At 58.8% G+C, this 56839-nt stretch carries 56 protein-coding genes and 1 tRNA gene (2 of these 57 cut by a window edge); 36 read left to right on the top strand and 21 right to left on the bottom strand.

From position 1 onward, the window contains the following. The 11 genes from gap to WCX18_RS10130 all read left to right on the top strand — a co-directional run. On the top strand, nt 1-176 hold the 3' end of the coding sequence (gene gap, locus WCX18_RS10180; RefSeq protein ID WP_345987477.1) for a type I glyceraldehyde-3-phosphate dehydrogenase. Its footprint begins 820 nt before the window's first position; only the last 176 of its 996 coding nucleotides appear in the window; the start codon falls outside the window, past its left edge; the stop codon is at nt 174-176. 9 nt (nt 177-185) lie between these two features. After that, entirely contained in the window at nt 186-905 is a 720-nt protein-coding gene (locus WCX18_RS10175) for an ATP-binding protein (protein WP_345987476.1), read from the top strand. Nucleotides 906-917: 12 nt separating this feature from the next. Further along, on the top strand, nt 918-1877 hold the full coding sequence (locus tag WCX18_RS10170) for a 6-phosphofructokinase (protein WP_345987475.1): 960 nt from the start codon (nt 918-920) through the stop codon (nt 1875-1877). 230 nt (nt 1878-2107) lie between these two features. Further along, a complete protein-coding gene (gene nifJ, locus WCX18_RS10165; RefSeq protein WP_345987474.1) occupies nt 2108-5677 on the top strand; it encodes a pyruvate:ferredoxin (flavodoxin) oxidoreductase in 3570 nt (1189 codons plus the stop codon). Further along, nucleotides 5668-6669 carry a dihydroorotate dehydrogenase-like protein gene (locus WCX18_RS10160; RefSeq protein ID WP_345987473.1) on the top strand — a complete coding sequence of 334 codons (1002 nt, stop codon included), beginning with the start codon at nt 5668-5670 and terminating at the stop codon, nt 6667-6669. Before nifJ ends, WCX18_RS10160 begins: the two co-directional genes overlap by 10 nt. Nucleotides 6670-6834: 165 nt before the next feature. Beyond that, a complete protein-coding gene (gene pyrH / locus WCX18_RS10155) occupies nt 6835-7548 on the top strand; it encodes a UMP kinase (protein WP_345987472.1) in 714 nt (237 codons plus the stop codon). A 23-nt stretch (nt 7549-7571) separates the two neighbouring features. After that, entirely contained in the window at nt 7572-7796 is a 225-nt protein-coding gene (locus WCX18_RS10150; RefSeq protein ID WP_345987471.1) for a DNA-directed RNA polymerase subunit omega, read from the top strand. Nucleotides 7797-7849: 53 nt separating this feature from the next. Further along, entirely contained in the window at nt 7850-10006 is a 2157-nt protein-coding gene (locus WCX18_RS10145) for a RelA/SpoT family protein (RefSeq protein WP_345987470.1), read from the top strand. 16 nt (nt 10007-10022) lie between these two features. After that, nucleotides 10023-11225, top strand: a complete 1203-nt coding sequence (gene tyrS, locus WCX18_RS10140) for a tyrosine--tRNA ligase (protein WP_345987469.1) — start codon at nt 10023-10025, stop codon at nt 11223-11225. Beyond that, nucleotides 11226-12317 (top strand): nitronate monooxygenase, encoded by a 1092-nt coding sequence (locus tag WCX18_RS10135; protein WP_345987468.1) that lies wholly within the window; start codon nt 11226-11228, stop codon nt 12315-12317. Nucleotides 12318-12323: 6 nt separating this feature from the next. Then, a complete protein-coding gene (locus WCX18_RS10130) occupies nt 12324-13730 on the top strand; it encodes an N-acetylmuramoyl-L-alanine amidase (RefSeq protein ID WP_345987467.1) in 1407 nt (468 codons plus the stop codon). A 4-nt stretch (nt 13731-13734) separates the two neighbouring features. On the opposite strand, the gene WCX18_RS10125 is transcribed toward WCX18_RS10130, so the two are convergent. Further along, nucleotides 13735-14802, bottom strand: coding sequence for a phosphoesterase (locus tag WCX18_RS10125; protein WP_345987466.1), 1068 nt, complete (start codon nt 14800-14802; stop codon nt 13735-13737). 17 nt (nt 14803-14819) lie between these two features. After that, on the bottom strand, nt 14820-15224 hold the full coding sequence (locus tag WCX18_RS10120) for an Rrf2 family transcriptional regulator (RefSeq protein ID WP_345985041.1): 405 nt from the start codon (nt 15222-15224) through the stop codon (nt 14820-14822). A 225-nt stretch (nt 15225-15449) separates the two neighbouring features. Here WCX18_RS10120 and rpsO point away from each other — a divergent pair, with 225 nt between their 5' ends. After that, nucleotides 15450-15725, top strand: coding sequence for a 30S ribosomal protein S15 (gene rpsO, locus WCX18_RS10115; RefSeq protein ID WP_345985040.1), 276 nt, complete (start codon nt 15450-15452; stop codon nt 15723-15725). Nucleotides 15726-15892: 167 nt separating this feature from the next. On the opposite strand, the gene kdsB is transcribed toward rpsO, so the two are convergent. Then, nucleotides 15893-16615 (bottom strand): 3-deoxy-manno-octulosonate cytidylyltransferase, encoded by a 723-nt coding sequence (kdsB, locus tag WCX18_RS10110; RefSeq protein WP_345987465.1) that lies wholly within the window; start codon nt 16613-16615, stop codon nt 15893-15895. 72 nt (nt 16616-16687) lie between these two features. On the opposite strand from kdsB, the gene WCX18_RS10105 reads away from it, so the two are divergent. From WCX18_RS10105 to trpC, 4 genes are read left to right on the top strand one after another with little or no spacing between them, the layout of a single operon-like run. Further along, the gene (locus WCX18_RS10105) at nt 16688-17383 is read left to right on the top strand and encodes a methyltransferase (RefSeq protein WP_345987464.1); all 696 of its coding nucleotides are present in this window, start codon (nt 16688-16690) and stop codon (nt 17381-17383) included. Then, complete coding sequence (locus WCX18_RS10100) at nt 17380-17751, top strand: YkgJ family cysteine cluster protein (protein WP_345987463.1); 372 nt, start codon at nt 17380-17382, stop codon at nt 17749-17751. Before WCX18_RS10105 ends, WCX18_RS10100 begins: the two co-directional genes overlap by 4 nt. Beyond that, nucleotides 17744-19036, top strand: coding sequence for a hypothetical protein (locus tag WCX18_RS10095; RefSeq protein ID WP_345987462.1), 1293 nt, complete (start codon nt 17744-17746; stop codon nt 19034-19036). The genes WCX18_RS10100 and WCX18_RS10095 overlap by 8 nt, the downstream gene beginning before the upstream one ends. Next, nucleotides 19036-19836, top strand: coding sequence for an indole-3-glycerol phosphate synthase TrpC (trpC, locus tag WCX18_RS10090; protein WP_345987461.1), 801 nt, complete (start codon nt 19036-19038; stop codon nt 19834-19836). Before WCX18_RS10095 ends, trpC begins: the two co-directional genes overlap by 1 nt. A 52-nt stretch (nt 19837-19888) precedes the next feature. Here the strand turns inward: trpC and WCX18_RS10085 are convergent, their stop codons facing one another. Together WCX18_RS10085 and WCX18_RS10080 are read right to left on the bottom strand one after the other, a co-directional pair. After that, the gene (locus WCX18_RS10085; RefSeq protein WP_345987460.1) at nt 19889-20560 is read right to left on the bottom strand and encodes a hypothetical protein; all 672 of its coding nucleotides are present in this window, start codon (nt 20558-20560) and stop codon (nt 19889-19891) included. Nucleotides 20561-20669: 109 nt separating this feature from the next. Further along, a complete protein-coding gene (locus WCX18_RS10080) occupies nt 20670-21113 on the bottom strand; it encodes a GatB/YqeY domain-containing protein (RefSeq protein ID WP_345987459.1) in 444 nt (147 codons plus the stop codon). Nucleotides 21114-21249: 136 nt separating this feature from the next. Between WCX18_RS10080 and WCX18_RS10075 the strand changes: the two genes are divergently transcribed. Then, nucleotides 21250-21435, top strand: coding sequence for a hypothetical protein (locus WCX18_RS10075; RefSeq protein WP_345987458.1), 186 nt, complete (start codon nt 21250-21252; stop codon nt 21433-21435). Nucleotide 21436: 1 nt separating this feature from the next. Here WCX18_RS10075 and WCX18_RS10070 read toward each other — a convergent pair whose 3' ends face one another. The 4 genes from WCX18_RS10070 to WCX18_RS10055 form a co-directional block, all read right to left on the bottom strand. Next, entirely contained in the window at nt 21437-22180 is a 744-nt protein-coding gene (locus WCX18_RS10070) for a metal ABC transporter permease (protein ID WP_345987457.1), read from the bottom strand. Then, nucleotides 22173-23054: a zinc ABC transporter substrate-binding protein gene (locus WCX18_RS10065; protein ID WP_345987456.1), complete on the bottom strand. Its 882-nt coding sequence runs from the start codon at nt 23052-23054 to the stop codon at nt 22173-22175. The genes WCX18_RS10070 and WCX18_RS10065 overlap by 8 nt, the downstream gene beginning before the upstream one ends. A 110-nt stretch (nt 23055-23164) precedes the next feature. Continuing rightward, on the bottom strand, nt 23165-24454 hold the full coding sequence (locus WCX18_RS10060) for a hypothetical protein (RefSeq protein WP_345987455.1): 1290 nt from the start codon (nt 24452-24454) through the stop codon (nt 23165-23167). A gap of 78 nt (nt 24455-24532) precedes the next feature. Next, nucleotides 24533-24796 carry a hypothetical protein gene (locus WCX18_RS10055; RefSeq protein ID WP_345987454.1) on the bottom strand — a complete coding sequence of 88 codons (264 nt, stop codon included), beginning with the start codon at nt 24794-24796 and terminating at the stop codon, nt 24533-24535. Between the two features lie 133 nt (nt 24797-24929). Here WCX18_RS10055 and WCX18_RS10050 point away from each other — a divergent pair, with 133 nt between their 5' ends. After that, complete coding sequence (locus WCX18_RS10050) at nt 24930-25919, top strand: HD domain-containing phosphohydrolase (RefSeq protein ID WP_345987453.1); 990 nt, start codon at nt 24930-24932, stop codon at nt 25917-25919. A gap of 89 nt (nt 25920-26008) precedes the next feature. Beyond that, a complete protein-coding gene (purH, locus tag WCX18_RS10045) occupies nt 26009-27544 on the top strand; it encodes a bifunctional phosphoribosylaminoimidazolecarboxamide formyltransferase/IMP cyclohydrolase (protein ID WP_345987452.1) in 1536 nt (511 codons plus the stop codon). A 315-nt stretch (nt 27545-27859) separates the two neighbouring features. On the opposite strand, the gene WCX18_RS10040 is transcribed toward purH, so the two are convergent. Next, nucleotides 27860-27936: transfer RNA gene (locus WCX18_RS10040), tRNA-Pro, on the bottom strand. A 130-nt stretch (nt 27937-28066) separates the two neighbouring features. Here WCX18_RS10040 and WCX18_RS10035 point away from each other — a divergent pair. Continuing rightward, the gene (locus WCX18_RS10035; protein WP_345985025.1) at nt 28067-28972 is read left to right on the top strand and encodes a DnaJ C-terminal domain-containing protein; all 906 of its coding nucleotides are present in this window, start codon (nt 28067-28069) and stop codon (nt 28970-28972) included. A 3-nt stretch (nt 28973-28975) separates the two neighbouring features. After that, entirely contained in the window at nt 28976-29353 is a 378-nt protein-coding gene (locus WCX18_RS10030; protein ID WP_345987451.1) for a helix-turn-helix transcriptional regulator, read from the top strand. 22 nt (nt 29354-29375) lie between these two features. Here WCX18_RS10030 and murA read toward each other — a convergent pair whose 3' ends face one another. Further along, the gene (gene murA / locus WCX18_RS10025; protein WP_345987450.1) at nt 29376-30638 is read right to left on the bottom strand and encodes a UDP-N-acetylglucosamine 1-carboxyvinyltransferase; all 1263 of its coding nucleotides are present in this window, start codon (nt 30636-30638) and stop codon (nt 29376-29378) included. A 127-nt stretch (nt 30639-30765) separates the two neighbouring features. Between murA and WCX18_RS10020 the strand changes: the two genes are divergently transcribed. The 4 genes from WCX18_RS10020 to lgt are packed head-to-tail and all read left to right on the top strand — an operon-like array spanning nt 30766 to nt 33351. Continuing rightward, nucleotides 30766-31182, top strand: a complete 417-nt coding sequence (locus WCX18_RS10020; RefSeq protein WP_345987449.1) for a hypothetical protein — start codon at nt 30766-30768, stop codon at nt 31180-31182. Then, complete coding sequence (locus tag WCX18_RS10015) at nt 31182-31904, top strand: exonuclease domain-containing protein (RefSeq protein WP_345987448.1); 723 nt, start codon at nt 31182-31184, stop codon at nt 31902-31904. Before WCX18_RS10020 ends, WCX18_RS10015 begins: the two co-directional genes overlap by 1 nt. Then, nucleotides 31901-32479: a 16S rRNA (guanine(966)-N(2))-methyltransferase RsmD gene (gene rsmD, locus WCX18_RS10010; protein WP_345987447.1), complete on the top strand. Its 579-nt coding sequence runs from the start codon at nt 31901-31903 to the stop codon at nt 32477-32479. The genes WCX18_RS10015 and rsmD overlap by 4 nt, the downstream gene beginning before the upstream one ends. Before the next feature lie 44 nt (nt 32480-32523). Further along, nucleotides 32524-33351, top strand: coding sequence for a prolipoprotein diacylglyceryl transferase (lgt, locus tag WCX18_RS10005; RefSeq protein WP_345987446.1), 828 nt, complete (start codon nt 32524-32526; stop codon nt 33349-33351). Between the two features lie 3 nt (nt 33352-33354). Here lgt and WCX18_RS10000 read toward each other — a convergent pair whose 3' ends face one another. Beyond that, nucleotides 33355-34242, bottom strand: coding sequence for a lipid A biosynthesis lauroyl acyltransferase (locus WCX18_RS10000; protein WP_345987445.1), 888 nt, complete (start codon nt 34240-34242; stop codon nt 33355-33357). Further along, nucleotides 34239-35225, bottom strand: coding sequence for a lipopolysaccharide heptosyltransferase I (gene waaC, locus WCX18_RS09995; RefSeq protein WP_345987444.1), 987 nt, complete (start codon nt 35223-35225; stop codon nt 34239-34241). Before waaC ends, WCX18_RS10000 begins: the two co-directional genes overlap by 4 nt. A gap of 105 nt (nt 35226-35330) precedes the next feature. On the opposite strand from waaC, the gene WCX18_RS09990 reads away from it, so the two are divergent. The 7 genes from WCX18_RS09990 to pssA are packed head-to-tail and all read left to right on the top strand — an operon-like array spanning nt 35331 to nt 41773. Further along, entirely contained in the window at nt 35331-36242 is a 912-nt protein-coding gene (locus tag WCX18_RS09990) for a PDC sensor domain-containing protein (protein ID WP_345987443.1), read from the top strand. Further along, nucleotides 36239-36850: an imidazole glycerol phosphate synthase subunit HisH gene (hisH, locus tag WCX18_RS09985; protein ID WP_345987442.1), complete on the top strand. Its 612-nt coding sequence runs from the start codon at nt 36239-36241 to the stop codon at nt 36848-36850. Before WCX18_RS09990 ends, hisH begins: the two co-directional genes overlap by 4 nt. Before the next feature lie 11 nt (nt 36851-36861). Continuing rightward, nucleotides 36862-37578: a 1-(5-phosphoribosyl)-5-[(5-phosphoribosylamino)methylideneamino]imidazole-4-carboxamide isomerase gene (gene hisA, locus WCX18_RS09980; protein WP_345987441.1), complete on the top strand. Its 717-nt coding sequence runs from the start codon at nt 36862-36864 to the stop codon at nt 37576-37578. Further along, nucleotides 37571-38404, top strand: coding sequence for a 50S ribosomal protein L11 methyltransferase (locus WCX18_RS09975; RefSeq protein WP_345987440.1), 834 nt, complete (start codon nt 37571-37573; stop codon nt 38402-38404). The genes hisA and WCX18_RS09975 overlap by 8 nt, the downstream gene beginning before the upstream one ends. A gap of 4 nt (nt 38405-38408) precedes the next feature. Beyond that, nucleotides 38409-40394, top strand: a complete 1986-nt coding sequence (gene ftsH, locus WCX18_RS09970; RefSeq protein ID WP_345987439.1) for an ATP-dependent zinc metalloprotease FtsH — start codon at nt 38409-38411, stop codon at nt 40392-40394. Next, nucleotides 40391-41023, top strand: a complete 633-nt coding sequence (locus tag WCX18_RS09965; protein ID WP_345987438.1) for a phosphatidylserine decarboxylase — start codon at nt 40391-40393, stop codon at nt 41021-41023. Before ftsH ends, WCX18_RS09965 begins: the two co-directional genes overlap by 4 nt. Nucleotides 41024-41026: 3 nt before the next feature. Continuing rightward, entirely contained in the window at nt 41027-41773 is a 747-nt protein-coding gene (gene pssA / locus WCX18_RS09960) for a CDP-diacylglycerol--serine O-phosphatidyltransferase (RefSeq protein ID WP_345987437.1), read from the top strand. A 20-nt stretch (nt 41774-41793) separates the two neighbouring features. Here the strand turns inward: pssA and mgtE are convergent, their stop codons facing one another. Further along, a complete protein-coding gene (mgtE, locus tag WCX18_RS09955) occupies nt 41794-43155 on the bottom strand; it encodes a magnesium transporter (protein WP_345987436.1) in 1362 nt (453 codons plus the stop codon). A 51-nt stretch (nt 43156-43206) separates the two neighbouring features. Then, a complete protein-coding gene (locus WCX18_RS09950) occupies nt 43207-43884 on the bottom strand; it encodes a hypothetical protein (RefSeq protein ID WP_345987435.1) in 678 nt (225 codons plus the stop codon). 231 nt (nt 43885-44115) lie between these two features. Here WCX18_RS09950 and WCX18_RS09945 point away from each other — a divergent pair, with 231 nt between their 5' ends. Together WCX18_RS09945 and WCX18_RS09940 are read left to right on the top strand one after the other, a co-directional pair. Next, entirely contained in the window at nt 44116-45405 is a 1290-nt protein-coding gene (locus WCX18_RS09945; protein ID WP_345987434.1) for an MATE family efflux transporter, read from the top strand. Nucleotides 45406-45510: 105 nt separating this feature from the next. Further along, nucleotides 45511-47775, top strand: a complete 2265-nt coding sequence (locus WCX18_RS09940) for a hypothetical protein (protein ID WP_345987433.1) — start codon at nt 45511-45513, stop codon at nt 47773-47775. Between the two features lie 25 nt (nt 47776-47800). On the opposite strand, the gene serS is transcribed toward WCX18_RS09940, so the two are convergent. Further along, entirely contained in the window at nt 47801-49045 is a 1245-nt protein-coding gene (serS, locus tag WCX18_RS09935; RefSeq protein WP_345987432.1) for a serine--tRNA ligase, read from the bottom strand. Nucleotides 49046-49149: 104 nt separating this feature from the next. Between serS and WCX18_RS09930 the strand changes: the two genes are divergently transcribed. Further along, complete coding sequence (locus WCX18_RS09930) at nt 49150-50457, top strand: aminopeptidase P N-terminal domain-containing protein (RefSeq protein ID WP_345987431.1); 1308 nt, start codon at nt 49150-49152, stop codon at nt 50455-50457. Here WCX18_RS09930 and WCX18_RS09925 read toward each other — a convergent pair. Then, entirely contained in the window at nt 50448-50939 is a 492-nt protein-coding gene (locus WCX18_RS09925; protein ID WP_345987430.1) for a hypothetical protein, read from the bottom strand. The genes WCX18_RS09930 and WCX18_RS09925 overlap by 10 nt on opposite strands. Further along, nucleotides 50940-52148, bottom strand: a complete 1209-nt coding sequence (locus WCX18_RS09920; RefSeq protein WP_345987429.1) for an EAL domain-containing protein — start codon at nt 52146-52148, stop codon at nt 50940-50942. It lies immediately after the preceding gene. A 137-nt stretch (nt 52149-52285) separates the two neighbouring features. Between WCX18_RS09920 and pepN the strand changes: the two genes are divergently transcribed. Next, on the top strand, nt 52286-54898 hold the full coding sequence (gene pepN, locus WCX18_RS09915) for an aminopeptidase N (RefSeq protein WP_345987428.1): 2613 nt from the start codon (nt 52286-52288) through the stop codon (nt 54896-54898). Between the two features lie 11 nt (nt 54899-54909). On the opposite strand, the gene WCX18_RS09910 is transcribed toward pepN, so the two are convergent. The 3 genes from WCX18_RS09910 to WCX18_RS09900 form a co-directional block, all read right to left on the bottom strand. Continuing rightward, nucleotides 54910-55143, bottom strand: a complete 234-nt coding sequence (locus WCX18_RS09910) for a hypothetical protein (protein ID WP_345987427.1) — start codon at nt 55141-55143, stop codon at nt 54910-54912. A gap of 3 nt (nt 55144-55146) precedes the next feature. After that, nucleotides 55147-56583, bottom strand: a complete 1437-nt coding sequence (locus WCX18_RS09905; protein ID WP_345987426.1) for an FAD/NAD(P)-binding oxidoreductase — start codon at nt 56581-56583, stop codon at nt 55147-55149. 69 nt (nt 56584-56652) lie between these two features. Next, nucleotides 56653-56839: the 3' portion of a DUF3373 family protein gene (locus tag WCX18_RS09900; protein ID WP_345987425.1), read on the bottom strand. 1211 nt of this gene lie beyond the right edge of the window; only the last 187 of its 1398 coding nucleotides appear in the window; its start codon lies beyond the right edge, outside the window — the gene reads right to left on this strand; the stop codon is at nt 56653-56655.

The following is a 56839-nucleotide window of genomic DNA, read 5'->3' as shown; positions in this document are numbered from 1 at the left end:
ATCACGACAAACGCGTCTCCAGCGACTTCGTCGGCTCCTCCTACAGCTGTACCTTCGTCCCGGACATGCTCAGCGTCATCGACGGTACGGTCGTCAAGGTACTGGCATGGTACGACAACGAGTGGGGTTATACCGAGCGTCTGATGGACATGGCGAAGTTCGTCGGGGAACACTGAGGCACGCGGATGAAAAGCATTATCGGTCACTGCAACAGCAGCATTGCCGCCCTCAAGCTCTCCGAGGATCTCCTCGATAAAAATACGCTGATCCTCGGCGAAGAGGGGGCGGGCAAGACGAACCTCGCGTCCAAGATCCGCGAGTTTGTCATTGCCAGCGGCATCCCGACGCTCTACATGGACTTTTCGGACCCCACATCCGATGAGGTCGAGGCGCGTTACAAAGACGAGCACTTTTACTACATGCAGTTTGAAGAGAGCGATGCCTTCGACGCGGCCTTCGACGAGGCGATCAAGGCGCGCAAACACATCTACCTTGCGGTAAACCCGAGCTACTTCTCCAACAAGCGTGACGTCAAAAGCCGGCTCTCGCAGACGATCTCCAAGCAGGAACTGCTGGAAAACTACTATTATTTTTTCCATGAGATCGCGCAGCTGGGCGGTTTTTATACGAAGTTCGAAGACTTCCTCCTCTATATTTTCAACATGATCAACATGAAAAAATACGGGCTGACCTTCCTGACGCAGCCGCATGAGATCTTCGAGAATGCCCAGCTCAAACTGCTCTTTACGTTTCTCTTTCTCGGCCGCTGTTCCAATGCGAACTACTACAACACGTCCGAACTGAAGAATATGAAGCGGAACCAGTTTTTCTATCAGCGCCGCATGAACCACAAGACCTTGCTGTTCAACGATATCCGGAGCGACGTCGTCACCATCGACGAATAAAAAGGAGCGCACATGGCACTGGCCATCATGTGTTCGGGCGGTGATGCGCCCGGGATGAACCCCGCGATCAAGAAGTTTGTCGATTACGCTTTCAAGCGGGGGGAGAAGCACTACTTCATCCACCACGGCCTGGAGGGGATGATCGACGGCGAGATTACCGAAGCCTCCCATAAAGACGTTGCAGGGATCCTGCACCGGGGCGGCTCCATTATCCGCTCGTCCCGTTCCAAGCGTTTTTTCGAGTATGAATACCGCAAGCAGGCCTTCGAGAACCTCAAAAAGTATGACATCACGGGGCTCGTCGTGCTCGGCGGGGACGGCTCTTTCCGTGCCATGCAGCGTTTCAGCGAGGAGTTCCCGCTGAACTTTGTCGGCATTCCGACAACGATTGACAACGATATCTACGGCACGGACTACTGCCTGGGCGTCGATACGGCGCTCAACGTCATCCGCGACGCCCTGGACAAGATCCGCGATACCGCGTCGACGTTCGACCGCGCCTTCGTCGTCGAGGTCATGGGTAGGGAGTGCGGCTACCTTGCTGTCGTTTCCGCCCTGGCCAGCGGGGCCGAGATCTGTATCATCCCCGAGGCCGATTTCAATATCAAAGTGGCGGAGAAACAGCTGCTTGAAGAGGTGGCCGGGGGACGCGGCTATGTTCTGGCCGTCGTGGCCGAGGGAACGGGCAAGACCGCCGAGATCGCCGAGTGGCTGGAGTCGACGATAGGCCTGGAGACCAGGGTGAGCATTCTGGGGCATATCCAGCGCGGGGGGAACCCGACGGTCACCGACAGGCTGATGGCCTTTGAGTTCGTTATCCATGCCATCGACCACCTGCTGCACTCCCGAGACGCCAACAAAGTCGTCTATTACCGCGACGGTTCTTACGGACTCATGGAGATCGACGAAGTCGTCTCCCACACCTACACGATCGACAGCGAACTGCTGTCGTCCATCAACCTGATCGACTGACGCGCAGCGGCGTGTTTTGCGGGGGTTTATCCCCCCGAATATCTCTCTTCGGTTTCATTCCGTTTTAATTAATTTGACTTTTTAGCGCATCGCAGTACAATGGGCGATGACCGACGGGTAGAAAGTTTCTTGCAGTACCGTCGCAAGGCTGGCGTGGACGCGTACAGCGGGAACAGACGGCTTTTCTCCGCAGCGGGATCATGCCGATGCAAGACCAAAGGAGCCAAGAGATGCCACGAATTGTCATGGATGCCAACGAAGCCGTTGCGCGTGTCGCTTTCAAAACCAACGAAGTGATCGCCATCTACCCGATTACCCCCTCGTCGCCCATGGGGGAACATTCAGACGAGTACGCTGCCAGAGGGGAGGCGAATATTTTCGGTACGGTCCCGGACGTTATGGAGATGCAGAGCGAGGGCGGGGCGAGCGGTGCCGTCCACGGCGCCCTGCAGGCCGGATCGCTGACGACGACTTTTACCGCGTCGCAGGGACTGCTGCTGATGATCCCGAACATGCACAAGATCGCCGGGGAGCTCACTCCGACCGTATTCCATGTCGCGGCCCGCTCCCTGGCGGCCCAGGCCCTCTCCATCTTCGGCGACCACAGCGACGTCATGCAGTGCCGTCCGACGGGCTTTGCGATGCTGGCCTCCTGCGACGCCCAGGAAGCGCACGATTTCGCCCTGATCGCCCAGGCGGCGTCCCTGCTTAGCCGCATCCCCGTGCTGCACTTCTTCGACGGTTTCCGCACTTCCCATGAACTGGTCGGTGTCGAGACCCTCGATGACGCCGTGATGAAGGCGATGATTACGCCGGAGATGGCGGCGGCGCACAAGGCGAGGGCGCTCGACCCGGAGAAGCCGGTCCTGCGCGGTACGAGCCAGAATCCCGACGTCTACTTCCAGGGGCGCGAGAGCGTCAATGCCTATTATGACGCTTTTGCGGGAATCCTGCAGGAGCAGATGGACCGGTTCGCCGCGTTGACGGGACGGCAGTACGGGCTGTATGAATACTACGGCTGTGCCAATCCCAAAAAGCTCATCGTTATCATGGCCTCCGCCGCGAAAACGGTGCGGGAGGCGGTGGGCGCACTCAACGGGCTCGGGTATGAGACCGGGGTGCTCGTCGTCCGCCTCTACCGGCCTTTTGATGCCGCGCGGCTGCTGAATGCCATCCCCCGAAGCGTGGAGTCCATCGCCGTGATGGACCGCACGAAGGAACCGGGCTCCAACGGCGAACCGCTCTTTCAGGATGTCATGCACGCCTACGCCGAAGCCTTCTCGATGGGGGAGTGCAAACAGATGCCCCGCATTATCGGGGGTCGCTACGGCCTCTCCTCCAAGGAGTTCACGCCGGCGATGGTCAAAGCGGTCTTTGACGAACTGAAAAAACCTGAGCCGAAGCGGCGTTTTACGGTCGGCATCACCGACGACGTCACCCACCTCTCCCTGGATATCCCTGCATTCGAGACTGACGGCACCGGAGTGGAACAGGCGCTCTTTTACGGTCTGGGCAGCGACGGGACCGTCGGGGCGAACAAGAACTCCATCAAGATCATCGGGGAGGAGGGGCGGCACGTCCAGGGCTATTTTGTCTACGACTCGAAAAAATCGGGTTCGATGACGACGTCGCACCTGCGCTTTTCGGCCGAGCCGATCCTTTCGACCTATCTCATCGATACCGCCGATTTCGTCGGCGTGCACCAGTTCGTCTTCATTCTCAAGTACGATATCCTCAAACAGGCGAAACCGGGGGCAAAGGTGCTCATCAATGCCCCCTACGATGCCGATGAGGTGTGGATGCGGCTGCCGCGGATCGCACAGCAGCGTATCATCGAGAAGGGGCTGAAGCTTTACACCGTCAACGCCTACGAAGTGGCGAAGGAGTGCGGCCTGGGGCGGCGGATCAATACGATCATGCAGACCTGCTTCTTCCATATCGCCGGCGTCATCCCGCCGGAACAGGCGATCGCGAAGATCAAGCAGAGCATCGAAAAGACCTACGGCAAGAAGGGCGAGATGATCGTGCGGATGAACTTTTGCGGAGTCGACAAGGCGATCGAGAACCTGCACGAGATCAACGTGCCCGACGCGGTCGGTTCCGGGGCGGACCTGCTGCCCGTCTACAAGCTCGACGTTGCCGACCCGTTCCTCGAGAACGTCACGGCGAAGCTGGAGGCTTTCGAAGGCGACAGCGTGCCCGTCAGCGCCATCCCGGCCGACGGGACCTGGCCGCTGGGAACGACGAAGTACGAGAAGCGCGAGATTGCGCAGGATGCCCCGGTCTGGGACCCGGACGTCTGTATCCAGTGCGGCAAATGTATGGAGGTGTGCCCGCACGCCGTCATCCGCGCCAAGGTGTTTGACGAAGCGCTGCTCGCCGATGCCCCCGAAGGTTTCAGCGCCGTGAACGTGAAGTCGAAGACATTTGAGGACAGTGAACGCTTTACGATCAAGGTCTCCGTCGAAGACTGTACGGGGTGTTCGCTCTGTGTCGAGATGTGCCCGGCCAAGAACAAATCCGACCTCTCCAAAAAAGCGATCAACATGGCGCCGATCGAACCGATCCACGATGCGGCCGTGGCGCAGTGGGAGTACTTCCTCTCCCTCCCCGAAGTCGACCGCAGCCGCCTCGACCGTACGAAGGTCAAAGAGGCGCAGCTGCTGCAGCCGCTCTTCGAGTTCTCGGGTGCGTGCCCGGGCTGCGGCGAGACCCCTTACGTCAAACTTGCCTCCCAGCTCTTCGGCGACCGGATGATCATCGCCAACGCGACGGGCTGCTCCTCCATCTATGGGGGGAACCTGCCGACGACCCCGTGGGCGAAGAACAGCGAGGGACGCGGAACGGCCTGGTCGAACTCCCTCTTCGAGGACAACGCCGAGTTCGGCCTGGGCATGCGTGCGAGCATCGACAAGCAGTCGGTGTTTGCCCGGGAACTGCTCGAAGCCTTGCGCGGTGAGGTCGGCAGCGACCTGACCGACGCGCTGCTGGGCAACCCGCAGAAAACGGATGCGGAGATCGCCCGCCAGCGTACGGATGTCGCCGTGTTGGAAGCGAAACTGCCCGGGATCGACCGTGAGGAGGCCCGGCTGCTCGCGGGCGTCACCTCCTACCTGGTGCGCAAATCCGTCTGGGCGATGGGGGGCGACGGCTGGGCCTACGACATCGGTTACGGCGGGCTCGACCATGTGCTCGCCTCGGGGCGCAACATCAACATCCTTGTGATGGATACCCAGGTCTACTCCAACACCGGCGGCCAGACCTCCAAGGCGACGCCGGTCGGGGCGGTGGCGAAGTTCTCCGCGGGGGGCAAACCCGCCGATGCGAAAGACCTGGCGATGCATGCGCTAAGCTACGGCAACGTCTACGTCGCCCGGATCGCGATGGGCGCAAACGACGCGCAGACGCTCAAGGCCTTCGTGGAAGCCGAAGCGTACGAAGGGGTCTCCATCATCATCGCCTACAGCCACTGTATTGCGCACGGCTACGACCTGCGCTACGGCATGGCCCAGCAGAAGCGGGCGGTCGAATGCGGCCTCTGGCCGCTGATGCGCTACAACCCCGAGAAGGTCGGCACGGAAGAGAACCCCTTCAGCCTCGACTACAAAGCACCGAAGCTCCCGGTCAAGGAGTACATGTACAACGAGGCGCGCTTCAAGATGGTTCTCAAGATGAACGCCGAACGCGCGGATACTTTCTTAGAAGCGGCATCGGCGAAGGCGCAGCGCGACTGGGTCCGCTACAGCGACCTTGCCGCCAGCGGCAATCTCAATCTCAGCAAGGAGGAGACATGCAAATGAGTGTCAACTATCTCGGCCTGGAACTGAAAAACCCCCTCATCGTCTCGGCTTCGCCGATGAGCCTGCATACCGACCGCTGCCGCGCCCTGGAAGAGCACGGCGTCTCCGCGGTCGTCATGCATTCGCTTTTCGAGGAGCAGATCAATGCGGAGCTGCACGAGATCGACCATATGCTCTTTCACGGCAAAAACGCCTTCTCCGAAGCGCTTGACTTCTTCCCCGAGGGACAGTTCGAGAATTACGAGACCGAGAACTACGTCAACCGTCTGCGCGCCCTGAAATCCGCATTGGAGATCCCCGTGATCGCCAGCCTCAACGGGGTAAGCAGCGGTGGGTGGACCCGGTACGCCAAAATGCTCGAGGAGGCGGGCGCGGCGGCGCTGGAGCTGAACCTCTACTACCCCGCCGACAGGGCATGGATCGCCCCCGACCAGATCGAGGCGCACTACCTGGGGGCGATCGCCGCGGTCCGGAAGGAGACGACCCTGCCGTTCGCCGTCAAACTGGCCCCCGCGTTTACCGCGCTGCCCCATTTCCTCAAGGCGGCGGAGGAGGCCGGTGCGGCGGCGGCCGTACTCTTCAACCGTTTCTACCACAGCGACATCGACCTCGAAGCGCTGGAGTGGAGCCGAAAACTCTACAAAAGTTCCCCGGCCGATTTCGCGGCGGCCCTGCGCGCCGTGGCGGTCTGCTACGGCCAGAGCGGGCTGCAGTTCTGCACCGGGGGCGGGGTGACGGAGGGAACCGATATCGTCAAGGCCGTGATGGCCGGGGCGAGCACGGTGGCCGCCGCGACGGTCTTCTACGAACGGGGGGAAGCCCATGCCGCTGTGATGCTCGAGGCCGCGGAGCGCTGGATGACCGAGCACGAGTACGAATCGTTCGACCAGATGCGCGGGGCGATCAGCTATGCCAAGGCTCCCAACCCTTCGGCCCTGGAGCGGGCCAACTACGTCGATCTGCTCCGCCAGGGCGACGAGCTCTGGTTTTAGCGCGAATACGCTGCTTCCGATTGAAACTTTCTTTCCCCCACACGCCGGGGATTTTCTTTTCTTAAAGCTTCTTTAAAGCGACTTTAAAATATAATTGCGGGATTTTATAAAGACACTTTTTACGCGCTTCTGGCGTCGTTGGTGTAAGAGAGAGGAGCGTGTTTGATGGGTCAAAAACGGGTGTTGGTTAAGTTTTCAGGTGAAGCGCTGGCCGGTGAAGCCGGTCACGGGATCGACACCCAGATCCTCAATTACATCTCCCAGGAGATCAAGAGCCTCGTCGATGCGGGGATCCAGGTCGGTCTCGTCATCGGCGGCGGAAACATCATCCGCGGCGTGACGGCGGCAAAAGACGGGATCATCCGCCGGACTTCCGGGGACTATATGGGGATGCTCGCAACGGTCATCAACGCCGTGGCGATGCAGGAGGCGTGCGAACACGCCGGACTGAAAGTGCGGGTGCAGACGGCGATCAAAATGGAACAGATCGCCGAGCCCTACATCCAGCGCCGCGCCGTCCGCCACCTGGAAAAGGGACGCGTCGTGATTTTCGCGGCGGGGACGGGGAACCCCTTCTTTACGACCGACACCGCCGCGACGCTGCGGGCGGTCGAAATCGGTGCCGACGTGATCATCAAAGCGACAAAGGTCGACGGCGTTTACGATCGCGATCCGAACAAATTTGCCGATGCCGTGAAACTGGACACCTTGACGTATGACGAGGCGCTGCATGACCACATCAAGGTCATGGACGACACCTCCATCGCGCTGGCCAAGGACAACAAACTGCCGATTATCGTCTGCGACATGTTCAAGCCGGGGAACCTGCTTGAGATTATCGGCGGCGATTACACCAACTGCTCCATCGTACAGCAGTAAGAAATTTACCAAAGGAAAACACCATGACAAACCTCCGTCTTGAAGAGATTACCGCCAAGGCCCTCAGCACGGCCGGCATCGACCGCTACCAGCTTGCCATTGCCGTTGCACAGCGCGCGAAAGAGCTCGAAAACGGTGCCCAGAGCAAGCTCAACCTTGACCTCAAAACTACCAAATCGACTGACCTCGCACTGATGGAGATCGCAGAAGGCCTCGTCCTTATCAAGGGCTTCAAGCCCAAAGCCTGACCCTCCCTCCCGCGCCCGCCGGGCGCTCCTACATCTGACCGCAAAGAGCAGCCATGGCAAACAATTTTGATATCAACCAGATCCGTTCCATACGGGATATTGAAAGTGCGACGGCGCTGCTGCACGAAAACATCGCCTTTGACGAACTGATCGAAGATGCGCTGCTTTTTTCCAAAGACGCCCATGCGCACCAGACGCGCAAGAGCGGCGAACCCTACGTCGTCCACCCCATCCTCGTTTCTGCGCTGGTAGCTTCCATCACCGGGGACCGCGCCATGGTCATCGCCGCGCTCCTGCACGACGTCGTCGAGGATACGCCCAATACCATTGAGATCGTGGAGATGCGCTACGGCTCCGACGTGGCCCATCTGGTGCACGGGCTGACCAAGATCGACCTGATCCGTGACAAGGAGCTCATCCCCTCGCACTCGGACGAAAAGCTTGTCGTCTCGGCGCTGACGTTTAGAAAGATGCTGCTCGCCTCCATCAAGGATATCCGCGTCCTGGTCGTCAAGCTCTGCGACCGGCTGCACAATATGCTGACCCTCGACTCGCTGCCGCCGGCCAAACAGCGCCGTATCGCCGAGGAGACCCTGGTCGTCTACGCACCGATCGCCCACCGCCTCGGTATCTCCTATATCAAGAACTTCCTCGAGGACCTGAGTTTCTCCTACGTCTTTTCGGATGAGAAGCAGCGTATCGACGACTACCTGAAGACGAACTACCACGACATCGAACTGCGCCTCAACGGCTTCCGCCAGAAGATCGCCAAGCTGATGGAACGCCACGGGATCATGCCCGGCAGCTACGAGATCCTCAGCCGGATCAAGCACGACTACTCCATCTACCTCAAAATGCAGCGCAAGGGGATCAGCATCGACGAGGTCCTGGACCTGCTGGCCATCAGGGTGCTCGTGAACGACCCGACCCAGTGCTACAGCGTGCTCGGGCTCGTGCACCTGCATTTCCAGCCGCTCACCTCGCGTTTCAAGGACTACATCGCGATCCCGAAGGAGAACGGCTACCAGACCCTGCATACGACGGTGTTCGACGACACCTCCATCATCGAGGTGCAGATCCGTACCTTCGAGATGCACAAGACGGCGGAGCTGGGGGTCGCGGCCCACTGGAAGTACAAGAGCGGCGGCAACAACATCAACCTCGACTGGCTGCAGAACCTCCAGTACCAGGAGGAGTCGATCGAGGACTTCTACGAGCTGGCGAAAACCGACCTCTACAGCGAGGATATCAGCGTCTTCTCCCCCAAAGGGAAACCCTATACGCTCCCGCGCGGGGCAACGGCGCTCGACTTCGCCTATGCCGTCCATACCGAGATCGGCGACCGTGCCGAATCGTGCCTCGTGAACAAAGAGAGCAAGAGCCTGCTGGCCGAGTTGCATAACGGCGACATCGTTCGGATCATGACCAGTGAGGAGAAGCAGCTGCGCTGCAGCTGGATGGATGCCGTCAAGACCTCCCGGGCGAAACAGCATATCCGCATCAACTGCCGCCACCGCATCCGCGACATCGACAGCCGGAGCGGCCTGCTGATCATGCGCGGTGTCATGCAGCTCAACGTGACCCGTATCCGGGAGTGGCTGCGCGAACACAACCGTCTGCAGAATGCCTGGATGATCGCCCGGGACGTCGACTATCTCAGAGAGGTGCTGCACCACTACCTCAAGGCCCTGCGTTCGCACAAGAAGTTCGGTGCCTTCCTGGCGACGCATCGCTTCAAGCTCAAGCTCTACCGGTTCGGTTCGATCGAGCTCTTCTCGAACCACACGATCTCCGACGTCGTTTTCGATTTCTGCTGCCACCCCAAGGCCGGGGATGAGATCGTCGGTTTCGTCAGCAACGGCAAGGCACATATCCACCACAAGATGTGCCAGCACGCCGCAACGCTGATCGAGGATGAGGAGCCGATGCTTTTCGTGCGCTGGAAGCAGGAGAGCATCTTCCACTACCACATGATCGTCAGCATGCACAACGCCAAGGGGGCGCTGGCGGATTTCCTCACCTTCCTGGCGAAGCTGGGGGCGGAGATCGTCAGCATCGAACTGGGCAAAGAGCGGCAGGAACACCAGCAGCTGTGCGAGCTGGAGTTCCAGAGTTCGGAAGCGGATATTAACCGCCTCCGCGCTAAAATTGAACAAAAAATTCATATCATACAGTTTATTCGAACGGACGATGCGTATCGCTCCGTGTGAGAGGTGAAGGGAAAGAATGACAGTAACAGAAGCATTGGCTGAAATCCGCCGCGGTACGGCCGAAATCATCGACGAAGCGCGTATCGAGGCGCTGGTAAAAGGGGCCCTCGACGAGGGGAAAACCTTCAGCGTCAAAGCCGGGTTCGACCCGACGGCGCCGGACCTGCACCTGGGCCATACGGTCCTGCTCAACAAGCTGGCCGCTTTCCAGCGCATCGGCGGACGCGTGCAGTTCATCATCGGTGACTTCACGGCACAGATCGGTGACCCGACCGGCAAAAGCGAGACGCGCAAGAAGCTGCTGCCCGAGCAGATCGCGGAAAATGCCAAAAGTTACAAAGAGCAGGTCTTCAAGATCCTCGATCCGGAAAAAACGGACGTTCTCTTCAACGCCGACTGGATCAACCCTATCGGTGCGGCGGGGATGCTCGAGCTCACGACCCTGATGAACGTCGCACGAATGCTGGAGCGCGACGATTTCGAGAAGCGCTACAAGGGCGGTACGCCCATCTCCATCAGCGAGTTCATCTACCCGCTGCTCCAGGGCTTTGACAGCGTCCACCTCGACAGCGACATCGAGATCGGGGGAACGGACCAGAAGTTCAACCTCCTCATGGGGCGCCACCTGCAGCGCGCCTACGAGAAGGGCAAGGAGCAGGCGGTCCTGATGATGCCTATTCTCGAAGGCCTCGACGGCGTTCAGAAGATGAGCAAGAGCCTCAACAACTACATCGGTGTGGCCGAAGCGCCGGGAGAGATGTTCGGGAAGGTACTCAGTATCTCGGACGAGCTGATGTGGCGCTACTACGAGCTGCTCAGCCACAAGAGCCTTGCCGAGATCGCCCGGCTCAAAGCGGACGTCGAGCAGGGCGCAGCCCACCCGAAAAAGGTCAAAGAGGCGCTGGCTATGGAGATCGTAGAGCGCTTCCACAGCGCTGCTGACGCCGAAGCGGCGAAGGCGGAGTTCGACCGGGTCCATGCCAAGAGCGAACTGCCGAGCGACATGCCCGAATTCGAGCTTGACGGCCCGGTATGGATCGCCAAAGCCTTGCAGGATTGCGGCCTTGAAGCATCTACATCGCAGGCCCGTCGCGACCTTAAGCAAGGAGCCGTTAAAATGGATCAAGAAAAAGTGGATGACGAACAGCTTCAGCTGGAAGCGGGCGAGTACATCCTTCAGGTGGGCAAACGCAAGTTTGCCCGCGTAAAGGTGAAATAGATGAGTTTCAAACCGCTGAAAATCGGTAAATACACGCTTGAAAAACCGATCGTTCAGGGCGGGATGGGCGTCGGCATCAGCTGGGACCGCCTGGCCGGGACCGTCTCCAAAGAGGGCGGACTCGGTGTCATCAGCGCCGTCGGGACCGGCTACTACGAGCAGAAAGAGCATGCGCACAAACTGGTCTCCGGCCGCCCGCTGGACGTGGAGAATTTCTACTCCAAAGAGGGGCTGACCGCCATCGTCAACAACGCACGCAAGATCTGCGGCGACGCCCCGCTGGCGGCAAACGTCCTCTACGCCATCAACGACTACGGCCGTGTCGTGCGCGATGCCTGCGAAGCGGGAATCGACATCATCATCACCGGGGCGGGACTGCCGACGAACATGCCGGAGTTCACAGAGGGGTATCCCGACGTTGCCCTGGTGCCGATCGTTTCCTCGCCCAAAGCGCTCAAGATCATCTGCAAACGCTGGGAAAAGCGTTACAACCGCCTGCCGGATGCCGTGATCCTCGAAGGGCCCAAAAGCGGCGGGCACCAGGGCTTTACCTATGAACAGTGTTCCATGGAGGAGCACCAGCTCGAGAACCTTGTCAAGCCTGTCGTCGAGGAGGCGGCGGCCTGGGGCGATATCCCGGTTATTGCCGCCGGCGGCATCTGGGACAAGAAGGACATTGAGGAGATGATGGAACTGGGTGCTGCCGGGGTACAGATGGGTACCCGTTTTATCGGTACCTACGAATGCGACGCTCATCCGAACTTCAAAAAGGTTCTGCTCGAAGCAAAAGAGGAGGATATCCACCTCATGAAGTCCCCGGTCGGCTACCCCGCCCGCGGAGTGCGTACGAACCTGAGCAGCCTGATCGAGACCCGCACGGGGCCGGCGATCAAGTGTATCTCGAACTGCGTCGCGCCCTGCGAACGCGGGGTCGAGGCGAAAGCGGTGGGCTTCTGTATCGCCGACCGCCTCAGCGATGCCTACGAGGGGAATATCGAGCTTGGCCTCTTCTTCTCCGGCACGAACGGCTACCGGATCAACGAGCTCATCAGCGTGGCCGACCTGATGAAGAAGCTGACCGAAGGCGAATAGGCCCTGATGACGCTGAAGCGGCTCTGCCTGATCGCCACCGCTGCCGTACTGCTTGGTACGTCCCTCAACGCGATGACCGTCTCCGAGGCGGAAGCCGCGCTCCACTCCAAAAAACAGTCCGAAATCTTCCAGGCGTACGATACCTTTAAAGCTGCCTATATGGACGCAACGATCGAAGGCGACACGGCCAAGAAACGCCGTGCGCTCGAAGGGATCGTCGCGAGCGGCAGCGCGCTGCATATCGACGTCAGCGACTACAGCAGAAAGCTCAAGACCCTGCCCGCGCCGGAACCCAAAGCCGCGCCTGCCCCGGCGGCAGCGCCGGAACCTGCGGCTGAAATGCCAAAGGTGAAAACGCCGAGCGTGAAGGGGCAGAACCGGCTGGAAGAGGTCGAATGGGACCACGGCAACCTGGTGTTCCGTTTCGAAAAGACGCTTTCGAACAAAGATGTCAACTTCTTCAAGCTGAAAAAGAGCGGGAAGCACGGCTACCGCTACGTCCTTGATATCCATGCGGTGCTGGACGAGTCCCATACGCTGACGCACCGCGACCTCAAGCGCATCAGCCTGACACAGTACAAACCGCAGACCATCCGCCTGGTCCTGGAAAGTTCCAAGGCGCTGCCGGTGCGCTTTGCAAAAGCGGAGAAGACGCTGACGGTACGTGCCGGGCTCTCCGGAGTGACGTCGCCAAAGCGCGTGCCCGTGGCAAGCCCGGGCCAGGCCCGCAACAAAGAGCGGGTGATCGTGATCGACCCGGGCCACGGGGGCAAAGACGGCGGGGCCGTCGGGCACAACCGTTACAAGGAAAAAGAGATCGTCCTCTCCCTGGCGGCGAAGACGGCCTCACGCCTGCGCGAACGCGGCTACACCGTCTACATGACCCGCAGCAACGACAAGTTCATCAAACTGCGCAACCGTACGGGCTACGCCAACAAGAAGAAAGCGGATCTTTTCATCTCCCTGCACGCCAATGCCGTGCCCAAAAGCAAGGCGCACAAAGCGTACGGCATCGAGACCTACTTTCTCTCCCCGTCGCGTTCCAAGCGGGCGACGAACGCCGCGGCCCTGGAGAACAAGGCGGAAGTCGAGGATATGGACTTTTACGGCAAGAGCACCTTCCTGAACGTCCTCAACTCCGAAAAGATCGTCGCGTCGCACAAACTGGCGATCGACCTGCAGTCAAGCGTGCTTTCGTCGCTGCGGGCCCGCTACAAAGAGGTGAAGGACGCGGGGGTCAGAGAAGGCCCGTTCTGGGTCCTGGTCGGCGCACAGATGCCGGCGGTCCTCGTCGAAATCGGCTTTATTACCCACCCCAAAGAGGCGGTGCGGATTCACAGCAATACGTATCAGGATTATTTTGCCAGGGGCCTGGCGGAGGGTGTGGAACGCTATTTCGCGAAAAACCGCTAGGGGCCTATTCGCTTTTTTGCGGCAGTTTTCCGGAGACGGATTCGCGCTTGGCGATCAGTGATTCGATCTGCGCTTTGACCTTGTCGTAGCGGAACTGCTCTTTGAAGCCCTGGATACGGCCCCCGGAGGCGTTGGGGTGTCCGCCGCCGCCCGCCCACTCCTTGGCGATGAGGGAGACGTCGACCTGGTTGTTGGCGCGCAGGCTCATCGTCCCGCGGGGACTGATGTCGACAATGAAGTCATATTCGGGGTAGGTGACGAGGAAGCCGTTGCCGATGATGGAGGTGTTGCCGACGGCATAGCTTAAAAAGCCGCGGTACCCTTTGTAGTAGATCGTCATCTCTTTGCGCTTCGCCCCCATCAGGGAGACGATGTACTTCGTCACCAGGTTGTCAAGGGTGTTGTTCTCCTCTTCGCGGAAAAACCCTTTTTTCATCAGGTGAATTTTCTCGTCCAGCACGATCGGCGCGTCAGGCAGATCGATCATCGCGGCGGCTTCCGTGAGCAGGCTCAGCTTGTAGGCGCGGTCCTGTTCGGCGAAGAGGGTCCGGCCCAGTTCGCGGGTCTCGCTGACGAGTCGCATGAGCACCTTGCCGTATTCGAAGTTCTCCGCTTCATGCTGCAGCCAGAGGTCGACGGCGTTGACGACGGCGACATAAGCCTCCATCCACGCAGGCTCCTCCTGCAGCCACCCCTGTTCTTTGGCGAATTCATAGGTGATCTTCGTGGCACTGCGGTCGGTATCGAGGAGGTACCAGCCGTAGCGCGCCGCGCTCTCCTTGCCGCTGCCGTGGTGGTCGAGCAGCTGCAGGGTGATCTTTTTGCCTGTTTCGTTGAACCGTTTGACTTCGCCGTCGAGCCAGCGGGACTCGTCGGGGGTCAGGTTCAGGTCGGTGACGAGGATCATCGCTTCGCGTTCGTGTTCAAGCGCCTCGACGATCTGCCGCAGGCGTTCGGGGACCTCTTCGCCGTAGTTGGCGTTGTAAAAATGCATGGTATGGGGCGTATGCTGCATGACAAGCTGGCAGCTGTAGCCGTCGAGGTCGATATGGGAGAGGTGGTAAATGGTCACAATGGCCTTTCTATTGGTTACTGTTCGATCAGGTCGGCGAGGGTCAATCCCTCCAAGAAGGTGTCGATCTTGCCCTGAAGCCGGTTGACGACAGGCCAGATCTGGCAGGTGGACGCCTTGTCGGAGGGGCAGTCTTTCTGGGACTTGGAGCAGTCGAAGACGGAGGGATTTTTCCCCTCGGCGGCGCAGGTGATGTCCCTGATGGTGATGTCGTGCATATCCTTCGCAAGAGCAAATCCGCCGTTGGCACCCTTGAAGGAGTTGAGGATGCCGTTGCGTGCCATCGACTGCAGGATCTTCGCGAGAAAGCTCTTGGAAATGTCGAGATCCCGGGAGAGGGTGTCGGCGTCGAGGGGCTTCTCGGCTTTGGCCAGGACGATGAGCGAGAGCAGGGCGTATTCGCTGGCACGGGTAATGAGCATGGTGTCACTTTCCGATCCCAAAGGTACACGAGATCTGATTTAATTAAGAGAAATTATATCCGATTACTCTAAAGCGTAGCTCAAAAAAATCGACTATAGAGGAGGGGTTTAGCAAAAAACGTCTTCGAGTCGCCCGTGAGGATTGCCAAAACAGGAAACATTCGCTATAATTTCGCCCTTGTTCGATTGTGAACGAAAAATTTATTATACCCTCAGGAGGCTATCATGGCTTTGGATGCGGCGAAAAAACAAGAGATTGTTAAAAAATTCGGACGTAACGAAAACGACACCGGTTCTTCAGAAGTGCAGATCGCACTGCTCAGCACACGTATTGCTGAACTGACTGAACACCTCAAAACTTTCAAGAAAGACCACGCGTCACGCCTGGGTCTGCTCAAACTCGTCGGTCAGCGCCGCCGTCTGATGCGTTACTTCAAACGCACAAACCGCCCTGCATACGACAAACTTGTTGCCGATCTCGGTATCCGCGACAACATCTAAGTTTCTTCTATGTTTCCGGCCTCTGCCGGAAGCGCTTTTTCTTCCCTTTAAATACCCATATCACTTTTAAATCTGTTTGATCGATCCATCAATCGTATCAGCCTGTCGCGTAAGCCGGCATTCATACGAAGATGCCGCTGTGCATTTGATCCGTAACGGATCCCGCTTTACTGGACTCCGAAGATCTCTTTGGCCCGTGCCAGGTCCTCCGGCGTGTCGATGCCGAAACCGGTGCTGGCGACCTTGACCATGCTGATGGGCAGCCCGTGATGAATCGCGCGGAGCTGTTCGAGCTTTTCGATATCTTCGACGGGGGCGTCGTCGAGGGCGCAGAAGTCGTGCAGGCTCTTCTTGGTAAAGCCGTAGATGCCGATATGGCCGAAGTAGGTCGCCCCGCCGCCGCGGTTGTAGGGGATCTTGGAGCGGGAGAAGTAGATGGCGTCGTGCTTCGCGTTCACGACGACCTTGACGAGGTTCGGGTCGTCGGCGGCTTCCGCGTTGACGGCGTTGTAGCAGCTCCCCATGACAAAAGTGCGCCCCTCCGCCTTGAGGGCATTAAGGCGGTCGATCAGCAGGGTGAGGACCTCCGGCTCGATAAAGGGCTCGTCGGCCTGGATGTTGATGACGAGTTCGTCGTCGGGGATGTCGAGCAGCTGCGCACATTCGTTGATGCGGTCGGTCCCGCTTTTATGTGTCGTCGAGGTGAGCATCGCCTTCACATCGTGGGCTCTGCAGACCTCGATGATGCTTTCGTCGTCCGCGGCGACGACGACGTTGTCGAGGTGGGCCACCTGCCGTGCCGTACGGACGACCATCGGAAGGCCGCCGATATCCGCCAGGACTTTTTGCGGGAAGCGGGTCGAAGCCAGACGGGCGGGGATGATGATCATGCGAATCCTTTCTTTTGGGCGAGAACGCCGCGGCACTGTATAATGACGGAATTATAAATCAAAAGGCGTTCGATGCTGCTTTACCAGCCGCAGGAGGGGTACTGCTACAACAGTGACTCGATCTTCCTGTACGACTTCATCTCCTCTTTCACGCCGCGGGGCCGCATGCTCGACGTGGGGGCCGGCTGCGGTGTCGTCGGGCTGCTGGTGGCACGCGACCATCCGAAAGTGCGGCTTGAGGCGGTGGAGAAGCAGGACGCTTTCGTGCAGTACGCCTCGAAGAACGCGGAAGTGAACGGGATCGACTACCGGGTCCATCACACGGATTTTCTCGCGTTCAAGGACCCCGAGGGGTTCGACTACATCGTCTCCAATCCCCCCTTCTATCACGAGGGGGCGTCGCGCTCGGAGAACGAAATGGTGCACACGGCGCGCTACAACCTGCACCTTCCCATCGACGCATTTATCTCCCATGCCGCGAAGCTCCTGCAGGCGCAGGGGCACCTGATGCTCTGCTACGATCCCCAGCAGTTCGCCCACCTCTGTGCCGCCTGCGAACGCGCCAAATTAAGAGTGGTTGATGTACAATTCGTTCATTCGAAACCGGATCGCAACGCGACCCTGGTGATGCTGCACGCCCGGAAAAACTCCCGTTCGCTCATGCGCGTCCGGCCACCGATTTTCGCCTTTGACGAAGATGAGTTTTCCGCCAAGAGCCTGCAGGTCTACCGCGATGCAAGGACGCACAGTATAAAATGCACCCTATGATAAAAGAAGACGGCTACCCCTACGCGTTCGACCCTTCCGCCTGCGCCGGGTGCGGCGGGCGCTGCTGCACCGGCGAAAGCGGCAATATCTTCGTCTCCCCCGACGAGATCCGGGCACTGGCGGGTGCGCTGGCGATGGAGGAGGCGGACTTCCGCCGTACCTACCTCGAAAAACGGGGCTACAAGTTCTCGCTCAAAGAGAAGATCGTCGGCATGTCGCACGACTGCATCTTTTTCGACCGAGAAACGAACGGCTGCGGCGTCTACACGGCCCGCCCCCTCCAGTGCCGTACCTTCCCCTTCTGGGAGTATTACAAGACCCGCGTCGATGAACTCAAGCGGGAGTGCCCGGGGATCGTCGATGTTTAAGTCTGCCCTTCTGACCGGAACCCTGCTGCTGATCCTCACCGGCTGCAGCCTGAAAGAGCCGACGCTCTCGCCGCAGACGAAGGCGTTCGACGAAGAGGACGCCTACACCCTCTTTGCCCTTGACGCGGAGGCGCACGGGCAGTACGCGACGGCGGCGCAGCTTTACGCGGTCCTGTACGAGAAAGCGCCGCGCATTCCCTACCGTGACCACTTCTTTGAAAACCTGCTGCATGCCAAACAGTACGACGACGTGCTGGAAAATACCGCATCGTTTCGGGAACGGGAGGGATTTGATGCCCAGGTGGAGCGCTACCGTATCCGCGCCCTGATCGGCAAAGGGGAGATGAAGGCAGCCGAAGTTGCCGCCCTGGCACTCTTGGAACAAACGAAGGCAAAGCAGGACTATATCGGCGTCTCCGAGATCTACGCCCAGCAGAAGCAGTACAATACGGCGCTGCGCTACCTGGAGAGTGCCTACGACATCGATTACGATGAGATGGTCCTCGACCGGATGGCCGTCATCCTTTACGTCAACCTCGACCGCCAGAAGGATGCCATCGCCCAGCTCGAGACGCATATCCGCCTCAACGGCTGCTCCGAACGCATCTGCAAACGGCTGGCGGGGCTTTACAGCGAGCAGAACAATATCGAGGGGATGCTGGGCACCTACCTGCGCCTTTACAGCAACTACCCCTCCAAAGACGTGGCCGATGCCATCGTCCGCATCTACAGCTACCAAAACGACATGGTTCCGTTGAAACACTTCCTTGAACAGCATCATACGGACGATGCCCTGCTGCTCAAGCTCTATATCAATGCCAAGGAGTACGCCGCGGCTTCCGAACTGGCCGAAAGCCTCTACAAGGAGAACGGCGATGCGAACTACCTGGGGCAGAGTGCGATTTTCGCCTTTGAAGGGGCGGAGGACAAACGCGATCCGAAACTGGTGGCCGAGACCGTCGAGAAGCTGAAGACGGCCGTCAAAAGCGAAAAAGACGCCCTGATGCTCAACTACCTGGGCTACCTGCTGATCGACAACGACGTTGACCCGGAAGCGGGGATCGGCTATGTCAAGGCGGCGTTGCAGCAGGAACCCGCATCGCCCTTCTACCTCGATTCGCTCGCCTGGGGGTACTACAAACTCGGCCGCTGCAGCGAAGCCGACGCAACGATGAAAAAAGCGCTCAAAGCGATGGGCGGCGAGACGGACCCCGAACTCGAAAAGCATGTCAAAGCCATTGCCGAGTGCTTGAAACGCCAACGTAAAACAACACAAGGAAAGTAATGATTCTGGATGAGATTATCGCGAAGACCAAAGAGGACCTCGCCCGCCGCGAAAAGGAGTACAGCATGGATTGGCTGGGGCGCTCCCTTGCCTTCAACGCCCGTGCACCGCGCCCGGTCATCCCGCACCTCAAAGCGACGGAGGAAGAACCGTACCGCATCATCTCCGAAGTGAAAAAAGCGAGCCCGTCAAAAGGCGTGATCCGTGAAGACTTCGACCCGGTCGCCATTGCGCAGGCCTATGAGCGCGGGGGTGCGAACGCCATCTCCATCCTCACCGAACCGCACTATTTCCAGGGGAGTCTGGACTACCTCGCGGAGATCCGCCGCTACGCAAGCATCCCGCTCCTGCGGAAGGACTTCATCGTCAGCAAGTACCAGCTGGTCGAAGCCCTCGTCTACGGCGCGGATTTCGTCCTGCTCATCGCCAAGGCGCTCTCGCGCAAAGAGCTCAAGGAGCTGCTCGACTACACCCGCCATCTCGGGATGGAGGCCCTGGTCGAGATCCATGACAAGACGGACCTCACCAAGGCGATCTTCGCCGGGGCGGACATCATCGGCATCAACCACCGCAACCTGGAGACCTTTGAGATGGATATGGAGCTGAGCTACAAGCTTATCCCGCTTATCCCGAATAACAAGATCATCGTCGCCGAGAGCGGCATCTACGAGCACGGCCAGCTCGAAGATCTCGGCAAAGCGGGTGTGGATGCCTTTCTTGTCGGTGAGTCACTGATGCGCCAGGACGACGTAGAAAGCGCGCTGCGCTGCCTCAAAACGGGCGAGGGCTGCCCGAAATAAGCGGTTTTTCTTACCTCGTCATTCCGGGCTTTGCCCGGCAACCATCTACTACTTATTTTTTATAAATTTCATGCTTACTGAGTAGTCCAACTTTTATATAGACTTCTGGGACTTTGTGGTGAGCCAAAAATTCTGTAATTTGCTTATGATATTGCTCGTAATAAGTAAGTGTGAAATCGTCAAAATTGACTATTACGAATACTAGACCATGACTTCCCTGACTAGTAATTTGCTCATGTGCACGTACTAAATCATCATTGAGCTGTCTCAAAAAACCGTCCGACAGTTCCATATATACAGTACCGTCAAAAGCTTCTCCTGTTTCATAACGTTTAATCTCATCGTCGGATAGGCCAATGGTCTTAACTTCACAATATCGTTTTATACCGGCAGCATCATATGTAAGGTCAGGGCGGGTATTTCCATTTTCATTTAGAACTCTTACATTTTCATAACCGCACTGGACTAGGAATTGATAGGCGAATGCCTCATTGAGTTGATTGAAAAATCCCTGCTTTAATTGACCCTCACGATGATCTTTGAAATGTTCCATGGCTTTTTGGGAGAGAATCTGCCATGAAGCTGGGTCCAAATATGAAAATGCTAGTTCATAGGCTTGATAGTGTGAGCTGGCCTGTGATGACAATTCAAAAACTTCATCGAGATCGTTAAAAAATGAATCGTCAGGGTAAGTAACCTTAACCCTCTCAATGAGTTCACGCATTCGTTTCAATTTTATGCACCTAGCTAAGTTATTAGTATACATTTTAGCGGATAGTATGGAAAAAATGGGGAAAGACCTTTCTTGAAGGAAAGGTCAAAGGGGTAGAGATTTATGAAAGGAGCTTTTTGACGCACTCGCTGATGCGTTTGCCGTCGGCCTGGCCGGCGAGTTCTTTGCCGGCCATCCCCATGACCTTGCCCATGTCCTTCATGGATGCTGCACCGGTCTGTGCGATAATCGCTTTGAGGGCGCTTTCGAGTTCGGCATCATCGAGCTGTGCCGGCAGGTAAACTTCGAAAACGGCGATTTCCGCCATCTCTTTGTCATAGAGTTCGTCGCGGCCCGCCGCTTTGTACTGGCCTGCGGCGTCGTTGCGCTGTTTGATCTGCTTCTGGATGATGGCGATGACGTCGTCGTCGCTGAGCTCTTTGCGTTCGTCCACTTCGACCTGTTTCATGGCGCTGCTGAGGAGTCTGAGCGCGTCGCGGCGTTCGACGTCCTTGGCTTTCATCGCCTCTTTGATATCGTTGTTGATCTGTTCTCTCAGGCTCATGGATTTCCTTTTGCTTTTAATGGCGACATTATACCTGCCTTAGATAAGCCTAAAAGAAGTGGCCTTCCATCACGGCTTTTCATATTATTAACCCTTATGCTATAAAATGGAGGCAATTGGAGTGGAAAGGAGTCCTGTGAAACTTTTCAACAAAGAATATATGAATATCTACGTCGTCACGGCGGCCATGATCGCGGCCTTTGCCTTTATGGCGATCAGCACCTGGGATATTATCGGTGACGTGAACGAACAGACCAGCGCCGACCTGGCGATCGACCGTCAGGTCGATGCCTGCTGGGACAAGAACAACCTCGACGAGTAGTTCAGGCTTTCGTACGGCTGAGCATCAGGGTACCGAGCAGTACGCTGAGGGCACCGAGAAAGACAATGGTGTACCCGGTCGGCAGGTCGAACGTGTAGGAGGCGGCGATCGCCGCGGCGCTGAAGGACCAGCCGAAGACGAAGGCAAAGCGCAGCGGCGGGAAACGCTTCTGCATGGAGGCCATGAAGACCGGTGCGATCAGCAGGGTAAAGACGACGAGCACGCCGGCAAGCTGTACCGACGAGGTGACGGTGACGGCGAGCATGACAAAGAACAGCAGCTCCTGCATGAAGCCTGTCAGGCGCGGGTAGAGCTGCCAGATCAGGAGCCCCAGCAGGGCATAGACGCCGCTGCTGTAGAGCACGTGCTCCATCGGCGTGAAAAGGATGTCGCTCGCCAGCAGCGCTTTGAAGTGTTCCATCCCCTCGGCGGAGTTGGCCAGGACCATCATGACCCCGCTGGCCCCCAGCACGTAAAGAATCCCGATAAAGGCCTCCAGGTGTAGGTTCCTGTGCGATGCATAGGCGATGAGCACGGCACTGAACAGGGCGCTCCCGAGGGTGAGCACATAGAGATACTCCCCGTGGAAAAAGCCGAGGCTGACGGCGCTGCCCAGCGCCGCGAACTGGGCGATAGCGAGATCGGTGAAGATGATGCCGCGCTCGAGCACCCCTTTGCCGAACCAGGCGTGGATCATGACGAGCACGAAGACGAGCAGCAGCGGGGGCAGAAAGATCTCAATCATGCGTCACGGCCTCCGTCAGATGGTCGAACAGGGCGCTCAGGGTGTCGACGGACTCCAGCGCGCCGAGGTCATGCGGCATCAAAACGATCTTGATCCCGGTCTTGTCGCGGATGTATTCGGCCGTTTTCGTCGAGTGATAGACGTCATGCAGGATGCAGCAGGGGTGTTCGGCGCGGATCAGCTCGATGACTTCGAGGGTGTGGCGCGGGGAGGGCGGGATCCCCGGCAGCGGTTCGATCGTGGCGATGTTCTCTAAACCGTAGGCCTTGTTGAAGTAGGCGAGGTTGTCGTGGAACTGCACGACCTTCATCCCTTTTTTCGGTGCCATGACCTGTGCCCAGCGCTCGAGGTTTTTCCCCCATTTCAGCGTGAAATCCGCAAGATTGTTTTCATAAATGCTTTTGTGTTCCGCGTCGATCGATGCCAGAAAATCCGCGATCCTCTTGGCCAGAAGCGGGATATTGTTCGGATCGAGGTGGAAATGGGGATTGCCGGCCGGGTGGATATCCCCGTTTGCCCGGTCGACCTCACTCGGTTTGTTGATAAGCTCGATGCCCTGCGCCAGGTTCAGAAAGGTCGGCGCGGAGGGGTTGACCTTGGGATTGTTGCCGCGGCGGATCAGCGGCGGGAGCCAGCCGATTTCCAGCTGGCCGCCGTTCATGATAAGCGCATCGGCCCGGCGCATCTTGGCGATCAGCGAAGGGCGGGGAACAACGAAGTGGGGGTCCCAGTTGCCCTTGGCCAGCACGACGGTCGTGACGTGGTCACCGCCGACAGCCTTCGTCAGTGCCCCGATGTAGGGGTAGCTGACGGCGATGTTCAGGTGTGCGGACAGTGCGGCCGGCAGGAGAAGGTAAAAAAGCAGTTTTTTCATGGTGCACTCATTGATTGTGATTGCGCCCCGTCATCGGTGACAGGGGCGTGCGGCTTCCCACAGCGGGAAAGCCGGTACCGCTACCGCGGCAGCCGCGGTTGTATGACGGATCAGAAGTCGTGGGCCGCATGCGCCCCGATGGCGATATTGGCCTGCAGCATGATCGTATCGACGCTCTGGCGTTCGCCGTCCTCGTTGTAGAGGGCCGTATTGTGATTATACTGAAGACGGAAGCGGCTGAACTCGCTGGGGTGGTACTCCACCATGGCGCTGATACGGTCAAATCCGTCTTCCATCTCCTGGACGGCGCCGTTCTTCGTGACGTCGTTCTGGTAGATACTGTCGTAACGGACGCCGGCGCGCCAGTTCATGTTGTAGGCGTAGACGAGCTGGGTGTAGTAACCGGCCTGCTCTTTGCGCAGGGAGGCTGATCCGAGCGTAGTCGTGTTCGTATCAAGTGCGTACTGGGTGCCCTTCATGTCTCGCATCATCCATTCGCTCTGCCACGTCAGGAAGCTGTAGGAGTCGAAGTAGTGCTTGACGGTCAGGTCGGCACCGTAGAGCGAACTCATGCCGGAAAAGGCGTGGGGCGCCTCGTCCTCGAAGTGGTCAAGCCGCGAGGTGCCGCGTGCGTAGGAGATGCCGGGCATGACGGTCGTCTCGCCGATATCAACGGCGGTTTTCGCATAGGCGACAAAGAGGGCGGGCGCGTCGGCCGATTCGGCCAGAGGGGCGGCGTCGGGGTCGGTCGCGGTCGGATCGGCGATGCTGGCGGTGCCGAACATCATCTCGTTCTCGCCCTGGAGCACCTCGCCCCCGAACATCAGGTAGGTCTCCGTCGGGGCGACCCACTGCAGCTGGACCCCCTTCTCATTGATGCCGTGATCGCCGAGGAAGGCCTGGTAGACGAGCGGCATGTCCCCGAAGTCCCAGTAGTGGTGGTGCTGGGAGTTGATGCGGCCGAAGTTTGAGAGCAGTTTTCCGCCGCGCAGACGCAGGCCGTAGGGGAGGGCGGTCGAGGTGAAGTAGGCCTCTTCGATCTCGACGCCGTTCTCACTGAAGTGGAAGGTGCCGTCAAGGGTGAAGTAGGGGTCGACGGAGCTGGAAAGTACCAGTTCGCCGTAGTTGAGGTTGAAGCCGTTGGCGGCGTTGTAGGTGGCGTGGGAGTGCTCGCCGTGGGCATGGGCGCCTATGATTCCGTGGGCGACCCCGGGGATCTCGTAGTGGGCGATCTCGTCGTCTTTCTTGTTACGGGTGACGTAGGAGGCATCGAGGATCAGCGAGATGTCCGGGATAAATTTGGACTGCTCGAAGGTGCGCTTTTCGACAGGGAGAATCGTGGCGGCATCTGCGAAGAGCAGCGTGCAAAGCAGTGGAATGGCAATAAGGGTTTTTTTCATCAAATAGACTCCGTTTCATCAGGGCACCCGGGTTGGATTTGGGATGGGTGCAAAATAGTATGGATGTTTTTTCAGGGATTAAACGAAGAAGGGAGGGGCACGGGCCGGGACGAAATGGAGCGCAAGACCGCTGTAGGAGTGTTCAACAGGGCCGGGTTCTGCAGCGTCGTGAAAGAGGATGAACGGTTCGAAAGGTGTGACGACATCGGGTGCTGCAGCGTGGGCGGCAACGGTACAGACGGGACAGTGACTCCCGTCATGGTGCGCGCTGAGGGTGTGCAGTGCTTCGCCGCTGAGGGCGACGAGAAACAGTAACAAGAGCAGCAGGCGTCTGGTTCGCATGCGGCATTATAGCGAACCACCTGGACGCTCTTTTTCCGGAAAAAAGTGATAAACATTTAAATAAACAAAAACTTTTATAAATAATTAACACATTGGAGATATGATATTGATATTTGTTTAAAAAAGAGTGATTATGAATATATTTCCGGCAAAAATTATGGTCGTGGACGAGACACCGATGCATGTCGTCACGGTGAGGGAAATTTTCGAGAAAGAGGGGTGCAGCGTTCTGGGGGCAAAAAATGAAGCTTCGGTTATGGCCATAGCTTCAGCGCTCAAAATCGACCTTATCCTGCTCGACGCAACGGCAAAAACCATGGATGGCTACGCGATCTGCAAGCGGCTCAAATCCGAAGCACTGACGCAGAAGATTCCCGTCATTTTCACCGGAACCATCCCGGGGGAGCAGGAGATCAGGCGCAGTTTTGAAGCCGGCGGTGTGGACTGTATCAACAAACCCTTCAACAGCGCGGAGCTCTATGCACGGGTCCGGACACACCTGGAACTGCAGAAGCACCGCGAACGGCAGGAGGACCAGACGCAGGAAGATCTCGTGTATACACTGGCGTACGTCGGCGAACTCCGTTCGAAAGACAAGGCACACCTCAAGCGGGTATCGGAATACAGTGCGCTGCTCGGCGAGCTCTGCGGGCTCCGGCGGGAAGCGGTGTCGATGCTGAAGATGGCATCGGCCATGCACGATATCGGCAACGTGGTCGTGCCGGAGCGGATCCTTAACAAACCTTTCCCGCTCGATACGAAAGAGCGTGAAATGGTACAGAACCATACCCAGTGGGGGGCACATATCCTCAGCCGTACCGACAGGCCCGTACTTCGCGCCGCGGCGACGATTGCGGCCCAGCATCATGAAAAATTCGACGGGAGCGGTTACCCGAAAGGGCTGAAGGGGGAAGATATCCATATCTTCGGCCGTATTGTCGCCGTGACGGATGTCTTCGACGTCCTGGTGAGCAAGCGCAGCTACAAAGAGGAGTGGCAGGTGAACAAAGCGCTCGCCTACATGACCGAAGAGAGCGGCAGGCATTTCGATCCCAGGCTTGTCGAGCTCTTTGTCGACAACCTCTGGAAGTTCCTGGAGATACGCCAAAAATACCAGGGATGATCCGCGTTTGATCCAATCCTAACCGCCCCTCTGTTAAAATTCCATCAACGAAATACATGGGCGGTATGCCCGGAAAAAGGCGAAACGGAATGAAAAGAGCACTGCTGAGCGTCAGCGATAAGAGCAATATCGTTGAATTCGCGGCGTCACTGGTGAAGCACGGCTACGAGATCATCTCGACGGGCGGCACGTTCAAAATGCTGAAAGAGGCCGGTATCGCGGCGATCGAGATTGATGAGGTCACCAAGTTCCCCGAATGTTTCGAGGGGCGCGTTAAAACCCTCAACCCCTATATCCACGGCGGCATCCTGCACCGCCGCGACAAGCAGTCGCACCTGGACCAGGCTGCGGAGCTGGGCGTCGAGCCTATCGACCTCGTCTGTGTCAACCTCTACCCTTTCAAGGCGACCATCGAGCGTACGGACGATTTCGAGGAGATCATCGAGAACATCGATATCGGGGGGCCGGCGATGGTCCGCTCCGCCGCGAAAAACTTTGACAGCGTCATGATCGTCACCGATCCCTCCGACTACTCACTGGTCCTGGGTGCCATCGAGAACGACGAGAACAGCGTCGAATTCCGCCGCAGCCTGATGATCAAGGCCTATGAGCACACGGCGGCCTACGACAGCATGATCGCCAACTATATGAACAAGCGTTTCAACGACGGTATGGGCGCGAAGCAGTTCGTCGTCGGCCAGAAAGTGATGAACACGCGTTACGGCGAGAACCCGCACCAGAAAGGGGCGCTGTACGAGTTCGAAGACCACTTCAGCAAACACTTCACGACCCTCAAAGGCGAAGCGAGCTTTAACAACCTCACCGATATCAGCGGAGCGGTCAAGATCGCGGCGGCGTTCGGCGACGAAAATGCCGTCTGTATCGTCAAGCACGGCAACCCGTGCGGCTTTGCCATCCGCGACAGCCTGCTTGACGCCTATACCGAAGCGCTCAAGTGCGACCCGGTTTCCGCCTTCGGCGGCGTTGTCGCCGTCAACGGTGTCGTCGACAAGGCGCTGGCGGAGAAGATGAACGAGATCTTCCTCGAAGTGATCATCGCCGGCCGTATCACGCCGGAAGCGCAGGCGGTGTTCGAAGCGAAGAAGCGCATCAAGCTCTTCGAATACGGCAGCGACAAGATCCTCCTCGCGAATGACGCGAGCGACTTCAAACACATTGACGGCGGCTTCGTCTTCCAGGATGCCGACAAGGTGGCCGACGACGAGATCAAGAATGCCGAGCTTAAAAGCAAGCTGAGCGCGGATGCCGCGGCGATGAAAGATGCGGAGATCGCGTGGAAAGTCGCTTCGCTGACCAAGTCGAACTGTGTCGTCTACGTCAAAGACGCGGCAATGGTCGCCGTCGGCATGGGGATGACGTCTCGCGTCGATGCGTCGCAGTGTGCACTGAAAAAAGCCGAGGCAATGGGGCTGGACGTTGCCGGTGCCGCGCTGGCATCCGAAGCCTTCTTCCCGTTCCGCGACTCCATCGACGCGGCAGCGGCCGCGGGGGTCAAGACGGTTATCGAACCGGGCGGCTCCATCCGCGACGACGAAGTCATCGCCGCGGCAGACGAATACGGAATGGCGCTCTACTTCACGGGCGTACGCCACTTCCTCCACTAAACCCTCTGCGGCTCCGGCCGCATATATTACTTTCTATACTTTACACGTAACGCATTTATTTAGGCAGATATTTTTGTTCCCCTTCTTTTTTGCTTATCCAAAAAAGAAGGGGAACCGGGAAGAAAAAAGGATAAAGGGCTGCCGCTTTCGGGACATGCCATGCCGCTGTATTCCGGCTGACACGCTGATGACCGTATCCGAATTGACAAGAGGGTGGAGTGTTATACGTTGTATTGAGTACGTAAAAACGCTTGATTTATTGGTGTTGTTTTGATGGAATTTTTTTGGAAATGTTGTAGGAAGAAAGTCTCTCGATGGTCGGGGTGACAGGATTCGAACCTGCGGCCTCTTCGTCCCGAACGAAGCACGCTACCAGTCTGCGCCACACCCCGAGGGCCGAAATTATACTACCGTAAACTTAAAAGTTTCATAAAGTGCAAAAAAACAACCTTGATTGACTTCGACTCAACTTATATGCTATACTCCCTCTTAAAAAGAAAATATAGTATTAGGTAACTGTCTATGAGTAAAAGCCTTTATGAAACCCTTGGCGTCAATGAAAACGCGACCGAATCGGAAATCAAAAAAGCCTACCGGAAAATGGCGCGCCAGTACCATCCGGATGTGAACAAGTCTCCCGAAGCGGAGGAGAAGTTCAAAGAGATCAATGCCGCGTACGAGGTTCTGAGCGATAAAGAGAAAAAAGCACAGTACGACCGTTTCGGAGACCAGATGTTCGGCGGTCAGAATTTCCAGGATTTCGCGCGTTCGCAGGGCGGCAACGTCGACCTCGATGAAATCCTGCGCCAGATGTTCGGCGGCGGGGGCGGTTTTGGAGGCTTCGGCGGCGGTGCAGGCGGTTTCGGCGGGGGTGGCGGCTTTGGAGGCTTTGGCGGTTTCGGGGGCGGCGGTTACCAGCAGCCGGTCAATCTCGACCTGGAGAGCTCCATCACCGTCCCGTTCCAGACGGCCATCCTCGGCGGCAAGCACCAGGTAAACGTAGAGGGGGAGAGTTTCGACATCAAGATCCCGGCGGGGATCAAGTCGGGCGAGAAACTCCGCGTCCGTGGCAAAGGGCGCAAGCAGGGAGGCAGCGTCGGCGACCTCTACCTCAAGATCAACATCGCATCCACCCCGGAGTACGAGCGTGACGGCGATACGTTGATCAAAACTTTTGACGTGCCGCTCTACGCGGCGCTTTTCGGCGACAAGGTGACCGTCAAGACGCTGGAGAAGGAGATCACCCTCAAGGTGCCGCAGAATACGAAAAACGGCCAGCGTTTTCGGGTAAAAGAGATGGGGGTCATGAACCGCAAAAGCAATGTGCGCGGGGATCTCTACCTCGTTGCGAACATCATCCTGCCGAATGTGGACGGCCTCGAACCCTCCCTGGTCGAGGCGATGAAAGCGCAATTACCGAAGGAGTAAGCCATGCACACCTACGACGAACCGGTCTACCTGATCAGCATCGTGTCGAAGATCCTCGACATCCATCCGCAGACCCTGCGCCAGTATGAACGCGAGAACCTTATCACCCCTTCGCGTTCGGACGGCCGGATTCGTCTCTACTCCCAGCGCGACATCGACCGCATCAAGCTGATCCTCCGCCTCACCCGTGAGATGGGCGTCAACCTCGCCGGGGTCGACGTGGCGCTGCGCCTCAAGGAACAGATCGATACGATGGAGCAGGAGATCGCCGAGCTGCGCCATCAGCTGGCCAGGGCGAGACAGAGTACCAGCGTACCGCCCGAGAAGGCGCTGGTCACGAAAAAAAGCATCTACGAAATGATCATCTTCGAAGAGAAGTGATCCCTTCCTTTTTCTTCCCGACTTACTCTTTCAGGCGGGCGATGTCCGCACCGATCAGACTGAATTTCTCTTCGAGCGCCTCATAGCCGCGGTCGAGGTGGTAGATACGGTGGATGTTCGTCTCCCCTTCGGCGACGAGTGCCGCCAGTACGAGGGCGCTTGAGGCCCGCAGGTCTGTGGCCATGACGTCCGCCCCGAAGAGGGGGGAGGGACCTTTGACGGTGGCGGTATTGCCCTTCAGGGTGATGTCGGCGCCGAGGCGCTGCAGTTCGCTGACGTGCATAAAGCGGTTTTCGAAGAGGCGCTCTTCGACGGTTGAGGTCCCTTCCGCCTGGGTACAGAGGGCAAGGAACTGCGCCTGCATATCCGTCGGGAAAGCCGGGTACTCCATGGTCGTGATGTCAACAGGTTTAAGGGACTGGACGGGGTGGACGGTGATCGTGTTCTCCGTCGTTTCGATCCCTACGCCCATCTCTTCGAGTTTGCCCAGGACCGCTTCGAGGTGGTCGGGGCGGACGTTGGTCAGGGTCAGCGGCGAGCGCGAAATGGCCGCGGCACAGAGGTAGGTGCCCGCTTCGATCCGGTCGGGGATGACGGCGAAGGAGGCAATATCGACGAGCTCACCCCCGGTGCCTTCGATGACGAGTTCGGAGCTGCCGACTCCCCTGATCGCCACCCCGGCATCGCGGAGGAGTTCGCAGAGCTGGACGACTTCGGGTTCGCGCGCGGCGTTCGTGATTGTCGTTTTCCCTTTTGCCAGCGCCGCGGCCATCACGACATTGGCCGTGCCGGTAACGGTGATCTTGTCGAAGAGGATATGGGCCCCTTTGAGGCCGTTGGGTGCTTCGGCGCGGACGTAACCGGCGTGGATGGTGATCTCCGCGCCCATGTGTTCAAGTGCCTTGAGATGGAGGTCGATCGGGCGCTGCCCGATGGCACAGCCGCCCGGCAGAGAGACCTCGCAGTGGCCGAAACGTGCGAGCAGCGGACCCAGGACGAGGATGGATGCCCGCATGGTCTTGACGATGTCGTAGGTTGCCATCGTGTGGTTGACCGGGCGGGTGTCGATGGTGACGCGGTTGCCGTCGAGTTCAAATGCCGCGCCGAGGTTCGTCAGCAGTTTCAGCAGGGTCTTGATGTCGACGACGTGGGGCAGGTTCGTGATCGTGACAGGGTTCTTGGCAAGGATCGTCATGGCGATCAGCGGCAGGGCGGCATTCTTGGCGCCGGAGACGGCAACAGAGCCGTTCAGGGTTTTTGGTCCGTTGATCTTGAAATAATCCATATCACCTCACAGGCGCATCGCGCCAAAGTTTTTGCTGATTATAAAGCACGGTTGGTTAAACTGCTATGATAATGCGTTTGCCGGTAGCTTGGATTGACAGGGCCGGGACAGCGGAAAGGAGCGGGGCGTGTCAACGGCACTCGATCGTCTGAAAAACCTGACAGCCAAGATTTCCAGCTACGAAGTCGCGCGCAAGGAGAACATGGCCGCGCTCGAATCCCTCTACCATGACCTCGGCGTTGACGAAAAGGTACCCGAATTCGCGGATCTTTTCGAATTCAAGGCGATGAATCTTGCCGGGATCTCCCTTGCCGACGATACGTTGGGGCATCCGCACGAGGGCAAATACGTCCAGATTATCGCCATCACCTACGACCGTGAGGCGAAAGTCAGGAACAAGAACAGTTCGCTCGCCTATTTCGGACGTGCCGAAAAGCTCGAACCCTCCCTGCGTGATGCCGTCGTCGCTTTCGTGCTGCGCTGGCGCTTCGAGAAGAGTTTCCGGACCCTTGAACACTACCACACCCTCCTGCAACGGTTTTGATGCTCTGTTACCTTGACGTGGAGACGACCGGTGTCGAAAAAAAAGACCGCATCTGTTCGGTGGGGATGATCCTTGAGGAGGGGGGCAGGTACGAGACGCTCTACGACCTTGTACGGCCCCCGAAAAAGGTGCCCCCGGAGGCGATGGCGGTCCACCACCTGACCAACGAGATGCTCGCCGACGCGCCGGAGTTCGATGCGACGGCGGCGGCAAAACGGCTTGAAGCGCTCAATACCCCCGAGACGCTCCTCGTCGGCCACAACCTGGCGTTTGACCTGGACATGCTTGCCAAAGAGGGGATTACCTGGCAGGGCGGGATGATTGACACGCTCAAATGCGTCAAGCACCTGCTCGGCAGCGAGATCGCCCACTTCTCGTTGCAGTACCTGCGCTACGAACTGCGGCTTTACCAAAGTGAACACGCCCTTGCCGACGAGCTTGGCATCCCGCTCTGTGCCCATCATGCGCTGAGCGATGCCCTGCACACGATGCTGCTGCACCGCTACCTCGAAGCGATGGCCGACCGCGAGCGGCTGATGACGCTGACGACGGAGCAGGCGCTGGTCCACAAGCTTACTTTCGGCAAGTACGGGGGCAAGTTCATCGAGGACATCGCCCGCCGCGACCCGGCCTACCTGGAGTGGATGCTCCGCAGCCTGAGCGATCTTGACGAAGATCTGCGCTACAGCATTGAATATTACATGAACGAGGTGCGAGGATGAAACCGCTGACAAAAAAGATCGTGGCAGGGAAATACAAAGGGAAACTGCTGAAACTGCCCTCCAAAACGACGACGCGCAGCTCGAAGGGGATCGTCCTGGAGTCCTACTTCAATACCCTGCAGTTCGAGATCATGGACAGCGTTCTCGTCGAACTCTTCTCGGGCAGCGGTTCCATCGGGCTCGAGGCACTGAGCCGGGGGGCGAAACGCATCCTTTTCATGGAACGCGACCGTGAGGCCCTGAAGGTGCTACGTGGCAATATCGCCCAGACCGATCCCTCTGCCTGCGAGGTGATCGCCGGCGACACCTTTGAGACGATAGGGCAGACGCTTGCGCGCCTTAAGCAGCTCGGCGAACCGGCCTACTTCTTCATCGATCCCCCCTTCTCCATCCGGGAGGGGCATGAGGATATCTACGACAAGATGCTCAACCTGATCGCGAAACTGCCCCGGGAGTCGGTCCGTCTGATCACGATAGAGCACATGAGCGGGCTGGAGCTTCCCGATGCTATCGGCGCTTATAGTCTGCAAAAACGCAAGAAGTTCGGAAAGACCTCGCTGAGTTATTACCTGTAAATTTTCTAGGCTATACTTGCGTCCAATTCACTGAAAGAGCCGCCATGGAGTACTGGAACCACATCTACGAACATTTCAATCCCGTCGCCTTTTCCTTTTTCGGCCTGCCGGTACACTGGTACGGGATGATGTACGTGCTGGCACTCCTCGCCGCACTCTACGGGGCGAAATGGTACGTGCGCCGTGACAGGGTCCCCGTCGACACGCTGACACTGGACAACTACTTTATCTGGGTCGAGATCGGCGTCATCCTCGGGGCGCGGCTGGGATACATTCTCTTCTACGATCCCGACACGGCCTATTACCTGACGCATCCATGGCAGATCTTCAACCCATTTAAAAACGGTGAATTCGTCGGCATCAGAGGGATGAGCTACCACGGGGCGGTGATCGGCTTCTTCATCGCTTCGGCCCTCTTCAGCAAGCGCCATCACATTCATTTCGGCCAGCTGATGGATATCGTCGCGGTGGCCGTCCCCATCGGCTATGTCTTCGGGCGGATCGGCAACTTTCTTAACCAGGAGCTTATCGGCCGGGTGACCGATGTGCCCTGGGGCATCTACGTGGGCGGCGCTTTGCGCCACCCGTCGCAGCTCTACGAGGCCGTACTGGAAGGGATCGTCGTCTTCGCCGTCATCTGGCTCTACCGCAACCACCGCCGTTTCCGGGGGGAGCTGATCCTGCTGTACGGATTTGCCTACGGTGCGATGCGTTTTACGGCGGAGTTCTGGCGTGCGCCGGATCCGCAGTTGGGCTTTATCTGCTGCGGCTGGATGACGATGGGGCAGCTGCTGAGTTCGCTGATGATGGCGGCGGCCGTTCTGCTCTGGCCGCTCTTTTATGCCGGGGCGAAAAAACGGCGCGGCCGTTAGGGACTACGCCTCGTAGATCCCCTTGCTCCCGCCTTTCCAGCGGCGGTGGCACCAGAACCAGAACTTCGGCTCTTCGCGGATAATCCACTCCATCACATCGGACTGGCGCTGCGTCGCGATGCGGACATCCTCTTCGGCGTTCTCCGTATGCGGTACGGGGACCTCCTCCTCGAAACGGACCGTATAGTGTTTTTCATCGTCGGTGTGGATAAAGACGGGGATCACCGCCGCGTTGTACTTGCGCGCCAGGAAGGCGGGCGCGGAGGTCTGGGTGACCTGCGTGCCGAAGAAATCGACAAAGATACTCTCGCGCGGCCGGATGTTCTGGTCGATCATCAGCGAGACCGCCTCCCCTTTTTTCAGCGCCCGGGTCAGGTGTTTCACGGCACCGTGTTTCTCCGCCATGTGCATTTGCAGGCGTGAACGCGATTCGAGCAGGTAGCGGTCGAAGTAGGGGTTGTTGAGCTGTTTGTGGATGCTGACGGTAGGCATGATCTGCGATGCGATCGCCGTCGCGCCGAGCTCCCAGTTGCCGAAATGCCCGGAGACAAAGATGACGGGGCGCCCCTCCGCGCGGGCGCGGTCGACGATGTCGCGGTTGGCAAACGTGACCAGTTCGCGCTGCCGCTCCGGGGTCATGCGGCGGTTTTCAATAACCTGCAGGAAGTTCAGCAGCAGGTTGCGGTAGCAGTAACGCGCGATCGTTTCCGCCTCGGCTTCGTCGAGGGTTTCCCCGAAGGCGATTTCAAGGTTGCGCCGGATAACGGCGCGGTGCTGACGGTCGACCAGATAGGCGAGCGAGGCAAGGCCGGTAAAGAAGGCTTTGCGAAGGGGGTAGGGCAGGAGCATCAGGAGAGACTCGAGGGCACGGTAGAGGTAGTAGAGGATCATAGCAGCTCTTTCGCTTTCTGGATGACTGACTCGGGGGGAATCGTCCCGATGCTCATGTCGGTCTTGTCGATACGGAGGATGTCGACGACGGAGTCCGATTCGAGAGCGACATTCTGCGGTGTTTCGAACATCATCCGGGGGGTCGTCGGGCCGTAGAGGACGACGGAGGGACGGTTCAATGCCCAGGCGAGGTGCGTCGGTCCCGTATCCCCGCCGACGGTCAGCGCCGCGTGGCCGATGAGGTCGCGCAGTGCGGGCAGACCGATTTTCGGGGCGACACGGGCGTTGGGGCTCTCTGCTGCGATCTCCTCGGCGTCCATGTGTTCGCCCTCTGAGCCCCAGACGAGGATGCAGGGCAGGGGAAGGGCATCGCAGACGGCGGCCAGCTGGGCCGGCGGGTAGCATTTTGACGGCCAGGACGCCCCGACGACGACGGCGATGTACGGTGCATCGTCAAGAAAACCCGGACGCGGGCCGACCGGCAGTGCCGGGGCTTTGGCGAGCAGCTCCGCATCGCTGACGGTGAAACCGAGCGCCTCCGCGACGATGTCGCAGTTGCGGCGGATAATGTTGGCCTCGTAGGGGATACGGCTTTTGGTGCGGTAGAAGAGCGCGGCCGCGCCCTCCCGGGCCGATGCGGCATCAAAACCGTGGACGTTCGGGCCGAGCAGGCGGGCGACGAGGGCCGATTTGAGCAGCCCCTGCATGTCGATAATGACGTCATAGGGGCCGAGGGCGCGCAGATCGCGGACCGTGTCGCGCAGCAGGCCGAAGCGTTTTTCGCGTTTGAGCTGCTTGAGCGGGATGCCGTGGACGGTAGCGAGTTCGGGATGCCCCTGCAGCATGGGGGTGAACTGGGCCTCCGTGATCCAGTCGATGCGGGCTTCGGGATGGTGCCGGCGGATGAACTGCAGGACGACGGCACTGTTGATGATGTCACCCAGGGCACTGAGGCGGACGATGGCGATGCGCGCTATATTCATGGCGCTATTATAGCGACAAACCCTTGAGGCGCCGCGGCTGCTTTAGCGCTTTGCCATCGGGGGTGAGGTATAATCCCATACTACTAAAATGAGGACGGGACTGCCATGGTCGCACGCGACATACAGAACTTTTCCGAGATCCGCACGAAAGCGCGGGCCTACTTTTGCTACCTCTTCTCCAAGAACCTGCCCAACCGTCTGCCGTCGATCACCCCCGAAGCGATCATGGCGCGTATGCAGAAGATCATGGGCGATCTGCGGGATGCAGAGGGAATCTACCTGCTGGACCAGAAGGGGGTGCAGGTCACCCCGACCTTCCTGCCGGGCAACAAACAGCTCGACGAGGATTACGGGCGTATCCGCTCCGACCGCGCCTACTACTACAGGGCGGCGCGGGAGAAGCGCTGTACCATCACCGACCCGTACCCTTCGCTGATCACGCAGGACCTTACCATCACGGCATCGCAGCCGATCTTTGATGAAAAGGGGGAGATGCTCTACGTCGCCTGCCTCGACATGCCGATGGACGCGGTGCTGCAGATTGCGCACCCGATGGCGCTGCACTCCTTCTACGGGCGTCTTTTCCGCTATGGCTACGCGGCGTTTACCGTGATGCTGGCCATGGTGGCACTGCTGCTCTTTATCAAGGGAGTGACGACCTTCCTGCACTTTGGGCTGGATGTCCGCAATATCGAGATCAAGGAGGTTTTCGAGTCGACGATCCTCCTGACGCTGGCCCTGGCCATATTCGACCTCGTCAAGACCCTCTTCGAGGAGGAGGTCCTGGGGCGCCACAGGCAGGACAACGGGGCATCGGACCCGCATAAAACGATGGTGCGTTTCCTCGGCTCCATCATCATCGCCCTCTCCATTGAGGCATTGATGCTCGTCTTCAAGTTCGCGATGACAGAGCCTGCCATGCTGGTTAATGCCATCTATATTATCGGCGGGGTCTCGATGCTGCTGGTGGCGCTGGCACTCTATATCAAATTTACGAAAAGAGCGGTTGAAGAATGATAGGAATCTGTGACTACAACATGGGGAACCTGGCCAGTGTGAAAAACGCTTTCACGCTGCTGGGGGAGACGGTTGCCGTTGAAAGTGACCCGGAGAAACTCGCCGGGTACGACCGGCTCATCCTCCCGGGGGTCGGCGCGTTCGGGGACGCGATGGAGCACCTGCGCGAGCGGGGTATGGACGAGGCCCTGAAAGCTTATGCACGCAGCGGCAAGCCGATGCTCGGTATCTGCCTCGGCATGCAGCTGTTGTTTGAGAGCAGCGAGGAGTTCGGACCGAACCCGGGCCTGGGGCTGATCAGCGGGAAAGTCGTCGCGTTCGACACGGCGAAGTTCGACCACCCGCTGAAGGTGCCGCATATGGGATGGAACCGCATGTTTACGAAGGATCACCCCCTTTTTGCGGGCCTGGACGAGGCGCACTACCTCTATTTCGTCCACTCCTTCCACGCGGTGGCCGGCGAAGATGCCGATATCATCGGGGAGACGGAGTACGGCTACCGCTTCACCAGCGCCGTGGCGCATGAGAATGTGATGGGCATCCAGCCCCACCCGGAGAAGAGCCACAAGAACGGGCTGCAGATCCTGAAAAACTTTATCAACCTGTGAGGAAGCATAGAATGACGATTTTACCCGCAATTGACCTGAAAGACGGCGAGGCGGTCCGCCTCACCAAGGGGCTGATGGAGAGTGCGAAAGTGTACTCCTCCCAGCCCTGGGAACTTGTCAAGCGTTTCGAGGAGCTGGGGGCCGAATGGGTCCACCTCGTGGACCTCAACGGCGCCTTCGCCGGGGAACCGAAGAACCTGGAACAGATCGAGAAGATCCGCCAGAACTGCAGCGTCAAGCTGGAACTCGGCGGCGGGATCCGCGACGAGGCGACGATCAAACGTTACCTCGACCTGGGCATCGACCGCGTCATTCTCGGTTCCATCGCCGTCAAGGACCCGGCATTCGTCAAGGCAATGGCGGCCAAATACCCCGTCGTCGTCGGGATCGACGCCATTGACGGCTACGTCGCCGTCGAAGGGTGGGGCGAAGTGAGCGAGATGAAAGCGACGGACCTGGCCAAGGCCTTCGCCGATGCGGGTGTCGAAGCGATCATCTGTACCGACGTCGGCCGCGACGGGACGCTCAGCGGCGTCAATGTCGACTTTACCCTCGATATCGCCCGCGCTTCGGGCATCCCGACGATCGCCAGCGGCGGGGTCCGCGACGACAGCGACCTGGCGGCGCTGGCCGTGACGGACGAAGTCGCCGGCGTCATTATCGGAAAGGCCTTCTACGAAGGGACGATCGACCTCGAAGAGGTACTCAAGGTGTACGGAAATGGATGAGATCTACTACGAACTGACCGTCAACCCCTCGTCTCACCGCGAGCTCTTCGCCGATTTCCTGGCCGATACCCTGCCGGTCGGTTTCGAAGAGACCGACGCGGGCTTTGTCGTCCGCAGCGAGGACGACCTCTCCACCATGCAGTGGGGGCTGGAGCAGTTTGCCGAAGCGCTGCAGAAAGCGCTGGGAAGCAGCATCGACCTAGAGATGACCCTGGAGAAGAAACGGACCGAGGACTGGGTGCGCGCCTACCAGGAGAGCGTCACCCCGGTCGACGTGGAGCCTTTTTACGTCCACCCGACCTGGAGCGATCCGAACCCCGAGCGCATCAACATCGCCATTGACCCGGCCCTGGCGTTCGGCACGGGGCACCACCCCACGACGGCGACCTGCCTTGAAGCGGTCGGCCGCTTTGTCGAGCCGGGCGACGACGTCATTGATGTCGGCTGCGGCAGCGGCATCCTCTCCATCGCCGCCTGTAAACTCGGCGCCACGGTCGACGCCTGCGACACGGACCCGGTTTCGGTCGCCAACACCCTGGAGAACTGCGAGCTCAACGATGTCGACCTTCGGCATATCTGGGAGGGCTCCGCGGCCCAGGCAACGGCGACGTACGATGTCGTCATCGCCAATATCGTCGCGGACGTCCTGGTCTTTATCGCCGACGAGCTGAAAAAGCTGTTGCGGCCGGGCGGCAGGCTGATTCTTTCAGGCATATTGGATAAATATGAAGCTAAAATTGTGGAGGCTTACGCGGATATGGATGTCGCGGAGCGAATCGCAAAAGAGGAATGGGTCACCCTGGTCGTGACACCAAAAGGACAATGATTTTATGGCGCAACAAGACAATAATCAAGAGAACAATAACAAGAACTTTTTTAACCAGAACCCCCTGATCACCTTCGCGATCTTCTCGGTCGTCGTTATCCTGATCTTCAAAGCCCTCATCGGCGAGCAGGGCGGCAACGGTGTGATGGGCCAGAGCGTCAGCAAGACGCAGGAGGTCAGCTACTCCGAGCTCAAAGGCCTTATCGAGAGCCACAGCATCTCCAAAGTGGCAATCGGCCAGTCCTATATCCGGGCGCTGGGCGAGCAGAACGGCCAGAAGATCACCTATACGGCACGCAAGGTCGCCAACGACGATACCCTCGTACCGCTGCTGGACAAAGAGAAGATCGACTACAGCGGCTTCTCCGAGTCCAACTGGTTCACGGAGATGTTCGGATGGCTGCTGCCGTTTCTGATCATCATCGCCATCTGGATGTTCATGGCGGGCCGCATGCAGAAGAACATGGGCGGCGGTATCCTGGGGATGGGCAATGCCAAGAAGCTTGTCAACTCCGAAAAACCGAAGACGAAGTTTGACGACGTCGCCGGGGCGGAAGAGGCCAAAGAGGAGGTCCACGAGATCGTCGACTTTCTCCGTTACCCGGAGCGCTACGTCGAACTCGGCGCCAAGATCCCCAAAGGGGTCCTGCTCGTCGGTAGCCCGGGAACGGGTAAAACCCTTTTGGCGAAGGCCGTTGCGGGCGAAGCGGACGTTCCGTTCTTCTCCGTCTCGGGTTCAAGCTTTATCGAGATGTTCGTTGGGGTCGGGGCCGCGCGTGTCCGTGACCTGTTCGAACAGGCGAAGAAGGATGCTCCTTCCATCATCTTTATCGATGAGATCGATGCCATCGGTAAGAGCCGTGCCGCAGGCGGCATGATGGGCGGCAACGACGAACGGGAACAGACCCTCAACCAGCTGCTCGCCGAGATGGACGGGTTCAGTACCGATACGCCGATCATCATCCTGGCTGCGACAAACCGCCCGGAGATCCTCGACCCCGCACTCCTGCGCCCGGGCCGTTTCGACCGTCAGGTCCTCGTCGACAAGCCCGATTACGAGGGGCGTATCGCGATCCTGAAAGTCCACGTCAAGGGGATCAAGATCGACGAGGATGTCGATCTCGAGGAGATCGCCCGCCTGACCGCGGGGCTGGCGGGGGCCGACCTTGCGAACATCATCAACGAAGCGGCGCTGCTCGCGGGACGCAAGAGCCAGAAGAGCGTGAAACAGCGTGACATCCGCGAATCGGTCGAGCGTGCCATTGCCGGTCTCGCGAAGAAGAGCCGCCGCATTGACGAAAAAGAGAAGCGTATCGTCGCCTACCACGAAAGCGGCCATGCCCTGCTGGCGGAGACGACGAAGGGGGCGAAGAAGGTCTCCAAGGTCTCCATCGTCCCGCGCGGTCTTGCGGCGCTCGGCTATACGCTGAACACGCCCGAAGAGAACAAGTACCTGGCGCAGAAGCACGAGCTGCTGGCCGAAGTCGACGTCCTGCTGGGCGGCCGGGCGGCGGAGGAGGTCTTCATCGGCGAGATCTCGACGGGCGCGAGTAACGACCTGGAGCGTGCGACCGACATCATCAAGGCGATGGTGCAGATGTACGGTATGAGTGACGTTGCCGGCCTGATGGTCCTTGAGCGCCAGCGCAGCACTTTCCTCGGTGGGGGGATGACCCAGGGGCGCGAATACAGCGAAAAGATGGCCCAGGATATGGATACCTTTATCAAGCAGACGCTCGCAGAGCACTACGTCGACGTCAAAACGCGCCTGGAGACATACCGCGGGGCGATCGAGGATATGGTCGCCCTGCTGTATAAGCGCGAGAACATCAGCGGGGCCGAAGTCCGCGAGATTATCCGTGGCTTCGAGACGGACAACGGGATGGAGACGCTGCTGGACGAATCGGCGGCGGCCGAAGCCAACCGTGAAGTCTCGGAAGACATGTCGCAGGCCACTGCGATGCAAGAGGACGGAACGGAGCGGTCATGAACGCCTTGTCAGATCTCATCGTCAAAGAGGGGTGGCGGCCGTTAGGCATTGCCGCAGCGGCAGCTTTGGTTTGCGCCTTTTTCGATTGGGATCTGGCGGCATGGTTTTTCCTGGCCTTGGCAGGTGCATTATTGTGGAAGTACCGCAAACCCGCCCGCACGGCGGCCTATTTTGAAAAGGGGAGCGTGACCGCGCCCTGCGACGGAAGAGTGACGGCGATTGACACCCTTTCCGACGGTAGTGTTCTCGTCGAGATCGAAACGGGCTGGTTCGATGCCGCCCTGCTGACGGTACCATTTGTGGAGGGCGTTTCCGCTTTCGAGACGGTGATCCGGGGGACGCGGTTGCCGCGCCGCTCTGCACTTTTTGATACGCTCAACGAACGGGGGGCCCTCGTGTTTGAGGACGAAGAGGGGCGGAGCGTCCGCCTGACGCATATGCTGACGCTCACCCCCTTCTCACTTCTGATCGACACGACGCTTCCCGGGAAGCGCCGCATGCGGGGCGAACGCTACGGGGTACTGACCCACGGGGTGACACGTCTCACGCTGCCGGCCTCGACACGGGTCGCCGTCAACCCGGGTGAAAGGGTCTACGCGACCCAGACCCTGCTGGGGTATATGAGGTAATCCATGGCAACGCCGTCGCGCTCGCTCGCTTTTCTGCTCCCGAACCTCTTTACCGCCGCAAGCGTCTTCGCCGGTGTCTACAGTATGATCGCTGCGACGCAGGGGCGCTTCGGTTTCGCCGCGTGGATGATCCTGCTCTCCCTGATCTTTGACGGGCTTGACGGCCGCGTCGCCCGTCTGACCAACACCTGCAGCCGTTTCGGCGTCGAGTTCGACTCCCTGGCCGATATCATCGCGTTCGGCGCGGCCCCTGCGATGCTCATCTACCTTTATGCAGGGCATGAGTACGGGCGTTTCGGGGTGCTTGTCAGTGCGCTCTTTGTCATTTTCGGTGCGATCCGACTGGCCCGTTTCAACGTGATGACCGTCCAGTCGGAACCTTCGGTCTTCATCGGGGTGCCTATTCCCACTGCGGCGACGTTTGCGGCCGTGCTGGTGCTGCTCTTTACGAAATACGGCGGCCATGCCACCTACGGTTGGATCATCCTCGTCGGTGCGCTGGTGACGGCGCTGCTGATGGTCAGCAATATCCGTTATCCCAGTTTCAAAAAGATCGATATGCATGCCATGCACGTCAAACGGGTCCTGGTGGGTCTGCTCGTGACGGCGTCGCTGATCTTCCTCTATCCCATCGAGGGCGTAGCCCTCTTTTTCACCCTCTATATCCTTTACGGCCCGCTGCGCGCTACCTGGTTTTTCTACCAGCGTTATACCCTGCTGCGCCGCTACCGCCGCCGCCATAAGAAGTAACTTCCCTCAAACAGCGTTTTTCAGAGCAGAATCAGGCTCGCCAACCCCAGGAAACTGAAGAAGCCGACGATGTCCGTGACCGTCGTCAGCAGGACGGAGGAACCGACGGCGGGATCGATCTGCATTTTCTGCAGCAGCAGGGGGATAAGAGCACCGAAAAAACCTGCCGAGAATAGGTTGATGACCATCGAAGCGGCGATGACGGCGCCGAGCATAGGCATCGAAAACCAGATCCAGGCGACGACCCCGATGACGGCGGCAAAGAGCAGCCCGTTCATCAGGGCGAGGTAGACCTCTTTAAGCACGGTCGCGCGGGCATCCCCGCCGCTGATGTCTCCCAGGGCCATCTGCCGTACGGTGACGGTCAGCGTCTGCGTTCCGGCGTTGCCGCCCATGGAGGCGACGATGGGCATGAGCACGGCCAGGGCGACCAGAGACTGGATCGTTGCATCGAACAGACCGATGACTGCGGAAGCAGCAACGGCGGTGACGAGGTTGATCCCGAGCCAGACGGCCCGGGTCTTTCCGATGCGCAGCAGGCTCTCCTCCTGCTCCGCGGTGTCGCTGACCCCGGCGAGGTTGTAGAGCTGCCCGGTCGCACGCTCCTCGATGATGTCGTAGATATCGTCAGAGGTGATACGCCCCAGCAGCCGTCCGCGGGCATCGACGACCGGTACGACGTTCATGTCGTAATTCTCGGCGATATCGACGATGGTTTTGATGTCGTCGGTCGCCCGGACGGCAACGCGGTTGACGCCTTCGGCTACCAGCGTTTCGTATGAAACCTGTGGGCCGAGGAGGATGAGATCCTCCAGCGGGATGGAACCGAGGAAGGTCCGGTTGCGATCGATGACGTAGACCTGGAAGACGTTGTCGAGCTCCTTGGCCGCCTTGAGGCGCTTGAGCCTCCGGACGGAGTCGCCGATCTGTTCGTCGATGTAGGCCGAGAAGAGCTCGGTCTGCATGTAGGCCCCCGCCTCTTCCCAGTCATAGGCGATTAGCGTCTCCAGGGTTTCGCGGTCGGAAGCGGGCAGGTTCTGGAGCACTTCGCCGGCGACAGTTTCGTCCACCTCCTCGATACTGCGGATCAGCTCGGCGGCATCGTCGGTGTCGAGGGTATTGGTGAGGTCGGCGATCTCTTCGGGCGTAAAGTGTTCGATCACCTCCTCGTGGCACGGCTTCGGCAGTTCGACGAGGACCTGTGCCTGCAGGGTCTCGGGCAGGCGCGACAGGAGGACAAGGTAGGAGGCTTCGTCTTCACTGCGCAGCTGCAGCAGCAGCTCGGCGATATCGTAGGGGTGGACGTCGGCCTCCCGTCCGTCTTCATAACACGCGATCTGCGTTTCCAGGGATGCAATCAGATCCGGGATCGGGGCGGGCATACACTCTCCTTTGGAGTTCTTTCTATAGCCTATCGGCGCGGTGCAAAAATCTTACTGAGACGCTTCGGGGTCGTCGTGGAACACCGAGACTTTTTTATCGAGGGTACCGGTCTGCCTGACAATGTAGGTATCCCCCTCCTGCAGCACCTTCCTGAATTTGCGGTAGAGCCGGTATTCGATGACGACGGCAAAAAGCCCGAGCAGCGCAAGGCCGCTGAGGATGGCGGCAAGGGAAACCCCGAGCGCGTCAAGGATCATAGAGCTGAGGCTGCCCGCGATAATGGCGGCGGAGATGATCAGGGAGCGCAGCATCAGGTAGTCTTTTAGATCGATCGCCTCCTTCATAAAGTCGATGGTATGGACCCGCGAGATCTCAAAGGTGATCGCCTGGAGCGTGAAGATGCTGAGCATCACGTAGGTAAAGAGGACGATGTCGACCTGCACCAGCGCATAGACGAAAATCTGCAGCAGGTCGAGGAGGATGACGGAGAGGTAGATGTTGTGAATCCGGACGTGCTTGAAAAACGGCTGTACGAAACCGTCAGATGCGCCCAGGAGCATATAAAGACTGATCATGAAAACGGGCAGGTGCGTCCCTTCGAGTTTCGTCAGAAACGGCATCAGTACCCAGTCGATGAAGGTCGTCACGAAGAGGACGGCGGCCTGCAGTTTGAGCAGGCGGCTGCGCCGGAGTTCGCTGAAGAGTTTGCGGTAGTGACGTGTGGGCATACACGGCCTGCTTTTCCCCCGCCCAAAGGTCGGGAGCGGTGATATTTTCGGAATCATACTCTTTTTTTCGGCGTTTGCAACCGGAAAATTCCGGCCGCCTGAAACAGGGCTTTTTCAGGGGGTAGAGGGCGTTCCGGCACCCCTAAAAGGAGGGGGAGAATCTGCGAAAATGGATAAGCGTTCTGGGCAGAGGATCGCGCATGGGAACCTTTTACACTATAATGCGCCGCAATGAATAAAAAGATCCTCGCCCTTGCGATCCCGAATATCGTCAGCAATATTTCCGTCCCGCTGGTCTCGGCGGTCGATACGATGCTGATGGGGCACCAGGGGAGTGCTGAGCTGGCCGCGCTGGGACTGGTGAGCATGATCTTCGTCTTCCTCTACGGTTCGCTCAATTTCCTGCGGATGGGAACGACGGGCATGACGGCACAGGCTTTCGGGGCGCACGATGTGCGTGGTATCTCCCTGACGCTCTACCGCGCTCTGCTCGTGACGCTGCTGTTTGCGGGACTGCTGCTGCTGTTCCGGGGGCCTCTGGCCTCTACGGCTTTCGAGTTGATGAATGTCGGGGCGGGGTATACCGACGAGGCGATGCGTTACTTCGAGCTGCGTATCTGGACGGCGCCGGCGGTCTTGATGCTCTATGCACTGACGGGGTGGTACTTCGGCATGCAGAATGCCGTGATCCCGCTCGCGGTCACCCTCTGCATCAATCTCGTCAATATCGTGTTCAGCTACTACTTCGTCATGGAGCTGGGCTGGGGAATCGAGGGGGCGGCGTACGGCACGCTCATCGCCCAGTACGCCGGGCTGTTTCTCGCGCTGGCATTTCTGCTGAAATACAAAGAGCGTCTGCACCCCTATAATCTCTCGGCGATGCTGCAGCGCAGTGAACTGGGGCGTTTCCTGCACGTCAACAAGGATATCTTCATCCGCACGACGGCACTGACCTTCGTCTTTGCCTTTTTCTATTCGCAGGCGGCCAAAGAGAGTGAGCAGACCCTGACAGTGATGATCCTGCTGCTGCAGTTCGTCGTCTGGTTCTCCTACAGTCTCGACGGCTTTGCCAACGCGGCGGAGTCGCTCGTCGGCCGTTATTACGGGGCCGGAGCGTGGGAAGATTTTCACCGGGTGATCCGCTACCTCTTCGCCTGGGGCGTCGGTTTCAGCCTGCTCTATATGCTCTTTTACGGCCTCTTCGGCGAGGCGATCCTGCACCTCTACACGGATCAGCAATCCATTATCGATGCGACGCTCCCCTTCATGCCCTACGTGGTCGCCATACCGCTGCTGAGCTTCGCCGCCTTCATCTGGGACGGTGTCTTCATCGGGATGACGGCGGCGCGCGCGCTGCGCAACGCGATTCTCTACTCGACCGCGCTCTTCCTCGCGCTTTTTTACCTGACGAGGGGGACGGATTTTACCTATGCGCTGTGGATCAATTTTATGCTTTTCTTCCTGTTCCGGGGGGTGGTTCAGAGCTGGATGTTTTACCGTAAAAAAGAGGCTTTGGGCTGAGGCATCCCGCCTTTTTCATCCTCGCTTTCCACTTGCACAGTTTGGCTCCCCGCTTTTACTTTGGTGTATACTTGTTTATTCGGGTATCCAAAGCAAGGAGCCATCATGTTCGGTCGTCACAAGATTTTTCGGTCTTTTCTTCTCGTGGTCATTGCGGCACTGCTGACGATAGCCGGGTGTGGGGGTGGCGGCGGCTCCTCCGGTACGGTCCCGGCCGCCGACGTGAGCGGAGCGTGGTCAGGGATATGGTACAGCAGCGTCACAGAGTACGAGGGAACCCTTACGCTGGAAGTGGATCAAGAGGGCTCAACCCTTACCGGGGAGATCAATGTGACAAACTCCCCCTGTTTGGCAACGGCGTTGATCAGCGGAATGGTATCAGGAAACACGGTGACGCTATCGGCAGTCTCCGGCGCAGACGGAATGCAGATCAGTGGGATCCTCTCCGGTAACGTTATCAGCGGAGAGTACACGATAACGGCGGGGCTTTGTGCCGGTGACAGCGGTAACTTTATTTTGTATCAAGATACCAACAATACGGTCACTGATACGACAACGCTGGCGACGGCTGTCCCTTTCCCCACGTCGTTGACGGTCAATGCCAATACGCTTTACTGGTCGGATAAAAGCAGTGCACCGGTAAGAAAAATCACCCTACCGGATCAGAATCTTTCGGATGTCGTCAAAGCGTTCGGTGACCCGGAATCGATGATCGTCAGCGATCAAGAGCTTTACTGGATCGGGGCAGGTGCGGTGCCCTCAAGCAGCTGTACGGGGGATGGGCTCGGCAAAACCCTCGTCCGATCAAGCCTGGACGGGAATACGTCTGTCATCATCGCCAGCGGCGAGAATTGTGCCGGAGGCGTCAACGACATCATTGCCGATACGACCTACCTTTACTGGATTCAATCGACCTTCTCACCGAATACGTACACAATCCGACGCGTTGCCAAGGCGGGCGGAGAGGAAAGCGTGCTGTACAGCACCATGACTCCCATCGTGAGCATGGCAAGTGACGGCATTTCCCTCTATTGGCTTGAATCGTTTTTCCCGAGTGCGGGTATCATCAGGAAAATGCCTCTTGGAGGCGGTGAAGTGACGACGGTACTTGACGGCAATAGCGGCTATAACGCCTTTGTCGGTGATATCGTCGTGGACGGTGCAGAACTCTTCGTGGCAGAAGTGCAATATCCATATCCGGGTACGGCCCGTCTGCTTAAAGTGGATTTGAATACAGCAAGTGTTGGCGAGGTCGGGATTCTCCCCGCACTCCCGAGAAAACTGGCCACGGACAGTACGAACGTCTACTGGATTGATGCGGATTCCATCAATCTGATCCCCAAAAGCGGCGGGGCGGTCGTTTCCTTGGCTGGCGGGTTGGCATCACCGGTAGACATCAGAGTGGAGGGAACGGAACTTTTTTGGGTCGAAACGGTATGTTGTGCCCACGGGCAGACGGGGCGTATTAAAAAAATCTCCGTGTCCGGCGGGGCCGTCACGACGCTGATCGACGGCGTAAACGCGCCGCAGTCCGTTGTGATCAACGGAACAGATATGTACTGGATCGAAGGCGGACCGGTCGGGAGCATAGAAGGGTTCGGCAGGATTGAGATGATGCCTTTGGGCGGCGGAGAGATCTCGCCGATCATTAGCGGGATTATCACTGGAACAATGCCGATCGCGGTCGACGATGCTTTTATCTATATTGCAGACAGATGGATGATCAAGAAGCTGCCCAAAGCGGGTGGGAAGATTACCAATGTTGCAGAAGCGGATTTCGCCATTTTCGATATTGATACGGACGGGACGAATATCTATTGGATTGAAGATGGCCCTTTTACCCGTATCGCAATGGTTGCCAGCAGCGGCGGACCGGTCGTGGAGCTCTCTAATACATTGGTAGGTCCTTCAGGCCCCCTCATGACGGTTGGAGGTTATGTCTACTGGATAGCGCATTACGACACGATATCCAGAGTATCGGTTTTAGGCGGTGCAACGGAGACCGTGGCCGGGGGACTCTCGTTTTTATCAGATTTCACGACGGATGGGACGGATGTCTTTTTTCCAGAGAATGATACGGGCAAGATCAGGAAAGTACCGGTAAGCGGCGGGAGTATCTCGGAGTTGGTTTTGCTGGACAGTGCGGCATGGAGAATCCTGGCTGTAGACGACACCCACCTCTTCTGGATTGATCTAACGTTGCGTGGATCGATGCTTGGATCGATCCCGAAAACCGGCGGGATATCGACGGTCCTGTACGAAAATCTAGACTATTTTGAATCTTGGCCAAACAGTCTTGTCGTAGATGACGTCAATCTCTATTGGACGGAAGTGGGCTCTGGCACCATCAAGATGGCCCCTAAACCCTAGAAGCTTCAGCGCGGACTGTGCCTGATCAGAGGTACTTGTGCAGGACCTGGGGGATCTCGATGGAGCCGTCTTCGTTCTGGAAGTTCTCCATGATGGCGACCATCGTGCGGCCGACGGCGAGTGAGGAGCCGTTGAGGGTGTGGGCGAGGACGTTCTTCTTTCCCTCTTTGTAGCGGATCTTCGCCCGGCGGGCCTGGAAGTCGCGGGTGTTGGAGACGGAGCTGATCTCGCGGTAGGTGTTCTGTCCCGGCAGCCACACTTCGAGGTCGATCGTCTTTGCCGCGCCGAAGCCGAGGTCGCCGGTACAGAGGGTGACGAGGCGGTGGGGGAGTTCGAGGGCCTTGAGCAGGTCGGAGGCGCAGGCAACCATCTCGTCGAAGACGCGGTCGCTGTCGTCGGCCTTGGTGATGCTGACGAGCTCGACCTTTCTAAACTGGTGCTGACGGATGATGCCGCGGGTGTCGCGCCCCGCGGAACCCGCTTCTTTGCGGAAACAGGCCGTATGGCCGGTCATTTTGACGGGCAGGGCCTCTTCGGGGATGATCTCGTCCTGGAAGAGGTTCGTCAGCGGCACCTCCGCCGTCGGGACGAGGTAGAGGTCTTCGCCTTCGGTTTTATAGAGGTCTTCCTCGAATTTCGGCAACTGGCCCGTCCCCTCGAGGGCGCGGCTGTTGACGAGTTCGGGGACACTCATCTCCGTAAAACCGCGTTCACGGTTGAAGTCGAGCATGAAGTTGATCAGGGCGCGTTCCAGGCGCGCACCCATGTCGTTCATCACGGCAAAACGGCTGTGGGCGACCTTGACGCCGCGCTCGAAGTCGATCCAGCCGTTGGTTTCGGCCAGCTCCCAGTGCTCTTTCGGGGTGAAGGCAAAACTGCGCGGTTCGAGGACTTTGGCGATCTCGACGTTGTCGTTCTCGTCCGCACCGTCCGGTACGTCGGCATCCGGCATGTTCGGGATCCCCATCGCAAGCGCATCCAGGGCCGCCTCCGCGTCGCGCTGCGCCTCCTGGAGTTCGCCGATGCGGGCTTTGTTCGCATCGAGCTTTGCCTTCAGCTCGCTGACATCCTTGCCCTCTTTCTTGTACTGTGGGAAAAGGCGGCTCATTTCGTTCTGGGCCGCCTGAACCTCCTCGAACGCCGCCTTGGCCGTTTTGAGGGCTTCATTGCGCGCTTTGAGTTCGTCGATCAGCTCCGGGCTGACCTTTTTGCGCATCAGTGCGGCACTGACGTTTTCAAAATCTTTCTGAAGCAGTTTGAGGTCGATCATCTGGGTCCCTGGTAAGTGGATTGTCTGGGCGGCAGCGGGGCGGTTGCCCGCTTTTTACGCCGTAAAAGTTGTGCAATTATAGCGAAACGGGCTACAATTACGGCATGAACGAAATGACCTATAAACAGAGGCGGGACCGCCTGTTGTCGAAGATGGAAGAGGGGATCGCCGTGCTGGGAACGGCGACGCTGAAGACCCGTTCCAACGACACGGAGTACCCCTATCGCCAGAACAGCGATTTCTTCTACCTGACCGGTTTTGAAGAGGACAATGCCGCCCTCGTCCTGGTCCGGGGCAGCGACGCCAATAAGAGTGTGCTCTTTGTGCAGCCGAAGGTCGAGGAGATGGAGCTGTGGACGGGGAAACGCACCGGCGTCGATGCGGCGAAGGCGCGGTTTGACGTCGACGAGGTCTATTCCGTCGAGGCGTTCGAAGAGAAACTGCCGGAACTGATGCAGAACCTGCCGCGCCTCTACGGCGATATTTTCGGGTCGGACGAGCGCTTCGAAACGGCGAGGGATGCGGCGGACAAACTGCGCCACAAACGCGAGACGAAACGGCCCGTGACACAGCTGGTCGACCTCACGCAGATGGTGCGGCAGATGCGGCTGCTCAAGAGCGAGGAGGAGATCGCGACGATCCGCGCGGGGCTGGAGATCACGGCGGCGGCGCACCACCACGCCATGGCGGTCTGTACGCCGGGGATGATGGAGTACGCACTGCAGGCGGAGTATGAGTACATGTTCACGAAGAACGGTGCCTACAGCGACGCCTACACGACGATCATTGCCGGCGGGGACCATGCCAATACCCTGCACTACATCAAAAACGATGCGCCGCTGGGCGACGGGGACCTGGTTCTCATCGACGCGGGGTGCGAATACCGCCACTATGCGACCGACATTACCCGTACCTTCCCCGTCAACGGCCGTTTCACCGAGGCCCAGAAGGAGGTCTATGAAGCGGTCCTGGATGTCCAGCTCGCCGTCATCGCCCAGATCGGGCCGGGGATCTTTAAAAGCGAACTCCAGAAAAACGCCGAATGGATGCTCTGCGAAAAGATGGTGAAGCTCGGCATTTTGAAAGGGGAGGTCGATGCGCTGATCGAGGCGAAGGCGCATAAAAAGTACTTCCCCCACGGCATCGGCCACTGGATGGGAATCGATGTCCACGACCAGGCCCCCTATTTTGACGAAGAGGGCAATGAAATCGTCCTGGCCCCCGGGATGGTGCTCACCATCGAGCCGGGGCTCTACCTTCCCGCTTCCGATACATCGTTGCCCGAACGGTACCGCGGCATCGGGATCCGGATCGAAGACGACATCCTCGTGACGGAGCGCGGGCACGAGAACCTCAGCGCGGCCGTGGCGAAGTCGGTCGAGGCGATCGAGGCGCGCTGCGCTCAGAACTGATGGAGGGTGTCGTAAACGGCGCCTGAGGGGGTGAGCGTACTGCGCATCAGTTTCAGATTTCCTTCCAGTTTCCCCGCGACCACCGCTTCGGTGTTCATCTTCTCCCCTTCAAAACAGCCAATGTCAATCTTCTTGTAGCGCATCAGCGTGACGTGGGGAACGTAGCGGCGGTGGGGTGTCATTGCAAAGGCATGGCTCAGCAGATGATGCCCCGCCACCAGGGTGGGGTGATCGCTCGCGGCGTAGAGGATACGGTTGTGCGCAAAGCGGTCGATGCCTTTGATATAAGCATTTGACAGGGAAAGATCACAATTGCGGACGGTTTCGATGACCTGTTCGGGGGAAAAGCGATCTCCGAGGAAGAGCAGCGTGGCGTGCAGGGAGGCTTCCGGGCGCCAGCGCCCCTCTATACAGGGGGCGAATGCGTCCCGGATGCCGGTGTAGTCAAACAGCGTCGCCGTCTGGGCGAGGAAAAGGCGCATTTACATCTTGATCATGTTTTTCAGCGTCGGGAGCACCTCAGGCTCAAGTCCCAGCTCGTCCATCAGCAGCCGGATGAGGTCGTTGTCCTCTTTTTCCAGGGCCTGCGTCAGGCCGAAGATCTTCCCCAGACGCCCCGAATGCAGCACAAGGGCGTCCTCGATACTGTCTTCGACGGGGAGGCCGTTGAGTGCTGCCTTGAGCGGCAGGCCGAGGACCGGCTCCATCAGGGAGATCAGGGCCATCAGGCGCGCCCTTTCAAAGAGCTGTTCATCTTCGCTCTGCAGGCAGGTAATGGTGCAGTGCATCAGGTCGATGCGCTGTTCCATCAGACTGGAGAGGGGGCTTTTGTCCTCCCGGATCGCCTGGCCGCTTTTGGCGAAGATGATCAGCGAGAGCCAGTGCTTGAGACGCTCCGCACCCATCTTGATAATGATCTCTTCCATCGAACGGTTTGGGAAGGGGTTGTCGAGCGAGAAGGAGTGCAGGTACTGCAGCAGCTGCATGGAGAGCTCGTTGTGGTGGCGCATCTCCCGCGCAATCTGTTCCATGGGCGTGCCGTCGAGGAGCATATTGTAGATCTTTACGACCCCCATGTGTTTGGGGTCGACACGGTTGTACTCCATCAGGACGGGGGCGCCGCAGGCGAAGCCCTGAAAGTACCGGAAGCCTTTCTCCTTGTAGGCCTCGAGGACCTCGTCGATCTCGATACGCTCGGCAATGAGCTGTTTGCCTTTGAAACGCTCGACGATCGCCGGCAGCAGGTCGTTGTCGGTGGCGCTGGCATCGATCTTGATGTAATCGATATAGGGGAGCAGCGCGTCATACACGCCGGTCAGCCCTTTCTGTGTATCGACATTCTCGAGGGCGAAGCGGTAGCCGCTCTCATGCAGCTTCTTGAGGACTTCGCCCTCGCGTGTGCCGAGCTGTGCATCGGCGGGGAGGGAAAAGACAAAGGACCTTGGCGGCACCGCGAGCAGGAGATCCGTCAAAAGGACCGATGAATCGATGTTGATAAAAAGGTAGCGGTTTTCGGCGGCTTTTTGCAGACCGATCTGGTTGAGCAGCGCCACGAGCAGCGCGGCGGTCGCGGCCCGCGCATTCTCGAAGCCGCTTTCGCCGATGCTGTTGCGGTAAAAAAACTCATAGCCGAAGGTGTTCTTCTCTGCATCTACGATAGGCTGCCGTGCAAAAGTGTGTGTCGTTTTCATTCTCAAGAACTCCCATTCACTATTTATTCCTGTGGGTGTTCTTATCTTACCCCAAAATGGAAGTTAATGTTCTTAAATGGGGTTCAGGTCTGCCTACGTTACTATTGCACAGCCTATTTACGAGAAACGGAAAAAGCATGTCCCAACCCAAAACGATTTATCTGAAAGAGTATGAAGCCCCGGCATACCAGATCCTGACGGCAGAGCTGACGTTCGAGATTTTCGAAGAGCATACGCTGGTCATCAACCGCATGACGGTGAAGCGCCGCGGCGACGTTCCGGTCCCGCTGCTCCTTGACGGCGATGATCTGAAACTGCTTTGCGTCAAGGTCGACGACGTCAAGATCCCCGACGAAGCCTATTCGCGTGATGCGGAGGCACTGACGATCTTCGACCCGGGTGCGGAAGCGACGGTCCAGGTCGTCACGAAGATCTACCCGGACCAGAATACGGCCCTGGAGGGGCTCTACCGCTCGGGCGGCATCTACTGTACCCAGTGCGAGCCGCACGGCTTCCGCCGGATCACCTACTTTATCGACCGCCCCGACAACATGAGCGTCTTTACCGTCAAGGTGATCGCGGAGCAGGCGAGCTGCCCGGTACTGCTGAGCAACGGGAACCTCGAAGAGGAGGGGAGTTTCCCCGACGGCCGCCACTACGCCCTCTGGCACGACCCCTTCCCGAAACCCTCCTACCTCTTTGCGCTGGTCGCTGGAGACCTGGGACACATCAGCGACTCCTTTACGACGGCGGAGGGGAACACGGTGGCATTGAACATCTATGTAGACAAGGGCAACGAAAGCCGCGCCGACCACGCCATGCGTTCGCTCAAGGCGTCGATGCGCTGGGACGAGGAGACTTACGGCCGCAGCTACGATCTTTCCGTCTATAACATCGTCGCCGTAGACAGCTTCAACATGGGGGCGATGGAGAACAAGGGGCTCAATGTCTTCAACTCCCACTATGTTCTGGCCGACGAGGAGACGGCAACGGATGCCGACTTCCTGGGGATCGAGAGCGTCATCGCGCACGAGTATTTCCACAACTGGACGGGGAACCGCATCACCTGCCGCGACTGGTTCCAGCTGACCCTCAAAGAGGGGCTCACCGTCTTCCGCGACCAGAGCTTCAGCGCCGACATGCAGTCCGAGGTTGTCCAGCGCATCCGGGACGTCGACATGCTGCGCGAGCGGCAGTTCCCCGAGGATGCGGGCCCGACCGCGCACCCCATCAAGCCCGAACAGTACATCGAGATCAACAACTTCTATACGGCGACGGTCTACGAAAAGGGCTCGGAAGTGATCCGTATGCTCAACACGATTCTGGGGGAGAAGGCGTGGCGCGCCGCCATGGACCTCTATTTCGAGACTTTCGACGGCCAGGCGGTGCGGACGGAGGACTTCCTCTGGGCGATGCAGCAGTACAGCCCGATCGACCTGACGCAGTTCGCGCTGTGGTACTCCCAGGAGCGTACTCCCTCGCTCTGCGCGGAGCACTCCTATGATGCGGCAACGGGAAGGCTGACGCTGAAACTGGAACAGATCGTCCCAGACGCGGTGGACGGCCGGAAGCAGCAGCCCTACTGCATGCCGCTACGTCTTGCACTGCTGGGGCACGGCGGGGAGGAGCTCCCGCTGCAGCTTGAGGGCGACACGGCGGCACAGCCGCTGCTCGAGCGCGGTATCTTGCTGGTGACCCGCGAAGAGGAGAGTTTCACCTTCGGCGGGCTGGCTTCCGAACCCACGCTCTCGCTCAACCGCCATTTCGGTGCGCCGGTCGTCATGGAGTACCCGCAGGCGGACGTGATGAGCCTGATGCGCTATGACAGTGACGGGTTTGTGCGGTACGAAGCGGCCCAGTCCTTTGCGCGTTCGACGCTCGAGGCGATGATGCGCGGGGAAGCGGTCAGCCCCCAGTTCCTGCAGAGTTTCAGCCATATTCTCGAAGACGAATCCCTCGACCTGCAGTTCAAGGCGCAGCTGCTCTCCCTGCCGACGGTGACGATGCTGATGCAGGCACAGCAGAGTGTCGATGTGCATGCCATTCTCGAAGCCTCCGATGCCCTGAAGCGCGAGATCGCCGTGGCCTGTGAGGCCACGATGCGCCGTCTTTACGAGGGGCTCCACCGTGCCGAGCACGTCGGGCTCGAGGCGGAGAGCATCGGCGCCCGCGCGCTCAAGAACCGGCTGCTGGGCTACCTGATGGCGCAGCAGGATGCCGAAAGCATCGCTGCCGCCCTGGCCCAGTACGAAGAGAGCCGGACGATGACGGACCGCCTGGCTGCGTTGCAGATGCTGCACCACGGGGCGCCGGCAGCGGCCGAAGCGCCGATGCGCGACTTCTATGCACGCTACAGCACGGATATGCTGGTGATGACGAAGTATTTCAGCGTCATTGCCTCCTCCCCGCAGCCCGATACGCTTTCAAACGTGCGTGCGGCGATGGAGGATGCGGTCTTCAACATCAAAGTCCCGAACCTTGTACGCGCGCTGATCGGAAGTTTCGCCCGCAACCCTTACCATTTCCACGCTTATGACGGCAGCGGCTACGCCTTCGTCGCCGAGCAGATCATCGCCCTCGATGCGATCAACCCGATGATCGCGGCGGGGCTGGCGGGCGCGTACAAGACCTACAACCGCCTGAACCCGCACAGCCGGGCGCAGATGCGCGACGCGCTGGAGAAGGTACAGGCGCACCGGGGCATTTCGAAAAACGTTTACGAGATCGTCGGAAAGATTCTGGCGGGATAAGCGCAGCCGTCCTACGCTTCGTTCCGGCGGATGAGGTGCCGGAAGAGGCGCATGATGCCGCGGAAAAGGAGCACGGTCAGATAGACCGGCAGCGTGTAGAGGAGGGGGTGAAAGTAATTCTCCCTTCCCAGCATCTGCGACAGGCGCGAAGCCGGATCGCCCAGCAGGTCCGGGTGCAGCAGCAGTGACAGTGTGATCAGAAGAAGCAGGAAGATCACCCCCTCTTTTATCACGTATTTCCGCATTTTCTACATCAACCCCCGCATCATCAGGTACCAGTACATCGGTTTGAGCATGTACAGGTCAAAGGCCCACCACGCCCAGCGCGCTTCGCCGACGGCGAGCGGGAAGGAGGGCGCGGCACCGTCGTAGTCGAACTCGGCCAGGATGATTTTACCATACTGCGTTTTGAGGGGACAGACGGTATAACCGTCGAACTTCTCCTTCAATGCCTTGCCTTCCATCTGCGCCAGCAGGTTGGCGACCATGATCGGTCCGTGGTGGCGGGCACTTCCCCCCGTTTTGCCCAGCGGGATCCCGCAGACGTCCCCGATACCGAAGACATTGGGGTAGCGCAGATGCTGCAGGGTGTAGCGGTCCACTTCGAGCCACCCTTTGGCGGAGCCCTTCTGCCACCCCAGCGGCGAGGAGGCGACGGCGTCCGGCGCGCTCATCGGCGGGACGACATGGAGGAAGTCGTACGGCATCTCCACGCGGTCGACCTTGGTGATCATATCGTACTCTTCGAGGTCCTCGTCGTAGTCGCCCTGGACTTCGTACTTGTGTTCGAAGGTCGCGATTTTCTTCGCCGCATCGACGGCGACGAGGTTGTGGCCGAACTTGTTGGTGATGTTGCCGTAGCGCGGCTGCACCTCTTCGACGAGGGTCTTGTTCACTTCCGGTACGCCGAAGAGGCTGCCGCTCGTCGTCGCGAAGGTGAACTCCGCGCTGAGACCGTCGCGTTTGAGGAAGTCGTCGCTGAGGTAGAGGATCTTCTGCGGGGCACCGCCGCATTTGATCGGTGTCCCCGGCTGGGTACAGATGACCTTCGGATTCCCTGTTTTCGCCGCGGATTTGAGATCGTTGAACCACTCCCAGGTGATGGAGCCGCCGTCGGCCGTCCCCTTTTCGGGGTCGTTCAGGTAGACGCTGGAGATGCCGTTTTGGCCGATCATGTCGGCACTCAGTCCCTCGATCCATTCGTAATGGTACTGCAGGCCCGTTGCAACGACAAGGTAGTCGTAGGCAACCTCCTCGCCGGCGCGGGTAATGACCCTGTTGTTGTCCGGGTCGAAAGTCTTGACCTCGTCCTTGATCCAGTTGACGTCTTCGGGGATAAACTCCCGGTTCTCTTTGACGATGTCATCGAAGGTGTATTCGCCCGCGGCCATAAAGACCTGCCCGGGCTGGTAGAGGTGCTTTTCGTTCGGGGCGATCAGGGTAATGTCCGGATCGGAGAGGGCGCGGTGCAGGCGCGCCATCGCCATGATACCGCCCGCACCCCCGCCGACGATGACGATCTTGCCCTTGGCCTCCGAGGCCCGGGCTTCGGTGAAGCTGCTGCTGCCGCTGCCGGCAAGGACTCCGGCGGCAATGGGGGAGATCCCCATCAGTTTGAGCGCCTCGCGGCGCGAGAGGTTGACCGAAGGCGTTTGTGTCTCCGGGGATTCAAATCGTTTTTTCATATGCATTTATTCCACTCCTTAGGTTCCCGTACCGTGCGAAACGGCAGGGAGGTCGTTTTGACGGTATCGTCAGTATCGGTACGTGACGGCCAGCCGAAGGTCGGTCGCCGTGATGTCCGTTTTCACAGGGGCCACCCAGCCGGCACAGTTGATGTTGGGGGTATAGTCGTGCTGGACGTAGGTGTAGCGGATCTGCGACGGCAGGTATTTGACGCCGAAGAGGTCGAAGTTCCAGTACGCTTCATAGGCGTTCCCG

Origin of the sequence: Sulfurimonas sp. HSL1-2 (assembly GCF_039645565.1) — a bacterium.
GTDB lineage: Bacteria > Campylobacterota > Campylobacteria > Campylobacterales > Sulfurimonadaceae > Thiomicrolovo > Thiomicrolovo zhangzhouensis.
This window is presented reverse-complemented; position numbering and strand designations above follow the sequence as displayed.

Coding starts and splice junctions, on each gene's coding strand:
- WCX18_RS10175 (WP_345987476.1), top strand. CDS start 186: ATGAAAAGCATTATCGGTCACTGCAACAGCAGCATTGCCGCCCTCAAG.
- WCX18_RS10170 (WP_345987475.1), top strand. CDS start 918: ATGGCACTGGCCATCATGTGTTCGGGCGGTGATGCGCCCGGGATGAAC.
- nifJ (WP_345987474.1), top strand. CDS start 2,108: ATGCCACGAATTGTCATGGATGCCAACGAAGCCGTTGCGCGTGTCGCT.
- WCX18_RS10160 (WP_345987473.1), top strand. CDS start 5,668: ATGCAAATGAGTGTCAACTATCTCGGCCTGGAACTGAAAAACCCCCTC.
- pyrH (WP_345987472.1), top strand. CDS start 6,835: ATGGGTCAAAAACGGGTGTTGGTTAAGTTTTCAGGTGAAGCGCTGGCC.
- WCX18_RS10150 (WP_345987471.1), top strand. CDS start 7,572: ATGACAAACCTCCGTCTTGAAGAGATTACCGCCAAGGCCCTCAGCACG.
- WCX18_RS10145 (WP_345987470.1), top strand. CDS start 7,850: ATGGCAAACAATTTTGATATCAACCAGATCCGTTCCATACGGGATATT.
- tyrS (WP_345987469.1), top strand. CDS start 10,023: ATGACAGTAACAGAAGCATTGGCTGAAATCCGCCGCGGTACGGCCGAA.
- WCX18_RS10135 (WP_345987468.1), top strand. CDS start 11,226: ATGAGTTTCAAACCGCTGAAAATCGGTAAATACACGCTTGAAAAACCG.
- WCX18_RS10130 (WP_345987467.1), top strand. CDS start 12,324: ATGACGCTGAAGCGGCTCTGCCTGATCGCCACCGCTGCCGTACTGCTT.
- WCX18_RS10120 (WP_345985041.1), bottom strand. CDS start 15,224: ATGCTCATTACCCGTGCCAGCGAATACGCCCTGCTCTCGCTCATCGTC.
- rpsO (WP_345985040.1), top strand. CDS start 15,450: ATGGCTTTGGATGCGGCGAAAAAACAAGAGATTGTTAAAAAATTCGGA.
- kdsB (WP_345987465.1), bottom strand. CDS start 16,615: ATGATCATCATCCCCGCCCGTCTGGCTTCGACCCGCTTCCCGCAAAAA.
- WCX18_RS10105 (WP_345987464.1), top strand. CDS start 16,688: ATGCTGCTTTACCAGCCGCAGGAGGGGTACTGCTACAACAGTGACTCG.
- WCX18_RS10100 (WP_345987463.1), top strand. CDS start 17,380: ATGATAAAAGAAGACGGCTACCCCTACGCGTTCGACCCTTCCGCCTGC.
- WCX18_RS10095 (WP_345987462.1), top strand. CDS start 17,744: ATGTTTAAGTCTGCCCTTCTGACCGGAACCCTGCTGCTGATCCTCACC.
- trpC (WP_345987461.1), top strand. CDS start 19,036: ATGATTCTGGATGAGATTATCGCGAAGACCAAAGAGGACCTCGCCCGC.
- WCX18_RS10085 (WP_345987460.1), bottom strand. CDS start 20,560: ATGCGTGAACTCATTGAGAGGGTTAAGGTTACTTACCCTGACGATTCA.
- WCX18_RS10080 (WP_345987459.1), bottom strand. CDS start 21,113: ATGAGCCTGAGAGAACAGATCAACAACGATATCAAAGAGGCGATGAAA.
- WCX18_RS10070 (WP_345987457.1), bottom strand. CDS start 22,180: ATGATTGAGATCTTTCTGCCCCCGCTGCTGCTCGTCTTCGTGCTCGTC.
- WCX18_RS10065 (WP_345987456.1), bottom strand. CDS start 23,054: ATGAAAAAACTGCTTTTTTACCTTCTCCTGCCGGCCGCACTGTCCGCA.
- WCX18_RS10060 (WP_345987455.1), bottom strand. CDS start 24,454: ATGAAAAAAACCCTTATTGCCATTCCACTGCTTTGCACGCTGCTCTTC.
- WCX18_RS10055 (WP_345987454.1), bottom strand. CDS start 24,796: ATGCGAACCAGACGCCTGCTGCTCTTGTTACTGTTTCTCGTCGCCCTC.
- WCX18_RS10050 (WP_345987453.1), top strand. CDS start 24,930: ATGAATATATTTCCGGCAAAAATTATGGTCGTGGACGAGACACCGATG.
- purH (WP_345987452.1), top strand. CDS start 26,009: ATGAAAAGAGCACTGCTGAGCGTCAGCGATAAGAGCAATATCGTTGAA.
- WCX18_RS10035 (WP_345985025.1), top strand. CDS start 28,067: ATGAGTAAAAGCCTTTATGAAACCCTTGGCGTCAATGAAAACGCGACC.
- WCX18_RS10030 (WP_345987451.1), top strand. CDS start 28,976: ATGCACACCTACGACGAACCGGTCTACCTGATCAGCATCGTGTCGAAG.
- murA (WP_345987450.1), bottom strand. CDS start 30,638: ATGGATTATTTCAAGATCAACGGACCAAAAACCCTGAACGGCTCTGTT.
- WCX18_RS10015 (WP_345987448.1), top strand. CDS start 31,182: ATGCTCTGTTACCTTGACGTGGAGACGACCGGTGTCGAAAAAAAAGAC.
- rsmD (WP_345987447.1), top strand. CDS start 31,901: ATGAAACCGCTGACAAAAAAGATCGTGGCAGGGAAATACAAAGGGAAA.
- lgt (WP_345987446.1), top strand. CDS start 32,524: ATGGAGTACTGGAACCACATCTACGAACATTTCAATCCCGTCGCCTTT.
- WCX18_RS10000 (WP_345987445.1), bottom strand. CDS start 34,242: ATGATCCTCTACTACCTCTACCGTGCCCTCGAGTCTCTCCTGATGCTC.
- waaC (WP_345987444.1), bottom strand. CDS start 35,225: ATGAATATAGCGCGCATCGCCATCGTCCGCCTCAGTGCCCTGGGTGAC.
- WCX18_RS09990 (WP_345987443.1), top strand. CDS start 35,331: ATGGTCGCACGCGACATACAGAACTTTTCCGAGATCCGCACGAAAGCG.
- hisH (WP_345987442.1), top strand. CDS start 36,239: ATGATAGGAATCTGTGACTACAACATGGGGAACCTGGCCAGTGTGAAA.
- hisA (WP_345987441.1), top strand. CDS start 36,862: ATGACGATTTTACCCGCAATTGACCTGAAAGACGGCGAGGCGGTCCGC.
- WCX18_RS09975 (WP_345987440.1), top strand. CDS start 37,571: ATGGATGAGATCTACTACGAACTGACCGTCAACCCCTCGTCTCACCGC.
- ftsH (WP_345987439.1), top strand. CDS start 38,409: ATGGCGCAACAAGACAATAATCAAGAGAACAATAACAAGAACTTTTTT.
- WCX18_RS09965 (WP_345987438.1), top strand. CDS start 40,391: ATGAACGCCTTGTCAGATCTCATCGTCAAAGAGGGGTGGCGGCCGTTA.
- pssA (WP_345987437.1), top strand. CDS start 41,027: ATGGCAACGCCGTCGCGCTCGCTCGCTTTTCTGCTCCCGAACCTCTTT.
- mgtE (WP_345987436.1), bottom strand. CDS start 43,155: ATGCCCGCCCCGATCCCGGATCTGATTGCATCCCTGGAAACGCAGATC.
- WCX18_RS09950 (WP_345987435.1), bottom strand. CDS start 43,884: ATGCCCACACGTCACTACCGCAAACTCTTCAGCGAACTCCGGCGCAGC.
- WCX18_RS09945 (WP_345987434.1), top strand. CDS start 44,116: ATGAATAAAAAGATCCTCGCCCTTGCGATCCCGAATATCGTCAGCAAT.
- WCX18_RS09940 (WP_345987433.1), top strand. CDS start 45,511: ATGTTCGGTCGTCACAAGATTTTTCGGTCTTTTCTTCTCGTGGTCATT.
- serS (WP_345987432.1), bottom strand. CDS start 49,045: ATGATCGACCTCAAACTGCTTCAGAAAGATTTTGAAAACGTCAGTGCC.
- WCX18_RS09930 (WP_345987431.1), top strand. CDS start 49,150: ATGAACGAAATGACCTATAAACAGAGGCGGGACCGCCTGTTGTCGAAG.
- WCX18_RS09925 (WP_345987430.1), bottom strand. CDS start 50,939: ATGCGCCTTTTCCTCGCCCAGACGGCGACGCTGTTTGACTACACCGGC.
- WCX18_RS09920 (WP_345987429.1), bottom strand. CDS start 52,148: ATGAAAACGACACACACTTTTGCACGGCAGCCTATCGTAGATGCAGAG.
- pepN (WP_345987428.1), top strand. CDS start 52,286: ATGTCCCAACCCAAAACGATTTATCTGAAAGAGTATGAAGCCCCGGCA.
- WCX18_RS09910 (WP_345987427.1), bottom strand. CDS start 55,143: ATGCGGAAATACGTGATAAAAGAGGGGGTGATCTTCCTGCTTCTTCTG.
- WCX18_RS09905 (WP_345987426.1), bottom strand. CDS start 56,583: ATGAAAAAACGATTTGAATCCCCGGAGACACAAACGCCTTCGGTCAAC.